The organism is Pantoea sp. S61, from assembly GCF_016625145.1.
In the GTDB taxonomy this organism is placed as follows: Bacteria; Pseudomonadota; Gammaproteobacteria; order Enterobacterales; family Enterobacteriaceae; genus Pantoea; species Pantoea rwandensis_B.
In genome coordinates, this window is sequence record NZ_JACVUO010000026.1 from 1 (window position 1) to 50,803 (window position 50,803).

50 protein-coding genes and 1 other RNA gene are annotated in these 50,803 nt (G+C 52.0%); 18 read left to right on the top strand and 33 right to left on the bottom strand.

What is annotated here, in order from left to right:
- Window positions 1–81: 81 nt before the first annotated feature.
- On the bottom strand, window positions 82–216 hold the full coding sequence (locus IAE30_RS30315; protein WP_255530348.1) for a hypothetical protein: 135 nt from the start codon (window positions 214–216) through the stop codon (window positions 82–84).
- A 239-nt stretch (window positions 217–455) separates the two neighbouring features.
- Between IAE30_RS30315 and IAE30_RS27240 the strand changes: the two genes are divergently transcribed.
- The gene (locus IAE30_RS27240; RefSeq protein WP_200681354.1) at window positions 456–1,760 is read left to right on the top strand and encodes an MFS family transporter; all 1,305 of its coding nucleotides are present in this window, start codon (window positions 456–458) and stop codon (window positions 1,758–1,760) included.
- Here IAE30_RS27240 and IAE30_RS27245 read toward each other — a convergent pair whose 3' ends face one another.
- The 6 genes from IAE30_RS27245 to trxC all read right to left on the bottom strand — a co-directional run bounded on the left by IAE30_RS27245 (window position 1,761) and on the right by trxC (window position 8,303).
- Window positions 1,761–2,081, bottom strand: a complete 321-nt coding sequence (locus IAE30_RS27245; protein WP_200681355.1) for a YfiM family lipoprotein — start codon at window positions 2,079–2,081, stop codon at window positions 1,761–1,763. It abuts the gene before it with no gap.
- Window positions 2,082–2,084: 3 nt separating this feature from the next.
- On the bottom strand, window positions 2,085–3,440 hold the full coding sequence (pssA, locus tag IAE30_RS27250; protein WP_200681356.1) for a CDP-diacylglycerol--serine O-phosphatidyltransferase: 1,356 nt from the start codon (window positions 3,438–3,440) through the stop codon (window positions 2,085–2,087).
- Window positions 3,441–3,562: 122 nt separating this feature from the next.
- Window positions 3,563–6,214 carry a bifunctional acetate--CoA ligase family protein/GNAT family N-acetyltransferase gene (locus IAE30_RS27255; protein WP_200538137.1) on the bottom strand — a complete coding sequence of 884 codons (2,652 nt, stop codon included), beginning with the start codon at window positions 6,212–6,214 and terminating at the stop codon, window positions 3,563–3,565.
- A 43-nt stretch (window positions 6,215–6,257) separates the two neighbouring features.
- Entirely contained in the window at window positions 6,258–7,028 is a 771-nt protein-coding gene (locus tag IAE30_RS27260; protein ID WP_200681357.1) for a YaeF family permuted papain-like enzyme, read from the bottom strand.
- A gap of 85 nt (window positions 7,029–7,113) precedes the next feature.
- Window positions 7,114–7,806 carry a tRNA-uridine aminocarboxypropyltransferase gene (locus IAE30_RS27265; RefSeq protein WP_200681358.1) on the bottom strand — a complete coding sequence of 231 codons (693 nt, stop codon included), beginning with the start codon at window positions 7,804–7,806 and terminating at the stop codon, window positions 7,114–7,116.
- Between the two features lie 77 nt (window positions 7,807–7,883).
- Window positions 7,884–8,303: a thioredoxin TrxC gene (gene trxC, locus IAE30_RS27270; protein WP_045815840.1), complete on the bottom strand. Its 420-nt coding sequence runs from the start codon at window positions 8,301–8,303 to the stop codon at window positions 7,884–7,886.
- Window positions 8,304–8,459: 156 nt separating this feature from the next.
- Here trxC and IAE30_RS27275 point away from each other — a divergent pair, with 156 nt between their 5' ends.
- The gene (locus IAE30_RS27275) at window positions 8,460–9,578 is read left to right on the top strand and encodes a tRNA/rRNA methyltransferase (protein WP_200681359.1); all 1,119 of its coding nucleotides are present in this window, start codon (window positions 8,460–8,462) and stop codon (window positions 9,576–9,578) included.
- 39 nt (window positions 9,579–9,617) lie between these two features.
- Here IAE30_RS27275 and emrB read toward each other — a convergent pair whose 3' ends face one another.
- From emrB to IAE30_RS27330, 11 genes are all read right to left on the bottom strand, one after another.
- Window positions 9,618–11,156 (bottom strand): multidrug efflux MFS transporter permease subunit EmrB, encoded by a 1,539-nt coding sequence (gene emrB, locus IAE30_RS27280; protein WP_156149368.1) that lies wholly within the window; start codon window positions 11,154–11,156, stop codon window positions 9,618–9,620.
- A gap of 14 nt (window positions 11,157–11,170) precedes the next feature.
- Entirely contained in the window at window positions 11,171–12,343 is a 1,173-nt protein-coding gene (emrA, locus tag IAE30_RS27285) for a multidrug efflux MFS transporter periplasmic adaptor subunit EmrA (RefSeq protein ID WP_045833728.1), read from the bottom strand.
- A gap of 149 nt (window positions 12,344–12,492) precedes the next feature.
- Window positions 12,493–13,023: a transcriptional repressor MprA gene (mprA, locus tag IAE30_RS27290; RefSeq protein WP_034825472.1), complete on the bottom strand. Its 531-nt coding sequence runs from the start codon at window positions 13,021–13,023 to the stop codon at window positions 12,493–12,495.
- 655 nt (window positions 13,024–13,678) lie between these two features.
- The gene (gene proX, locus IAE30_RS27295; RefSeq protein ID WP_038645275.1) at window positions 13,679–14,674 is read right to left on the bottom strand and encodes a glycine betaine/L-proline ABC transporter substrate-binding protein ProX; all 996 of its coding nucleotides are present in this window, start codon (window positions 14,672–14,674) and stop codon (window positions 13,679–13,681) included.
- A gap of 63 nt (window positions 14,675–14,737) precedes the next feature.
- Window positions 14,738–15,958 carry a glycine betaine/L-proline ABC transporter permease ProW gene (gene proW / locus IAE30_RS27300; protein WP_038645277.1) on the bottom strand — a complete coding sequence of 407 codons (1,221 nt, stop codon included), beginning with the start codon at window positions 15,956–15,958 and terminating at the stop codon, window positions 14,738–14,740.
- On the bottom strand, window positions 15,955–17,151 hold the full coding sequence (gene proV / locus IAE30_RS27305) for a glycine betaine/L-proline ABC transporter ATP-binding protein ProV (protein ID WP_045815844.1): 1,197 nt from the start codon (window positions 17,149–17,151) through the stop codon (window positions 15,955–15,957). Before proV ends, proW begins: the two co-directional genes overlap by 4 nt.
- 412 nt (window positions 17,152–17,563) lie before the next feature.
- Window positions 17,564–18,523 (bottom strand): class 1b ribonucleoside-diphosphate reductase subunit beta, encoded by a 960-nt coding sequence (gene nrdF, locus IAE30_RS27310; protein WP_038649925.1) that lies wholly within the window; start codon window positions 18,521–18,523, stop codon window positions 17,564–17,566.
- 8 nt (window positions 18,524–18,531) lie between these two features.
- Window positions 18,532–20,670, bottom strand: coding sequence for a class 1b ribonucleoside-diphosphate reductase subunit alpha (gene nrdE / locus IAE30_RS27315; protein WP_200681360.1), 2,139 nt, complete (start codon window positions 20,668–20,670; stop codon window positions 18,532–18,534).
- Window positions 20,649–21,053: a class Ib ribonucleoside-diphosphate reductase assembly flavoprotein NrdI gene (nrdI, locus tag IAE30_RS27320; RefSeq protein ID WP_045834020.1), complete on the bottom strand. Its 405-nt coding sequence runs from the start codon at window positions 21,051–21,053 to the stop codon at window positions 20,649–20,651. The genes nrdE and nrdI overlap by 22 nt, the downstream gene beginning before the upstream one ends.
- Before the next feature lie 4 nt (window positions 21,054–21,057).
- Window positions 21,058–21,300 carry a redoxin NrdH gene (locus IAE30_RS27325; RefSeq protein ID WP_038645282.1) on the bottom strand — a complete coding sequence of 81 codons (243 nt, stop codon included), beginning with the start codon at window positions 21,298–21,300 and terminating at the stop codon, window positions 21,058–21,060.
- Window positions 21,301–21,632: 332 nt separating this feature from the next.
- Window positions 21,633–21,950, bottom strand: coding sequence for a DUF883 family protein (locus IAE30_RS27330; RefSeq protein WP_034825483.1), 318 nt, complete (start codon window positions 21,948–21,950; stop codon window positions 21,633–21,635).
- 149 nt (window positions 21,951–22,099) lie between these two features.
- On the opposite strand from IAE30_RS27330, the gene IAE30_RS27335 reads away from it, so the two are divergent.
- The 4 genes from IAE30_RS27335 (at window position 22,100) to IAE30_RS27350 (ending at window position 25,426) form a co-directional block, all read left to right on the top strand.
- Window positions 22,100–22,438 carry a DUF2002 family protein gene (locus IAE30_RS27335; protein WP_038645285.1) on the top strand — a complete coding sequence of 113 codons (339 nt, stop codon included), beginning with the start codon at window positions 22,100–22,102 and terminating at the stop codon, window positions 22,436–22,438.
- A gap of 134 nt (window positions 22,439–22,572) precedes the next feature.
- Window positions 22,573–23,982 (top strand): S-methylmethionine permease, encoded by a 1,410-nt coding sequence (gene mmuP, locus IAE30_RS27340; RefSeq protein WP_200681361.1) that lies wholly within the window; start codon window positions 22,573–22,575, stop codon window positions 23,980–23,982.
- Complete coding sequence (gene mmuM, locus IAE30_RS27345) at window positions 23,972–24,907, top strand: homocysteine S-methyltransferase (protein ID WP_038645289.1); 936 nt, start codon at window positions 23,972–23,974, stop codon at window positions 24,905–24,907. Before mmuP ends, mmuM begins: the two co-directional genes overlap by 11 nt.
- 96 nt (window positions 24,908–25,003) lie before the next feature.
- Window positions 25,004–25,426 (top strand): hypothetical protein, encoded by a 423-nt coding sequence (locus IAE30_RS27350; protein ID WP_038645291.1) that lies wholly within the window; start codon window positions 25,004–25,006, stop codon window positions 25,424–25,426.
- A gap of 57 nt (window positions 25,427–25,483) precedes the next feature.
- Here the strand turns inward: IAE30_RS27350 and IAE30_RS27355 are convergent, their stop codons facing one another.
- Window positions 25,484–26,620, bottom strand: a complete 1,137-nt coding sequence (locus IAE30_RS27355; RefSeq protein ID WP_200681362.1) for an N-6 DNA methylase — start codon at window positions 26,618–26,620, stop codon at window positions 25,484–25,486.
- A gap of 73 nt (window positions 26,621–26,693) precedes the next feature.
- On the opposite strand from IAE30_RS27355, the gene IAE30_RS27360 reads away from it, so the two are divergent.
- The 3 genes from IAE30_RS27360 to IAE30_RS27370 are packed head-to-tail and all read left to right on the top strand — an operon-like array spanning window position 26,694 to window position 29,278.
- The gene (locus IAE30_RS27360; protein ID WP_200681363.1) at window positions 26,694–27,410 is read left to right on the top strand and encodes a hypothetical protein; all 717 of its coding nucleotides are present in this window, start codon (window positions 26,694–26,696) and stop codon (window positions 27,408–27,410) included.
- Window positions 27,411–28,385 (top strand): zinc ribbon domain-containing protein, encoded by a 975-nt coding sequence (locus IAE30_RS27365; RefSeq protein ID WP_200681364.1) that lies wholly within the window; start codon window positions 27,411–27,413, stop codon window positions 28,383–28,385.
- The gene (locus tag IAE30_RS27370) at window positions 28,385–29,278 is read left to right on the top strand and encodes a hypothetical protein (protein WP_200681365.1); all 894 of its coding nucleotides are present in this window, start codon (window positions 28,385–28,387) and stop codon (window positions 29,276–29,278) included. The genes IAE30_RS27365 and IAE30_RS27370 overlap by 1 nt, the downstream gene beginning before the upstream one ends.
- Window positions 29,279–29,334: 56 nt before the next feature.
- Here the strand turns inward: IAE30_RS27370 and speG are convergent, their stop codons facing one another.
- Complete coding sequence (speG, locus tag IAE30_RS27375; protein WP_200681366.1) at window positions 29,335–29,880, bottom strand: spermidine N1-acetyltransferase; 546 nt, start codon at window positions 29,878–29,880, stop codon at window positions 29,335–29,337.
- 228 nt (window positions 29,881–30,108) lie between these two features.
- On the opposite strand from speG, the gene IAE30_RS27380 reads away from it, so the two are divergent.
- From IAE30_RS27380 to IAE30_RS27390, 3 genes are read left to right on the top strand one after another with little or no spacing between them, the layout of a single operon-like run.
- Window positions 30,109–31,068 carry an ABC transporter substrate-binding protein gene (locus tag IAE30_RS27380; protein WP_200681367.1) on the top strand — a complete coding sequence of 320 codons (960 nt, stop codon included), beginning with the start codon at window positions 30,109–30,111 and terminating at the stop codon, window positions 31,066–31,068.
- A gap of 20 nt (window positions 31,069–31,088) precedes the next feature.
- Window positions 31,089–31,934, top strand: a complete 846-nt coding sequence (locus tag IAE30_RS27385; protein ID WP_200681368.1) for an ABC transporter permease — start codon at window positions 31,089–31,091, stop codon at window positions 31,932–31,934.
- On the top strand, window positions 31,934–32,719 hold the full coding sequence (locus tag IAE30_RS27390; protein WP_200681369.1) for an ABC transporter ATP-binding protein: 786 nt from the start codon (window positions 31,934–31,936) through the stop codon (window positions 32,717–32,719). Before IAE30_RS27385 ends, IAE30_RS27390 begins: the two co-directional genes overlap by 1 nt.
- Before the next feature lie 57 nt (window positions 32,720–32,776).
- On the opposite strand, the gene IAE30_RS27395 is transcribed toward IAE30_RS27390, so the two are convergent.
- The 5 genes from IAE30_RS27395 to IAE30_RS27415 are packed head-to-tail and all read right to left on the bottom strand — an operon-like array spanning window position 32,777 to window position 37,732.
- Complete coding sequence (locus IAE30_RS27395; RefSeq protein ID WP_200538069.1) at window positions 32,777–33,442, bottom strand: ABC transporter ATP-binding protein; 666 nt, start codon at window positions 33,440–33,442, stop codon at window positions 32,777–32,779.
- Window positions 33,435–34,268 (bottom strand): ABC transporter ATP-binding protein, encoded by an 834-nt coding sequence (locus IAE30_RS27400; protein WP_200681370.1) that lies wholly within the window; start codon window positions 34,266–34,268, stop codon window positions 33,435–33,437. Before IAE30_RS27400 ends, IAE30_RS27395 begins: the two co-directional genes overlap by 8 nt.
- Window positions 34,258–35,115 (bottom strand): ABC transporter permease, encoded by an 858-nt coding sequence (locus IAE30_RS27405; protein ID WP_034825506.1) that lies wholly within the window; start codon window positions 35,113–35,115, stop codon window positions 34,258–34,260. Before IAE30_RS27405 ends, IAE30_RS27400 begins: the two co-directional genes overlap by 11 nt.
- On the bottom strand, window positions 35,112–36,164 hold the full coding sequence (locus IAE30_RS27410; RefSeq protein WP_200681371.1) for an ABC transporter permease: 1,053 nt from the start codon (window positions 36,162–36,164) through the stop codon (window positions 35,112–35,114). The genes IAE30_RS27405 and IAE30_RS27410 overlap by 4 nt, the downstream gene beginning before the upstream one ends.
- A complete protein-coding gene (locus tag IAE30_RS27415; RefSeq protein ID WP_200681372.1) occupies window positions 36,164–37,732 on the bottom strand; it encodes an ABC transporter substrate-binding protein in 1,569 nt (522 codons plus the stop codon). The genes IAE30_RS27410 and IAE30_RS27415 overlap by 1 nt, the downstream gene beginning before the upstream one ends.
- 802 nt (window positions 37,733–38,534) lie before the next feature.
- Between IAE30_RS27415 and mgtA the strand changes: the two genes are divergently transcribed.
- Both mgtA and IAE30_RS27425 read left to right on the top strand, forming a co-directional pair.
- On the top strand, window positions 38,535–41,258 hold the full coding sequence (gene mgtA / locus IAE30_RS27420; protein ID WP_038645304.1) for a magnesium-translocating P-type ATPase: 2,724 nt from the start codon (window positions 38,535–38,537) through the stop codon (window positions 41,256–41,258).
- A gap of 158 nt (window positions 41,259–41,416) precedes the next feature.
- A complete protein-coding gene (locus IAE30_RS27425; protein WP_038645306.1) occupies window positions 41,417–42,094 on the top strand; it encodes an SDR family oxidoreductase in 678 nt (225 codons plus the stop codon).
- 39 nt (window positions 42,095–42,133) lie between these two features.
- Here the strand turns inward: IAE30_RS27425 and IAE30_RS27430 are convergent, their stop codons facing one another.
- Both IAE30_RS27430 and IAE30_RS27435 read right to left on the bottom strand, forming a co-directional pair.
- Entirely contained in the window at window positions 42,134–42,790 is a 657-nt protein-coding gene (locus IAE30_RS27430) for an epoxyqueuosine reductase QueH (RefSeq protein WP_038645309.1), read from the bottom strand.
- A gap of 117 nt (window positions 42,791–42,907) precedes the next feature.
- The gene (locus tag IAE30_RS27435) at window positions 42,908–43,264 is read right to left on the bottom strand and encodes a hypothetical protein (protein WP_200538073.1); all 357 of its coding nucleotides are present in this window, start codon (window positions 43,262–43,264) and stop codon (window positions 42,908–42,910) included.
- A gap of 318 nt (window positions 43,265–43,582) precedes the next feature.
- Here IAE30_RS27435 and IAE30_RS27440 point away from each other — a divergent pair, with 318 nt between their 5' ends.
- Window positions 43,583–43,894 (top strand): NIPSNAP family protein, encoded by a 312-nt coding sequence (locus IAE30_RS27440; protein WP_234465428.1) that lies wholly within the window; start codon window positions 43,583–43,585, stop codon window positions 43,892–43,894.
- 90 nt (window positions 43,895–43,984) lie between these two features.
- Here the strand turns inward: IAE30_RS27440 and IAE30_RS27445 are convergent, their stop codons facing one another.
- The 3 genes from IAE30_RS27445 to smpB form a co-directional block, all read right to left on the bottom strand.
- A complete protein-coding gene (locus IAE30_RS27445; RefSeq protein ID WP_038645314.1) occupies window positions 43,985–44,839 on the bottom strand; it encodes a PA4780 family RIO1-like protein kinase in 855 nt (284 codons plus the stop codon).
- 201 nt (window positions 44,840–45,040) lie between these two features.
- Window positions 45,041–45,402, bottom strand: a transfer-messenger RNA (tmRNA) gene (ssrA, locus tag IAE30_RS27450).
- Between the two features lie 44 nt (window positions 45,403–45,446).
- Window positions 45,447–45,929, bottom strand: a complete 483-nt coding sequence (gene smpB, locus IAE30_RS27455; protein WP_034825578.1) for an SsrA-binding protein SmpB — start codon at window positions 45,927–45,929, stop codon at window positions 45,447–45,449.
- 158 nt (window positions 45,930–46,087) lie between these two features.
- On the opposite strand from smpB, the gene IAE30_RS27460 reads away from it, so the two are divergent.
- Together IAE30_RS27460 and IAE30_RS27465 are read left to right on the top strand one after the other, a co-directional pair.
- Window positions 46,088–46,522 carry a type II toxin-antitoxin system RatA family toxin gene (locus tag IAE30_RS27460; protein WP_200681373.1) on the top strand — a complete coding sequence of 145 codons (435 nt, stop codon included), beginning with the start codon at window positions 46,088–46,090 and terminating at the stop codon, window positions 46,520–46,522.
- The gene (locus IAE30_RS27465) at window positions 46,515–46,805 is read left to right on the top strand and encodes an RnfH family protein (RefSeq protein ID WP_200681374.1); all 291 of its coding nucleotides are present in this window, start codon (window positions 46,515–46,517) and stop codon (window positions 46,803–46,805) included. The genes IAE30_RS27460 and IAE30_RS27465 overlap by 8 nt, the downstream gene beginning before the upstream one ends.
- Before the next feature lie 53 nt (window positions 46,806–46,858).
- Here the strand turns inward: IAE30_RS27465 and bamE are convergent, their stop codons facing one another.
- From bamE to nadK, 3 genes are all read right to left on the bottom strand, one after another.
- A complete protein-coding gene (gene bamE / locus IAE30_RS27470) occupies window positions 46,859–47,206 on the bottom strand; it encodes an outer membrane protein assembly factor BamE (protein WP_045833998.1) in 348 nt (115 codons plus the stop codon).
- A gap of 184 nt (window positions 47,207–47,390) precedes the next feature.
- The gene (gene recN, locus IAE30_RS27475) at window positions 47,391–49,052 is read right to left on the bottom strand and encodes a DNA repair protein RecN (RefSeq protein ID WP_200538075.1); all 1,662 of its coding nucleotides are present in this window, start codon (window positions 49,050–49,052) and stop codon (window positions 47,391–47,393) included.
- 85 nt (window positions 49,053–49,137) lie between these two features.
- Window positions 49,138–50,016: an NAD(+) kinase gene (gene nadK / locus IAE30_RS27480; protein ID WP_034825588.1), complete on the bottom strand. Its 879-nt coding sequence runs from the start codon at window positions 50,014–50,016 to the stop codon at window positions 49,138–49,140.
- Between the two features lie 122 nt (window positions 50,017–50,138).
- Between nadK and grpE the strand changes: the two genes are divergently transcribed.
- Window positions 50,139–50,717, top strand: a complete 579-nt coding sequence (grpE, locus tag IAE30_RS27485) for a nucleotide exchange factor GrpE (RefSeq protein WP_038645340.1) — start codon at window positions 50,139–50,141, stop codon at window positions 50,715–50,717.
- Window positions 50,718–50,803 lie beyond the last annotated feature (86 nt).

A 50,803-nucleotide genomic window follows, 5' to 3' on the forward strand; every position in this document is an offset into this window, starting at 1 on the left:
TTTTCTTACGTCTGTAGCCAGGAGATTTTACGTCTGAAATTCAGCCAGTCCTGCAAACACCTCCCCGCTTAGGGGCCTTTTTCAGCCAGTTTTCGATAAAACCAGCAACCTTAACCGGCTGATTATTTCGATAAAATCAGCAACCTTAACCGGCTGATTAATATCAGGAAGAGGCCGGTCGATCGTTGATTTCTCATTGCTGGCCAGCGCAATCACATATTCATCCAGTAAATCAGCTAATTCACCTTTGACACCACGCCGCCACAGCGCGATTTTGGCTACAGACTCACCTTCAAAGCCTTCAACCAGTACTGAAACATCGCCCTGATTTCACCCCAAAATCCCTCACTAATCACAAATTAGCACCTTCAACGTCATCCAATTCCCGAAACCGCCCAACACGTGCTTTACTGAATCCTTTGGCATTAATTTATCGCAAGGAAATGAGGTAAGACATGACCGACTCACTACAACAAAAAGTGGCACCATCTGAATCAACGATAAACAGCAAACAGCGCATCTGGGCGATTGTGGGCGCATCATCAGGCAATCTGGTCGAATGGTTCGACTTTTACGTTTACTCCTTTTTCTCACTCTATTTCGCGCATGTATTCTTCCCCGCAGGTGATACCACCACGCAGTTACTGCAAACCGCAGGCGTATTCGCCGCTGGATTTTTGATGCGTCCGATTGGTGGCTGGTTATTTGGCTATATAGCCGATCGCCATGGACGTAAAAACTCAATGCTGATTTCTGTCTGCATGATGTGTTTAGGATCCCTGGTGATCGCTTGCCTGCCAGGATACGGCGAAATTGGCGTGGCGGCACCAGTGATCCTGCTGCTGGCGCGTATGTTTCAAGGGTTGTCAGTGGGCGGAGAGTATGGCACCAGCGCCACTTATATGAGTGAAGTCGCTTTAGAAGGCCGCAAAGGTTTTTATGCTTCATTCCAGTACATGACACTGATTGGCGGCCAGCTGTTAGCCGTGCTCACCGTAGTGGTGCTGCAACAGATCCTCAGCGACGAAGAGTTGCGCAACTGGGGCTGGCGCATCCCCTTCTTCCTCGGTGCCGTGCTGGCCGTTGTCGCACTGTGGCTGCGTCGCTCACTGAATGAAACCTCTGAGAAAAAGAATCGTGAACATAAAGATGCGGGCAGCGTTATGGGTTTGCTGCGCAATCACTCACGCGCGTTTCTGATGGTATTGGGCTTTACTGCCGGCGGTTCACTGAGCTTCTATACCTTCACCACCTATATGCAAAAGTATCTGGTCAATACGGCGGGGATGGATGCACGCAGCGCCAGTGGATTGATGACAGCCGCATTATTCGTCTTCATGCTGATTCAGCCGATCGTCGGGGCGCTGTCAGATAAGATCGGTCGTCGATCTTCGATGATGATCTTTGGTGCGGGGGCAGCGATCTGTACCGTACCGATCCTGATGATGCTGCAAAATGTGCAGAGCAGTTGGGCTGCATTTGCGTTGATTATGCTGGCGCTAATTATCACCAGTTTCTATACCGCTATCAGCGGCATCCTGAAAGCGGAGATGTTCCCACCAGAAGTGCGCGCGCTAGGCGTAGGCTTATCTTATGCGGTGGCTAATGCGATCTTTGGTGGTTCGGCCGAATATGTCGCTTTACTGCTGAAGAAAGAGGGGATTGAAACCAGTTTCTTCTGGTATGTGTCGGCGATGGGGGCATTGGCCTTCGTTATTTCCCTGATGCTCCATCGCAAAGGGAAGGGCATTACACTGTGATTATTGGCTTAAACTCCACAAGGCAACGCCAGTGGCCGCTCCCGCCACGTCATAGCTGAGATCTTTCCAACTCCAGCCGCTCCCCGAAGAGCGGCTGTCATATAACTCTTTTCCTACGCCAAAACTCAGCGAGAACAAAAAGCCAAAACGTAAATTTTGTCCACGGCTTTGATGCTGGTGTTGGGAGATTTCGCTGCCGGCAGCGGCTAGCACGGCAGAAGAGAAGAAGTGTTCGGCTTTGTCCATACCGGTCCAGTTATCTTGTGCCACATGCGCACATCCACTACAAAGTAAAACTACGCAGAGGATGAGCGCACGCATCGGCTAGAGTAAGCGACTGATAAGACGGTCAATACGGATACGGCGTAGACGACGGATTAACTTACGTACTTTCGCCGGATAGTCAGAAATACTCTCTAATTCGCGGAAGTGCTGAACCGTCGTGGTATGTTCACGAATCAGCGTCAGCTCTTTCTCGCGCTGCTCTGCCAGCTCATTCTTAGGATCGTGGATCAGCACCGCATTTTCCAAATCCAGTCGCCAGGCGCGCGGATTGAGGTTATTGCCGGTAATCATCATCCACTCGTCATCCACCCAAATACCTTTCAGGTGATAACTGTTTTCGCCGTCTTTCCACAGACGCACGGTCAACTGGCCGTTATTGACGTAATACTGCAAACGGCTCAGAAAGCGTCGCAGGTTGATCTCATATAGATAGGGCAGTGCGCCGATGATTTTAAACGGCTGCTCAGGCGGGATGTAGAAATCATTGGCGGTTTTATCGCCCACGATGATCTCCACCTCTTTACCCTGACGCAGCAGATGGATCAGATTACGCACCAGGATCGCAGGCAGGTTGAAGTAAGGCGTGCACAGCGTAAGTTTACGCTCGGCGCACGGCATCAAATGGAAGATGGTTTTATTGAGCAGACTGCGTTTGCCAAGGCCCACCAGCGGCGTGACCGCCAGTGACTCATTGTCAGCATTCCCCGCGAACTGGTAATGAAAACTGCGCAAATCCTGACGGAACTGGCGTGTTTCGTTCTTAATTTCAGGGCTGGATGGACGCTCAGTCTGGTCAAGGCGATTAACCGCATCGGACTGCTTGAGATTTTCGCAAATCCACGCGTACATGGTGTCCGCCAATTGTGGATTACGGATTAACTGATAGCGATCATAGCGATATTTATCATGCTGATGCAGATAAACATCATTCAGGCTGGCGCCGCTGTACAGCAAGGTGTCATCAATTATGAAGCCTTTCAGATGCAGTACGCCAAGTGCTTCACGCGTGTTAACGGGAATGCCATACACTGGAATAGCGATATCGGGATGCTGTGCTGCCATCTCGCAGTACCAGTCCGCGTTGGTCAGTCCACGAGCGGCGCCAATTCGGCCACGCTGCGCGCGATGCCAATCCACCAGAATACTGATATCCAGCTCCGGACGTGCCTGACGCGCAGCATAGAGCGCCTGCATGATGCCACGCCCGCCGTCGTCGTTCTCGAGATAGAGTGCGGCGATGCAGATGCGTTTTTCAGCCGCAGCGATTTTCGTCAGCAGGGTCTCACGGAACTCGGCAGGCGAGTAAAGCGTGGTCACATCCGACACGGATTGTGACAGTTTAGGCAGCTGTGCGAGGTGTTGTTGGTGTTTATTGCGTTTAAATTTAGACAACATCACAGTGCACTTCTTCTCTGTTCATTGCATGGCCTTTTGCCATCAAATCATGATCCTAACGGTAAATAATAACACCAACCGGCCTGATAAGGAGGATTTTTACCTTTCTGTACAGGACATCATCACGCCTCACCGAGCGGTAAATTCAGGCTGACAATGCCATCATCCAATTGAATATTCACACGAAAATTCAGTTTTCGTGCCAGCGTAATCATGCCGGTGTTGTGTGGCATGGTGATACCGTTCAATTGTTGCAGACCATGATCGCGCGTATAGCGGATCATCTTTTCCAGCAATCGTCTGCCCATCCCGAGTCCTTTCAGATCGGAGCGCACCAGCACCGAAAACTCCGCATCAATGTTATCGGCATCCGAGATCGCACGCGTCACACCAATAATCTCATCATTCCCGTCGCGCTGTCGTACTGCAACAATGGCCATCTCTCGGTCATAGTCGATTTGGGTCATGTTGGCGAGATCCTCATGCGTGAACTCATTGATCTCACTGAAATAACGATAATAGAGATCTTCCTTCGTTACCTGAGCGATAAATGCGCGCAGTTGCGGTTCATCTTCCGGCAGGATCGGGCGGAACAGGCAATGCTGTCCATCTTTCAACTGCACCTGCTCTTCAAGGTGGTGTGGATAAGGGCGAATCGCCAGGCGTGCTTCGTTATCACCGGTAAATGGCGCGAGCTGCAGTGTGACATCCAGCAAGGTGAATTCATTCGCGGAGGCCAGCAGCGGATGGATATCCAGCCGCTGGATCTCCGGGCAATCCACCACCAGGTTAGAAACCTGCACCAGAAGCTGGCTCAATCCCGCAATATCCAGTGGACGCAACGCACTGCGACTGCGCACTTTGCCGCTCTTCATCGCCTGAATCACCAGGTAACGCGCTAGCGTCATATTCAACGGGGGTAATGCCACTGCAGCCTGCTTATCCGGTTGCCACTCCACTCCGCCTTCACCCAGCATGATAATCGGACCAAACAACGGATCTTGTTCCACCACCACGCGTAATTCTTGTGCGCCGGCACGGTTTGCCATGCTTTGCACCAGTAAGCCATCGATACGCGCTTGTGGATGTGTATTGCGCACACGATCAAAAATCGCCTCAGCGGCCTGCTCAACTTCCGCAGCGCTGCGCAGATAAAGCATTACCCCCTGAACTTCAGACTTGTGTGGGATATCCGGTGAACGCAGCTTGAGTGCCACGGGGTAGCCAATCTGGTCGGCAATGCTGGCCGCTTCGCGACTGTCACTCGCAATCCAGGTCGGCAGCGTTGCTAATCCATAGGCTTGTAGCACCGGCTGGACTTCGTGGGTATCCAGAGTGTTAATACCCTGATCCAGCGCTTGTTGAATCAACTGGTGCGCCTGCGCGCTGTTTTGCGTCAGGCCGACCGGCAAGGCGGGTGTTTCACGCAGTTGTTTTTGGTTACGGCGATACTCTACCTGATGCATAAATGCGGTTACGGTACCTTCCGGTGTGCGCCAGGTGGGGATTCCGGCCTGAGTGAAAGCACGACGAGCGGCTTGTGACGAGTATTCGCCACACCAGTTAGTGAGCAGTGTTACCTGCTTGCCGCGCGGATGTTTTGCCACGGCCGCGATAATTTGTTCGGCCGTTTCGCTGGCGGGAGACACGGCGCTCGGGGCATGGATAATCATTAATGCATCGAGTTCATGGCTATCCAGTAGTTGTTCTATGCAGGCAACATAGCGCGCTGGTGTGGCATCGTCCTTGAGATCCAGCGGATTACCGCGCCCAACGCCTTCCGGTAACAACGTGGCCAGGGCTTGTAAGGTCTCATTACTCAGCGTAGCCAGCTTTCCATTACGCGCGTACAGCTCATCCAGTGCTAAGGCTGCGGGGGCTGCGCCGTTGCTGATGATCATCAAACGATCACCGCGCAAGGGGCGCATATGGCTCAACGATTCCACCGCTGAAAACAGTTCATGCGTATCCTGTACGCGCAGCAAACCGGCACGCTGAATCGCGGCATCCCATGCGGCATCCAGCCCGCTAAGTGTGCCAATCATCGCTTGTGCCTGATGGCTGCGACCGCTTTTGATCACCAGAATCGGTTTATTGCGTGAGGCGCTACGAGAGGCCGAAACAAAACGGCGCGCATCACTGAGATGCTCTAAATAGAGCAAAATAGCGCTGGTTTTGCCGTCACGCGCCAGGAAATCCAGCAAATCATCAACATCAATATCCAGACTGTCGCCCAAAGCGATAAACCAGGAGAAGCCGAGATTGCGCTGCTGAGCCCAATCAAGAATGGTGTTGGAGACCGCCGCGGATTGAGAAATAAAGGCAATGCGTCCTTTTGCGATCGGCACCGGCGAGAAGCTGGCGTTCAATCCTTGCCAGGGGGCCAGCAATCCCAGACTGTTCGGGCCGAGCAGGCGAATTTGCCACTGGCTGGCACAGGCTTTCAATTCTTCCAACTGACTGGCGGGTGCGGAGAGAATGATGCAGGCTTTGCAGCCTTTTTCACCCAACTGCTGCAGCAGTTCCAGATTGCGTTTGGCATGAGTACAGATAATGGCGAGATCGGGCGCGAACGGCAGGCTGGCAATATCCGGCCAGGCCAGCACACCGCTCACGGCTTTATACTTCGGCGTGACCGGCAGTACCGGACCGCTAAATCCGCCTGCCAGCAAATTACGCATCATAAAGTAGCCGGCGCGCCCCGGTGTAACTGACGCACCAATCACCGCGATTGATTTAGGTCGTAACAGTGCTTCCAGTCCGCGTTGACTCATCATCCGCTCCCGACATCAAGATTGGCATGATTGTAAACGCTTTTTACTCTGCTTGCCGACTCGCCGATCGCAGGCTGAGGATCTCTTTAAGGTTCCAGCGCTTTAAATGGCCGATGTACTGCATATTCTGCTCGCTATGCCATGCTGAGATATCTCCATCACGCAGATGCATGAGATCAGCCGGACTGACCCAGCTCGCTTGTCCCTGAAGTAGCTCGACGCCTGCATGGCGATATCCTGCGATGACGAATTCTGAGCAGAAGAAGCGATTGGCTTGAGGATCGTCAACGTCGGCGAGTTGCACGCGCGCTAATGCAGTGAGACAGGCACTGCGTAGATTTTCATGCATCAGCGGCAGCTCGCAGACGCGGCGCGAAACCATAAACGGCATGAACATCACGATACCTTTGAAATTGTATTTTTTGCCTTGTTGCTGGTGGGCAAATTCGCGCAACAGCGAGCTTTGGTCATGAGTGAGGCTGGGCACGCGTAGCACCAACAAATTATTACTCTCCTCAATAGCCTGTTGCAGCGGAATGATTTTGACACCACTGCCCACGGCTTCCGCCACTTGTCGATCACCCAGATAGATTGCGGCATGGCTGACACCGCTGAAGCTGATCAGGCGAATGCCCCAGGATTGAGGCGAGGTGGCGGAGGAGAGCAGCAAATCACCGGGCTGCAATTCAGCAACGCTAATGATGCCACTTGGGCGTGTGCTAACGGATTGTAACTGCAGTGGGTAAGGGCGGTCAGTTTGCGGGGCCGTGCTGCAGCCCGCTATCAGTAGCACAACAAGCCACCAGACTTTCATAGCGCATCATCCTTATGTTGGGAGCCAACTCCATGGCGATGTGCGACTATAAATCAAACGGACAAGTTAAAAAATCAGGCGATCCCTACAGCACGCTTTCCTGATAATGCACCGGATGATGCGGCTTGCCTGCCAGATAAGCGTGACGGAAATGCTCAAAATGCTGCTGTAACGCGCTTGCTGCCTCAACATCTCCCGCCTGTTCCAGCAGCGCGGCGGCCACTTCAGCGGTACAGTGCTGGCCCTCGCCGTGCGCTTCCCGCAGCGTGTAGCGCGACGGTGTGGAAACGTTGAGTGACATCACCGGGAACGCATCCAGCCAGGGGCTTTTGCGGAACATCTTGCGGGCTTCGGTCCAGGTGCCATCCAGCATAATAAATAGCGGTGGTTTGCCGGTGAGCGGAGGTGTGGTGAGCACTTCCCTGCCTGCATCGGCATACGAGCCCGGAAACACCACCAGTGGCTGATACTCGTCAGTTTTCACTGCGGCGAGCATCGCGTCATCAGGTTCGGTGCGTGACCAGCCAAACGCCAGCGTATCAGGCAGGATATCGGCAATCAGGCGTCCGGTATTACTGGGTTTCATTGGCTCGGTATCGAACATCACCAGACAAAAACGGCTGCGTGCTTGCTGCGGCTGCAGGGAGGCACACAGGCAATTTTTTTGTGGCAGCAGGCAACGCTGGCAGCGCAACACGCGATTGCCACGGGCATGAAACGGGCGCGTAGCGCGTGCTAAACGTTGCGCACGTAAGCGCAGAACGGCATTTTCAGACATAGAATCGCAGGAAGGAAAAAACGCCAGTTTAATAGAAGGCTAACGGCAAGGCCAGCACAGGGGCTGGCCTGAGGTGCTTAAAGTGATTCGTCGAGCCACTCATTAAACGGTGCTTTGGGCATTGCTCCGTTTAACATGTCGACCATCTCACCTTTTTTGAACACCATAATGGTCGGGATACTGCGGATGCGGAAGCGTGAGCTGAGTGTCGGTTCGGCTTCCGTGTTCACTTTCACAAAGCGCACTTTACCGCGGCGTTCGTCAGCGACATCCTTAAAAACAGGCGCGAAGTTCACGCACGGTCCGCACCACGGCGCCCAGAAGTCGATCACCACGGGCAGATCGTCCTGCAAATATTTATCCAGCGTGGCTGCGGTAGCATTCACGACTTCACCATTGAAAAGCTCGTCGCCACAGCGACCACACTTGGCGCCATCGGCAATACGTTCCTCGGGAACGCGGTTAGTTGCCTGACAGGAGGCACATACAGTATTCATCGTCACCTCAAACCGGACCTGTAAATGTTATGATTGCCGAACATTATGAAAAGGTTGAGTGCTATGCTCAATCTGGATTGCCCAATAGGTTCAATAGTTGATAGCTAAGCTCCAGCACATCAGGTAATCTTCGCGCTCTCAATGCAGGAGGAACAAATGAACGACGAATTTAAAGGCAAAAGCGGCAAGGTAAAAGTGATGTATGTACGTGATGAGGATGCAGGCCAAAAACCAAATCCTCGTACCGGCAAAGGCGGCCGTCCTGCTGCGCGCCAGGAAGATAATCGTCGTTCTGGTTTTCGTACTGCACGTAATAATGAAGAAGGTGGCCGCAGCAGTGCAGGTGGTCGCGGAACGCCAGCGCGTGATGCACGCAACAGCGAGCGCGGTCGCAGCTTTGGCCGTCGTGACGATCGTGGCGATGACAACCGCAGCTTCGGTGATTCACCGTGGCGCACCGTTTCACGCCCACCGGTAGCGGACGATAGCCAGATTGATGAGGCCGCGAGCAACAAGCCGGTTATCGACCCCGAGCAGATTCGCCGTCAGCGTCAGGAAGAGACGCGTGTTTACGGTGAAAATGCCTGCCAGGCGCTGTTTGCCAGCCGACCAGAGAGTATCGTGCGTGCCTGGTTTATCCAGAGCGTGACGCCACGCTTCCGCGAAACGCTGCGCTGGTTAGCGGCCAATCGTAAAGCCTACCACGTGGTGGATGATGCCGAGCTGACTAAGGCTTCAGGCACCGAACACCACGGCGGCGTGTGCTTCATCATCAAGAAGCGTATGGGCATGGAAGTCTCTGAGTGGCTGAAAAAAGCGGATACTAAGGATTGCGTGCTGGCCCTGGAAGATGTTAGCAACCCGCACAACCTCGGTGGCATCATGCGTAGCTGCGCGCACTTCGGCGTGAAAGGTTTGCTGGTTAACCATGCTTCTCTGCTGGAGTCTGGCGCCGCTGTGCGCACGGCCGAGGGCGGTGCTGAGCATGTGCAGGCCATCAGTGGTGAAAGTTTTGCCAGCGGTCTGGAAGCTTTCCGCAAAGCGGGTTACACCATTGTGACGACTTCAAGCCATGAAGGCACGCCGCTGGCGAAAGCTGAGCTGCCAGCCAAAATGGTTCTGGTACTGGGCCAGGAGCGTGAAGGTCTGTCCGACAGCGCCTTCCAGCAGGGTGATATCAGCCTGTCGATTGGCGGTACCGGCAACGTCGAGAGTCTTAACGTCTCCGTTGCGACTGGCATTCTGCTTGCCGAATGGTGGCGCCAGAACGCATAAATGAAAACGGGCCGAAAGGCCCGTTTTTGTTTCTACTCTTTAGTGCGCTCCACCGCCGCCACCGCCCGCACCAAATGGCGGACGTGCAAACCACACCAGAACCAGCAAGATCAAAAATACTCCCGCTGATGCCCAGAAGATCTCATTCGCTGAGATAATCAGGCCCTGATTGGTAATTTGCTGTGCAATGTAGGCTGAAGCTTGCTGCTGCGTCATGCCCAAGCTTTGCAGTTGGTCATACATCTGCTGCGAATTCGGATTGAAGGGATTCACCGATTCCGACAGGTAGCTGTGGTGCATCGATTCACGATCCGTCCACATGGTGGTGGTGATCGACGTACCGATTGAACCGGCCAGCGTACGCACAAAGTTCGACAGGCTCGATGCTGCTGCCATACGCTCTGGCGGCAAGCCTGACAGCGTAATGGTGGTCAGTGGCATAAAGAAGCAGGCCACGGCAAAGCCCTGAATAAACTGCGGCCATGCCGACGCACCAAAATCCATCCCCGGCTCAAACGTATACGCGCGCCAGTAGAAACAGACGGCGTACATGATAAAGCTGAAGGTCACCAGCCGCCGCATGTCCAGCTTGTGGGCAAAGCGACCAATGATCGGCGACAGGATGACCGGAATGATGCCGACCGGCGCTGACGCCAAACCTGCCCAGGTGGCGGTGTAGCCGTATACCTCCTGCAGCAACTGGGGCAGCAACACGATCGAGCCGAAGTAAAGCATGTAAGCCAGACTGATCGACAAACAGCCGATGGTGAAGTTGCGCTTTTTAAACAGCGACAAATCGACAATCGGATGGTCGTCCGTTAGCTCCCACACCAACAGCACCGCCAGCGCCACCACGGCGACTACCGTGAGTACAATGATCTCCGTGGAGCCAAACCAGTCGAGTTCTTTACCCCGGTCGAGCATCACCTGCAGCGAACCAATCCCCACCACCAACAGCACCAGGCCGACGATATCAATCGGTCGGATTTCGGTTTTGGTTTCGCGTCCTCGCAGGGTTTGCAGAGTCAGCGCGACGACGACCACACCAATCGGAACGTTGATAAAGAAGATCCAACCCCAGTGGTAGTTATCACTGATCCAGCCGCCTAAAATCGGGCCGCAGATCGGGGCCACGATCACCGTCATCGCCCACAGCGAGAGCGCCACGCTGCGCTTGGCTGGCGGGTAGTTGTTCAGTAGCAAACTTTGCGACAGTGGAATCAACGGACCGGCGACCACACCCTGGATGATACGGAAGAAGATCAGCATCTCCAGACTCTCTGACATGCCGCAGGCCCATGAGGCCAGCACAAACAGAATGGTCGACCAGGTAAATAGCTTCACTTCACCGATACGTTTGGCTAACCAACCGGTAATCGGTATCGAGATGGCGTTTGCCACCCCGAATGAGGTAATTACCCAGGTGCCCTGTGAGTTCGAGGCACCAAGGTTACCGGCGATCGTCGGGATCGCCACGTTAGCAATGGTGGAGTCGAGAACCTGCATAAACGTCGCCAGGGATAAGGCGATGGTCATCAGGACTAACGGCGCACCTTCAAGCGGTTTTTGTGCCATCACAGCCTCCCGCGGAATTAATCGGCGTTAGCACGAACGATATCAGTAATCAGCTTGTTAACCGGCGCGAGGTCGATTGCCAATGCGTTACTTTCATACGCCGCTTGTGGACGCACGCTACTGGCCAGTGTGGCCCCGTCTTTGTTTTGGGTATCCACTTTGACTAAGGTGGAGAGACCAATACGCAGCGGATGTTCAGCCACCTGTTGCGGGTCCAGCTCAATACGCACCGGTAAACGCTGAACCACTTTGATCCAGTTACCTGTCGCATTCTGTGCCGGCAGCAGAGAGAAGGCGCTACCCGTGCCCATATCCAGGCCGACAACTTTACCGTGATACTCCACGTCATCACCGTAAATATCACTGACCACGGTCGCAGGTTGACCGATACGCACACCAGAGAGCTGAGTCTCTTTAAAGTTGGCATCTATCCACAAGTTAGTCGCCGGTACCACCGCCAGCAGTGGGGTGCTGGTGGAGATCTGCGAACCGACCTGGACGCTACGACGCGAAATATAGCCATCAATCGGGCTACGAATTTCGGTACGTTGCAATGCCAGCCATGCATCACGCAGTTCGGCAGCACTTTGTTTAACGGCCGGTTGCTGTTCCAGATTGGTATTCAGGATCATCGCCTGGTTCGCGTTGTACTGCTGCACGGCGACATCAAGTTGCGCTTTCGCCGTGGCCACGGCATCACGTGAGTGTTGCAGTTCTTCACGACCAATCAGGTTTGACGCACCCAGCGGCTCACGACGTTTCAGATCGGCTTCAGCCTGATCCAGAGCGGTCTGTTGCAGCTTGATGGTGGCCTGATACTGCTTGCCGTTGATCATCAATTGATGCGTCTGGCGGACGCTGGTGGCCAGTGCAGTCTGCGCTTTTTCAAACGCCTGCTCCGCATCGGTTTTATCCAGCGACACCAGAATGTCGCCTTTTTTCACGAAGTCAGTGTCATCGAACCAGACTTTATTCACGCTGCCGGAAACCTGTGCCATCACCTGCACCTGGTTACCTGCCACATAGGCGTCATCGGTTTCCTGGAAATGGCGCAGCACCAAATACCAGTAAGCCAGATACGCCACCCCAATCAATACAAACACGATAGCCAGCAGGATCAGCACACCTTTGCGCTTCTTCTTTTTATTCGCTGGCTGTTGCGGGCTTTGCGCTTCCGCGGTCGCACTCATGTTTTTCTCCACGTTTTCCATTTAGCCGGGCTGTGTTGATCCATCAACACGGTTTCCCGAGTCGAAAAAGCCAGCGTATGAGACGCTGGCCGGATAAAAGGGGATTAAAATAGCGATTTCGGAAGGTGATTGTGTCGCACTTCTTGCTATTAGCGCGACAGGGAAGCGATAACCTGATCTTCATCCATTTTATCAAGACGGTTAAGCAGCTTACGCGTAATCGCTTCCAGCTGATCCTGCTCGGATGTTGAGAGCGAAGACCACAGGTACTGCAGGCTCTGATGCTGTGGCGGCAGCAGCTGACGTAAGAATTCGTTACCTTTTTCTGTCAGGTGCAGATGCAGGCAGCGACGGTCATTATCGCTCTCGCGGCGCTCAATCCAGCCACGTTTTTCCAGCTCATCAGCAATACGTGTTGCATTAGTACGTGAGGAACCCAGCGCAGAACTCAGTTCAGAAGGCTGGATGCTCTGGTTTTCTTGCGCATCAAGTGTGATCAGCGCCATGAATAAGGTCTCGTTAATTCCCTGCGCCTTCAACATCTTGTTGCGGTTATCCAGCAGTTTTCCCTGCATATGCATGCACAGACGAGTCAGGATGATTTCCTGCAACGGAAAATCTTTATGGCGGTTAGCACGGATGTTCAGCATCTGTTCAATGGGAGTAAACGAACTTTCCATTTTAAAAAAAACCTCTTAGTTGCAACTGGTATAGTAAGGATGGTGACAGATTAAGCGTAGTCATATTTTCCGCCAGTGATTGTTCGCACGATCACATTGTCAACATCTGGCGTTCCAGGTCGTTCCATAACCTTGGGCAGTTCGCCCTGACAATTTGCCACGCTGGATGGTTAGATTGTCATCAATTCGCATCATGAAATATTTTTAAGAAAAAATAATTTCGAGAGAAAAAATAACTCTGGTGAATAACTGTGCTGCTAACCATAACAAACTCAATCATCAATGAATAGTCTCACTCACGTGATTGGGTGGGTCTTTACGCTTTCTAAACACTTTCGCTGCGGATATTACATCACCAAATCAATGGGTTAATTAACTAAATTGTAACATTTACGGTATCAATACCGTACCAGTTAAAATGATGAATTGCATTCGTTGAGAGGATCTAACCTCAGATAGTGCAGAGATGCGTCTCGGCTTAGCCATATTCACAGCGGAAGAAAAACGAAGATAATCATTTGTGGTTAATAGTAACCCAAAAAATTATTTCAATGGTGTGTTAATTGACAGGACGTACCAGTGCGCTATAACGCACTAAATGTGCGGGGATGGTGGAGAAGAGCGACCAAAAGGCCGCTCTATAAGGGAAAGAGGATTACTTCGCCGCAGCCTGTGCGTCAGAAACCCACTTATCAAACTCGGCCTGATGGCCTTTGATCCAGCCGTCTACGTGGCTGTTAATGTCGGCTTCAGACGCGTGGCCCGCATGCATCGCCGCATTCTCCGCATTGATATCAGCCAGTGGCAGCTTCATTTCCGCAAACAGTTTTGCCGCCGCCGGGTTTTTCTCAGCCCAGGCTTTGTTAGCCACGATATGCATGGTGTTGACCGGGAAGCCATAGTTCATGCCGTTAGGCAGTTTGGTATCCACTTTGCTCTGCGCGCCCGGCATGGATGAGAACGGCACCTGCAGCCACACTACATCTTTGCCCGGTTTTAGCACATCACTTACCCAGTAAGGCGTCCAGGTATAATAAAGAATCGGTTTACCCTGTTTGAAGCGGGTAATGGTGTCGGCAATCATCGCCGAGTAGTTGCCCTGGTTGTGCTCAACGGTGTTGCTCAGTTTGAAGGCATCAATCTGGTGGTTAATCACCGCTTCACAGCCCCAGCCTGGTGTACAGCCGGTGAGGTCGGCTTTGCCATCTCCGTTGGTATCAAACAGCTTGGCGATCTTAGGATCTTTTAGCTGTTCAAGATTGGTGATGTGATACTGATCCGCTGTTTTCTTGTCGATCAAATAGCCTTGTGCCGCGCCGGTCACGTAAGTGCCCTCACGGTAGAATTTCTGATCGCCACCGGCAGCGGCGTACATGTCATCATGCAGTGGTTTCCAGTTGGTGGCGATAAAGGTGGCATCACCCGCCGCGATGGTGGTGTAAGCCACGTTGTAATCCACTTCGCTAGGCTTATCGACGGTGTAGCCCAGTTTTTCCAGCGCACGGCTCACCAGCAGCGTCTGGAAAGTCTCTTCGGAAATATTGCTCTGAGCGGGTTTAACCGTAATGCCTTTACCGGGCAGGTCGGCGGCGGACACGTGGGTTGCGGCAAACGTCGTCAGGACGGCGGCGAATAGAGCTGTCTTGCGCATAGTCATTCCTTATTTTACGTGTAGCGTCGGAGACGGACGGCCACGGCGGGCCGTCCAAAGAAATCAGACTTTTTTACTGAAGGGGCGTAATAGCAAGCCAACGGGGCCGGTGTTATACCAGTGGCGACTACCACGGCTGCGGCTGTCACGGCCAACAGATTGTGTCAGGCGGTCAAGAATAATCGCGAGGATAACGATACCGACACCGCCAACACTGGCGAGGCCCATATCCAGGCGACCAATACCGCGCAGGACCATCTGACCAAGACCGCCAACAGCGATCATCGAGGCGATCACCACCATCGACAGTGCCAGCATCAGTGTCTGGTTGACACCCGCCATGATGGTTGGCATCGCCAGCGGCAACTGCACTTTAAACAGCATCTGGCGGGGGCTGGCACCAAAGGACTCGCTGGCTTCAATAAGATCAGCGGGCACCTGTTTAATGCCAAGAATGGTCAGACGGACAATCGGCGGCAACGCAAAGATAATGGTCACCACCACACCAGGCACGTTACCGATACCGAACAGCATCACAATTGGCACCAGGTATACAAAGGCGGGTGTGGTCTGCATCGCATCCAGTAATGGTCGCACAATTCTCGCCGCACGCTCACTGCGCGCCAGCCAGATACCGAGCGGTAATCCAATGATGATGCAGAACAGTAGGGCGGTCAGCACCAGCGCCAGCGTCACCATCGCTTGCGACCAGGCGCCGATCATGCCGATCAGCACCAGTGAAATCAGCGTGGCAATACCCATCGCCGGGCTGGCAATCTGCCAGGCGATCAGCGCAAACAACGCAATCGCAACGGGTGCAGGCAACCCCATCAACAGATTCTGGAAGGCACTGAGGATATAATCCACTGGCACACGAATGCCCTGGAACACCGGGCGGAAATGGTTCACTACCCAATCGATGCCTTCCGTCACCCAACGATCCAGCGGGATCATGGTGTTGTGGAAGGGGTCCATAATATTGAAATGTTCAGGTTTCGGCGCCGGCGCGCTGCTTAGCCAGTCGCTGCTACTGGCCGCCGAGGAGGCCGCATCATGACCTGCACTGGAGGCGGCATCATGGCCTGCACTGGAGGTGGCATCCGAGCCGGTGCTGGAGGCATTGCCCCAGGCATCAGTAGAACCTGAACTGGCACTGCTATCCGCCGGGGCAGCACTCCCGCCCCAGGGATCGCTACTGCTGGCCGCCGCACTCGAATCTGTTGTAGCAGGTTGCGGCGTGGTCTGGCTGGCGCTGTCCCACGGATTGCTGGTTTGTTCACTCATGACTGGGCTCCTTCACGATCTAAAGCGCGCAATAGCATGCTTTTGGAAATAATACCGACGTACTGATTCTCCTCGCCGACCACCGGCACCGCGCAGGGCGCTTGGGCAACGTGGGAGAGCAAATCGTTCAGTGAGGTATCCGCAGGAACCGCTAACGGCGTCTCAAGCAGGGCGCTATCCAGTCCTTCACCCGCGGCCAGTGCTGCTTTAAGTGAATCGGTTGAAACCACGCCGACAAATTTCTGTTTCTCCAGCACATAGCCAAATTCGCGGTCCTCATCCTGCAGCAGTTTGATGGCGGATCGCGGGCCAAAACCGGCCGCTTTACGAATCAGTGCGCCAGCGCTACGACGGGCGATATCCTTAGCGCTAAACACATGGCTGATATCGACACCCCGGAAGAAGGTGCGCACATAATCGTTCGCGGGATTATTCAGAATCTCATCCGGCGTGCCGACCTGAACGACTTCGCCGCCCTGCATGATGGCGATGCGATCGCCAATACGCATCGCTTCGTCGAGATCGTGAGAGATAAACACGATGGTACGCTGATGTTTCGCCTGCAGTTTCACCAACTCATCCTGCATTTCAGTGCGGATAAGCGGATCGAGGGCGGAGAAGGCTTCATCCATCAATAATATATCGGGATTGATTGCCAGCGCGCGGGCTAATCCGACGCGTTGACGCATACCACCAGAGAGTTCATCCGGGTAGGCGTGGGCATAATTATCCAGTCCCACCTGACGCAATGCTTCCAGCGCTTTTTCCTGACGTTCCTGTAACGCCACGCCCGCTAATTCCATGCCGAAGGCGGTATTATTGAGAACCGTCATATGGGGCATTAATGCGAAGGATTGGAATACCATGCTGATCTTATTTCTGCGCACTTCACGCAGTTCAGCATCCGATATTTTCGCAATATCGACACCGTCAATGATCACCTGGCCGCGAGTGGGTTCGATCAGACGATTGAGAAGGCGAACCATGGTGGATTTCCCTGAACCGGAGAGCCCCATGATGACGAAGATCTCGCCTTCTTCAATGGCCAGACTGGCATCTTTTACGCCGACTGAGAGACCGGTTTTCGCCAGAATCGTCTCTTTGCTTTCGCCTTTCTCAATCAGCTTAAATGCCTTTTCGGGGTGATCCCCAAATACCTTATATAAATTCTTTACTTCGAGTTTAATTGCCATGCAGTAATTAATTTCCCGGTTAAATGTTTAGCTATTTCTTGTAATGATCTCGATTAAATTTAAGCGCCCTATAACCTAGCATAGTGAGAATATCTGACAACCCTTGGTGCGGATATTTGGTTGAGCGAGCGTGCGCAGATTGGCGATAATTCCAGTGTTCACAAGGGATGAGGGCGAATCATTTTTTTCTGAATTTTTTGTGAATTTAACCCGCTTTCATGGCAAATGCTCAGTGAAACACGAATAAATTGCGCTTATGTAGACGATATAATGGACGAATGAATGGCGCTAAAATGACAAAATAATGAAGCTGAGAAAGGGAAATAACGGGGGAATATTTGTCAGTCTGAAGAGGAAATATGAAAGCGATGAAAGGGCGCGCTGTGGCGCGCCCTGTGCTGCAGGCCTGAGGCTAGAAATTCCAGTCCTCGTCTTCGGTTTCCACGGCTTTTCCCATCACGTAGGAAGAACCTGAACCGGAGAAGAAATCGTGGTTTTCATCGGCATTCGGTGACAAAGCGGAAAGAATCGCCGGATTCACCGTGGTCAGCTCTGATGGGAACAACGCCTCATATCCCAGATTCATCAATGCCTTGTTGGCGTTATAGTGCAGGAAGGTTTTTACCTCTTCCGCCCAACCGACATCCGCATACAGCGCTTCGGTATACTCCACTTCGTTTTCATACAGCGCCAGCAGCAAATCGATGGCAAATTGCTGCAGCTCTTCACGGCGTGCATCGTCGACTTTTTCCAGTGCCTTCTGGTACTTATAGCCGATGTAATATCCGTGTACCGCTTCATCGCGAATAATCAAACGAATCAGGTCAGCGGTGTTGGTCAATTTGCCACGGCTTGACCAGTACATCGGCAGCCAGAAACCGGAGTAGAACAGGAACGATTCCAGGAACACGCTGGCGATTTTCTTCTTCAGCGGGTCCTCGGCACGATAGTGCTCCAGCACAATCTTCGCCTTGTTCTGCAACGCTTCGTTCTCTTCACTCCAGCGATACGCGGCATCGACATCGGCGGTGTTGCACAGGGTGGAGAAAATCGAGCTATAGGACCGCGCATGCACTGCTTCCATAAAGCTGATATTCGATAGCACCGCCTCCTCATGCGGCGTGATGGCGTCTTCCATCAGGCCCGGCGCGCCGATCACGTTTTGGATGGTGTCGAGCAACGTTAACCCGGTAAACACACGGATGGTCAGCTGCTGTTGCTGGTGGTCCAGTGACTGCCATGCAGGCAGATCGTTGGACAACGGCACTTTTTCCGGCAGCCAGAAGTTGCTGGTCAGACGGTTCCACACTTCGAGATCTTTTTCGTCCTGGATACGGTTCCAGTTAATCGCTTGAATTTGTTTAAGTTGCATAGTTTTCATCACAATGAGCAGGAGACACAGCCCTGGACTTCAGTGCCTTGCAGCGCCATCTGGCGCAGACGGATGTAATAGAGCGTTTTGATGCCTTTCTTCCACGCATAAATTTGCGCTTTGTTGATGTCACGCGTGGTGACGTCATCGCGGAAGAACAGTGTCAAAGACAAGCCCTGATCGACGTGTTGTGTGGCTTCGGCGTAGGTATCAATAATCGCTTCCGGGCCAATCTGATACGCATCCTGATAGAGATCCAGGTTGTCATTAGTCATAAACGGCGCCGGATAGTACACGCGGCCGGTTTTGCCCTCTTTGCGGATCTCAATGCGCGACACAATCGGATGAATACTCGAGGTGGCGTGATTGATGTACGAAATTGAACCGGTAGGCGGAACCGCCTGTAAGTTCTGGTTGTACAGGCCATGCTGCATCACTGATTCGCGCAATGCCTGCCAGTCGGCCTGCGTCGGCAGTGCAATGCCTGCATCGGCGAAGATCTGTGCCACGCGCGCGGTGCGCGGCTGCCAGGGGCGATCCACATATTTATCGAAGTAGTGACCGTTGGCGTATTGCGACTGGTCAAAGCCATCAAAGCGCTGTTTACGCTCTTGTGCCAGCAGGTTAGAGGTGCGCACCGCGTGATAGGTCACGCAGTAGAAGTAAAGATTGGTGAAATCCAGCGCCTCTTTCGAGCCATAAGCCATGCCTTCACGCGCCAGGTAACCATGCAGGTTCATCTGACCCAGGCCCACCGCGTGTGAACGGCGATTGCCTTCCGCCACCGACGGCACCGAGTTGATTTCGCTCATCTCAGAAACCGCTGTTAAGGCGCGTACCGCCGTTTCCACGGTTTGTGCCAGATTGCGGGAATCCATGGCATGCGCGATGTTCAGCGAGCCGAGGTTACAGGAGATATCCTTGCCCACGCGGCGGTAGTTGAGATCGTCATAGAATTCGCTGGCGCTGTTAACCTGCAAAATCTCTGAACACAGGTTGCTCATATTGATGCGACCGGCAATCGGGTTATGACGGTTCACGCTGTCTTCGTACATGATGTACGGATAGCCTGACTCAAACTGGATTTCGGCCAGCGTCTGGAAGAAATCACGCGGCTTGATGTAAGTCTTACGGATGCGATCGTCCGCCAGCATCTCTTCGTATAGCTCGCTGATGCTGATATCACCAAATGCCTTGCCGTAAATACGCTCAACGTCGTACGGCGAGAACAGCGCCATATCGCGATTCTCTTTCGCCAGCTGGAAGGTGATATCGGGGATCACCACGCCCAGTGACAGCGTTTTGATACGGATCTTCTCGTCAGCGTTTTCTCGCTTAGTATCGAGGAAGCGGAAAATATCCGGATGGTGCGCGTTCAGCCACACTGCGCCCGCGCCCTGACGTGCGCCGAGCTGATTCGCATAAGAGAACGCATCTTCCAGCATCTTCATCACCGGAATCACACCAGACGACTGGTTTTCGATACGTTTAATAGGCGCACCGGATTCACGCAGGTTGGAGAGCAGGAATGCCACGCCGCCGCCACGTTTGGAGAGTTGCAGCGCCGAATTCACCGCACGGCCAATCGATTCCATGTTGTCTTCGATGCGCAGCAGGAAGCAGGACACCAATTCACCACGCTGCTGTTTACCGCAGTTGAGGAAGGTTGGGGTGGCTGGCTGGAAGCGGCCACTGAGCATTTCTGCCAGCAATTCACGTGACAGCGATTCATTACCGCGTGCCAGCGTCAGCGCCACCATGCAGGCGCGCTGCTCGAAAGTTTCGAGATAACGTTTACCGTCGAAGGTTTTCAGCGTGTAGCTGGTGTAAAACTTCCACGCCCCCAGGAAGGTATGAAAACGGAAACCCCAGGCATCGGCTTCATCGTGCAACTGGCACAGGAAATTAAAGTCGTACTGATTCAGTACCGTGGCTTCATAGTAGCCTTCCGCCACCAGATAGCGCAGACGATCGCCCGCCGAGGCGAACTGTACGGTATTCGGCTCTACGTGCTGCAGGAAGAACTGGCGCGTGGCCTCATGATCTTTTTCAAACTGAATGCGGCCATCGGCGTCATACAGGTTCAGCATCGCATTGAGCGCGTGATAGTCCAGCTGCGTGCTGTTCAGGGTGTCTGTCGTTGCCAAAATTGGGTTACTCCCGCTTTTACATTAGCGATATCGTCGGGGGTTCCCATCAGCTCAAAGCGGTAGAGATAAGGAACCTGACATTTCTGCGCAATGATGTCGCCCGCCAGGCAGTAGCCTTCACCGAAGTTGCGGTTACCGGCAGCAATCACCCCGCGAATACCGCGTCGGTTGGCGTCATCATTAAGGAATTGAATCACTTGTCTGGGCACCGCACCTCGCGCGCTGCCGCCGCCGTAGCTCGGCACCACTAAGATATAGGGCTGGTCGATATTGAGGCACTGCTTGCCATCCAGCGGAATGCGGCGAGCAGGCAGTCCCAGACGAGTGATAAATCGGTGCGTGTTTTCCGACTGGCTAGAGAAGTAGACCAGTGGGAACATCGCCTTATCCCCCGACTGCAGCGAGCTGGCGCAGGCTGGCGATTTTGTCAGGGCGGAAGCCGCTCCAGTGGTCATCATGGGTCATGACAACGGGCACCTGGCGATAGCCGAGGGATTTGAGGTTATCAATGGCTTCCGGTTGGGTATCAAGGTTGATCAGCTGATAGTCGATACCTTTGCGGTCCATGGCATTTTTTGTCGCGTTGCACTGGACACAGTTGTTTTTAGTGTAAATAATAATGCGCATGATTCGTATTTCCCTTTGATTGCGGTCTGGATGCGAGATACGAAGCAAAATCCTGTTTGCAGCGAACTTCGTCCTTGACGACATCTGGTAGTGAGTTGATGGGTTGAATACTAGATGTAGTGTTCGTGGCGGTCAAGCCCACCAGATATAGGGATTTTGTATTTTAATCTTCGGATAATCGCTAACACCAGAAATCATGCGCCTTCCAGGCCCGAAAATTTTTTTGTAAAGGCGCAGGGCGTGAAATTTAGGTCAAATTTTGTGCGTATTCATTCACCACAGGCATAAAAAAGCCCCGCAATCGCGAGGCTCTCTTTAAACACCAGTGACGGTTAACGGCGTGACATCAACAGTGCACCTAGCACTAAGCCAACCGCGGCACCCACACCGACGCCATGCCAGGGTTTATCATGCACATAGGCATCAACCTGATAGCTTGCGTCACGCGCTGCCTGAGAAACACGGCTGTTACCGTTATTCAGTTTTGCGCGAGTCTGTTTTAACAGCGACTGCGCTTTGCTGCGCGCGCTGTCCACTTCATCTTTGGCTTCGCTGCCGTAAGATTTAAGTAATGCTTCGAGCGAATCTGCCAGCTCATTCACATCCTGATTAATATCAATGTCATCGTTTTTGCTTACGCGATTAAACATTTTTTCGCTCCCTTTGATTTAACAAGTAATACTTAGTGTAGACGAAACGTGACTAAACGCAGGCGTATGCCAGGCTTTAGGGAAATTCCGAATGTCCTGTATGTCGGGCTGTTGTAAGGTTGCGGGGCTGTGAGAAGAGAGGAGCAAGCATGTATTTACGTCCGGATGAGGTAGCGCGCGTACTGGAAAAGGCAGGGTTCGAAATGGACGCCCTGACGCCGAAAATCTACGGTTATCGTCGTGGTGAAAGCTATGTCTACGTCAATCGCGAAGCGCGCATGGGCCGCACCGCATTGATTATTCACCCTACGCTGAAAGAGAAAAGTCAGCACTTTGCTGAACCCGCTTCAGAGATGAAAACCTGCGATCACTACACGCAGTTTCCACTTTATCTGATGGGTGAATCCCAGGAACATTACGGTATTCCGCACGGTTTTAGCTCGCGTATTGCGCTTGAGCGCTATCTGCAAGGCGTATTTGGCGCCTGATGTTGTGCCCCGTTGACGCGGGGCCACCCCCCTATATTTAAAACCCTTACCCTTTGCCATGTTGCAAATTGCTACGCTGGCGCGTATAACCCTGTGTCCATATAGATGTTCAGACGTCCATACGGATAAAAATAATGCAAACGCAGGATACTTCTTCGCAGGAAAACTTTAAGCGCACCATGAAAGTGCGGCATCTGGTGATGCTGTCACTCGGCGGCGTGATTGGTACCGGACTCTTCTTTAACACCGGCTATATCATCTCGACCACCGGCGCAGCGGGCACGCTGCTGGCGTATCTGATCGGGGCGCTGGTGGTGTGGCTGGTGATGGTGTGCCTGGGTGAATTGGCCGTGGCGATGCCGGAAACCGGCGCGTTTCATGTCTACGCCGCGCGCTATCTCAGCCCGGCAACCGGCTACACCGTGGCATGGCTCTATTGGCTAACGTGGACGGTGGCGCTTGGCTCCAGCCTGACCGCCGCCGGTTTCTGCATGCAGTATTGGTTCCCCGCCACGCCCGTGTGGTTATGGTGTCTGGTGTTCTGCATCGCCATCTATCTGCTGAATATCGTCTCCACGCGTTTCTTCGCGGAAGGGGAGTTCTGGTTCTCCATCATCAAAGTGGTCACCATCATTGCCTTTATCATTCTTGGCGCAGGCGCGATGTTTGGCTTTATCCCGATGAAGGATGGCAGTGCCGCACCGGGATTAAGTAACCTGACGGCTTCAGGGTGGTTACCGCACGGCACCTTGCCCATTTTGATGACCATGGTGGCAGTGAACTTTGCCTTTTCCGGCACAGAGTTGATAGGTATCGCCGCCGGTGAAACCGAGCAGCCGCAGAAAGCCCTGCCGCTGGCAATTCGCACCACCGTAGCACGATTGATTATCTTCTTTATTGGTACAGTATTTGTGCTGGCGGCGTTGATCCCGATGGATCAAGCTGGCATCGTCAAAAGCCCGTTTGTGCTGGTGTTCGAGAAGATCGGCATTCCCTATGCGGCTGATATCTTCAATTTCGTGATCCTGACGGCGATCCTTTCCGCCGCTAACTCGGGTCTGTATGCATCGGGCAGGATGCTGTGGTCACTGGCAAATGAGAACACGTTGCCGCGCTGTTTCGCACAGGTGAACCGCCGTGGGATTCCGGTGCTGGCGATCACCGTCAGTATGATCGGTGGCTTGCTGGCGCTGTTTTCCAGTGTGATCGCGCCGGATACCGTGTTTATGGCGCTGTCAGCCATTTCAGGTTTTGCGGTGGTGGCGGTGTGGCTGAGTATTTGTGCCTCGCACTATGTGTTCCGTCGTCGCCATCTGGCCGCAGGCGGTTCGCTGCAACAACTCGCCTATCGCGCGCCACTCTATCCTTTAACGCCGATTCTCGGTTTCCTGCTGTGCCTGCTGGCGTGTGTAGGGCTGGCCTTCGATCCTTCACAGCGTATTGCGCTGTGGTGTGGCATTCCATTTGTGCTGTTCTGCTATGCCGCATACCATGTCACGCATCGACGTAACCTGAAGGCCGGGGAGGCCAATGATGTCGCGTAATCCTGTCGCAGAAGCGTTAACTCAACACGACACACTGATTCTGGATGGTGCGCTGGCCACCGAACTGGAGGCGCGCGGCTGCAATCTCGCCGATGCGTTGTGGTCTGCCAAAGTGCTGATGGAAAATCCTGAGCTGATTTATCAGGTGCATTACGACTATTTTGCTGCTGGAGCCAATGTGGCGATCACCGCCAGCTATCAGGCCACGCCGCAAGGCTTTGCGGCGCGTGGACTGGATGAGGCGCAGGCGCTGGAATTGATTACGCAAAGTGTGAAGCTGGCACAGCGTGCGCGTGATGATTATCGTGCGGCATCAGGCAGTGAAGCCGCTTTGCTGGTGGCCGGCTCCGTTGGGCCTTATGGCGCTTACCTTGCTAATGGTGCTGAGTATCGCGGTGATTACGCCCTGCCAGAAGCGGAGATGAAAGATTTCCATCGCCCACGCGTCAAGGCGCTGTTGGACGCGGGCGTGGATTTGCTGGCGTGTGAAACCTTGCCGTCGTTTGCTGAAGCGCAGGCGCTGGTGAGTTTGCTGGCAGAGTTTCCGGACAGCAGCGCATGGTTCTCCTTCACGCTGCGTGATGCGCAATACATTAGCGACGGCACGACGCTCAGCCAGGTCGCCGATCTGGTGAATAACGCACCGCAGGTGGTGGCGATGGGCATCAACTGTGTGGCGCTGGAGAGCGTGACGCCGGCGCTGCAAGCCCTGCAGGCACTGTGTGCCAGGCCGCTGCTGGTCTATCCCAACTCAGGCGAACAGTACGATGCCAGCAGCAAAACCTGGCACTCGGCACCGTCGGGCTGCACGCTGCACGATAAATTCCCTGAGTGGCAGCAAGCGGGCGCGCGGCTGATTGGTGGCTGTTGCCGCACCACGCCACAGGATATCGCGGCGATTGCCGCCTGTTGTCAACCGCAATAAAGACCAGAAAAGCAGCACTGATAGCGCGATTGAGGCGAGTGAAAAGCGGGATAGGGCAGTTTAGACTGTCCTATCTGATTCTATTGCGGACCTGCCATGAACCTGCGACATCTTCTTCCTGCCACTGCATTGCTGCTGAGCGGCTGTGCCACCATTGTCGGCACGGAAACGCAGCCAGTAAAAATCGATTCTGTCCCGCAAGGTGCCCGTTTCACCGTACAGGATGAGACGGGCCGCGCGGTGGCGCAGGGCTACACGCCACAAACCGTCGAGCTGGCAAAATCCACCGGCAATTACTTTGGTAAGAAGCATTATCAGGTGATGCTGGAGAGTCCGGGCTATGTACCGGTGACGCTGCCGATCGAGGCCAGTGCCAACTTGTGGTATCTGTTAGGCAACATCCCGTTACTGGGCTTCCCCGGCTGGCTGCTGGTGGATCCGTTCTATGGCGGCATGTATGACCTGAAACCCGAACATCCGCAGCCGCGTCTCAACGTGGTGGGGGCGCGCGGCGGTTAATTTTGTAAAGCTATAACGCGACATTTCATCAGGACTTATTTAATAAAATAAAGCCTATTATGCCAATAGGCTTATTATTAAGTTGGACATGCTACTTATTGTTATATGTCGAGCGCAAGTTCCAGTTGAATTTTCTGTTATCCAGGTTTTTTTGTTTTCCTTCCAGAATTCGATGAATTTATTTCTATTTTTTTCGTCGCTAAACCTAATTGAGAATAAGCAATCTGAAATTATTGCCCCCCCCGATTTAATGATGTTTGTTTTGCCTAAAACTCGAGTGCCAACCCTAGCAATAATTATATCCCCTGCTTTTGCAGTGCGGTATTTTAGGCTAGTGTCATCCCCACTTAAACTTAACATTTCCATATCGAGGTTCATGTTTGTAGTGTGAATATATGGATGTCCGGATAATTTGCATTCTTTTCCTGATAACCTCCCCCTTATAATCTCAAAGGGTTTTTTCACTGTGTTTTTTTTATTTTTTTCGTAAGTGAAGAATGTTTTTTTCACATCACGTTGCGTCTCTAATTTTAACTGAGCATTTGAATCAATGATAATATGAGTGAACTTCTGTTGATTAGAAGGTTTAATATTTCTTAAAAAAAGAATGTATGTTTTGGCTTCAGTGTGCTTAAACGCTTTTTGTTCGCATTCAATTATATTTTCAATTTTGTAGTTGGAAAATAGAGATTCTCTAAATTTTGAAAGTTTTAAGCCGTTAATAATAAGCTCAGGAACTATTATTGCAAGGATACCATTTTCATTTAAATGTGTAAGGTTTATCGCAATGAATGCAATTTCAGCGCGGATTTTTTTTGATTTTTCTAAATTTAAACCAAGAGAACTAAAAACATATTCATTTATACTTTTTGATGTATTAATTAATTCAAATGGTGGATTGCAAACGGCTAAATCAAACTTTCTATTTAAAAGCGTAGAAAAGCTTTCACTGCTTGTCGCATCAAAACAAAAATGCTCATCAAAAGGAAATTTTTCAATGAGAAGTGAATGATTAATTGGATCTATATCAATCGTAGTACACTTAATATCTGCCCATTTGGATTTTACAGCATCAAGCAATGCTCCTTCTCCTGCACTTAACTCTAAGCAGGTATTAGGCTCTTGAAGAGTAGTGAACTTTGTGAGTAGATCACTAAGATTTTTACTAGTATAATATTGATTAAAATCGACCACGTTCTAAGCTTCATGTGTATAAATTAACAGTATTTTACTGCGTTTTCTTAACGAGGTAAAGGAGTCATCTCAAATGCCGCAAAATTTAAATCTAAGTCTTTTCGATGAGGCCGAATTTGAAGAACGGGCCGATTACCTTGAAAAGGAAAATCTTTTAAGTTGGACTGCTACCAGTAAGCACTTTGATAATATTCAAAGAAAATTAATTCAAGTTGGTGCTAAGCTAATTGTCGGCCCTCGAGGGACTGGGAAAACGCATCAAATGAGATGCGCATATTTTGGATGTAAGAATGACAGCACCCGTCCACTACCATTGTATATCTCATTTAACCATTATCTTAGGTTAGAAACTTATTTACATGAAAATTCAAATGCTATTGATATCTTTCACGCTTGGGTTTTGGCTAAAATAATAATTGCATGCTCAAGTGAGTATGATGTTTATAATGATGAACTGAGTTTTGATATCGAATTCTTAAATGCATTCATACTGGATGTTGAGAAGCAAAGATATAATCAATCATATTCTGTTGTGCTTTCTGAGTTGAGCATTTCTGTTGTTCAGAATATGATAGAAAGAGCTATTGAAAAGAATGAAAGAAAACGTGCTGTTGTTTTTTTAGATGATGCAGCATTGACATTTACTAACGATTACATGATTGAGTTTTTTGATATTTTTAGAAGTTTAAAAACGATCAAGATTTCTCCAAAGGCATCTGTTTATCCAGGTACAACACAATATGGCCCTAGATTTCACGTGGGGCAAGATGCTGAAAGAGTAGATATCTGAATGAATGTTGAAGATCCTGATTATCTTCAATTTATGGACGCAATAGTTTCAACAAGATTTGGTAATAGTCTTGAGATAGATAAGGATATTAGAGAGTTACTAATGTATGCAGCTTTCGGTATTCCTCGTTCATATATAATGTATCTTAGATCATATTTGGATTCTGATAGGAAGGGACAGCAATCAAAATTTAACGCGATTATTACAGAGAAATGCAATAACATACTCAGCGAGTATCGTTCTATTGCTCAGAAAATGCCACAATATAATAAGATCATAAACATTGGAGATGAATTAATATCCGAAATTGTAAAAACAATAAAGTTATTTAACCATAATAAGATTGATGAATTAGGTCCAGACTTCAAGAAAAACATTGTCATCGGTATTGATGACATTGACACTAAAGCAGATCGAATGATCAAGTTTCTTATTGAGGCTGGAATATTGTATGCGCAGGATGACATATCTCACGGTACAGAAAGAAAATTAAGAAGATTTATTCCACACCTAGCCTTTTTGATTAAAGAAAGATCATTTACTAAAAGTAAAGGTTTTAGTGCTTCAGGTTTATTACAAGTACTTAAAGGAGCATCTGAAAAACACCCCGTAAGGCGGAAATTTGAACGACTATTATCAAGGGATAAAATTGAACAAATTTCATTAGATTTACCTCCTTGCAGCAACTGTAATACACCTAGAATTACTGATGGACAACGATTTTGTCACATTTGTGGCACTGCATTACTTGAAAGCTCAACATTCAAAAACTGCATGTCGACTAAATTGGTTGATTTGCCTTTAACAGATTTTCAAAAGAGAGTAATTGAAAAAACAAAATATGTAATAATTGAGGATGTTTTGTTTTCGGATAATACTGCTGCCGAACTAAGAAAAGTTAAAGGCGTTGGTGATAAGTATTCGGCAAAAATTGTCCTTAAAATAAATGAATGGACTAATGAGTTCCTTTACTGATGAATAAAAAAGCGAAAAAAACATTTAATTATCAAGTGTCGGGTACTAGGACTACATCTAGTATCAAGTCATTGGTTTTTTTTGACGAGTCATATTTAGAGCCCGTAAAACCTCCTATTGATATTTTTAATGGAAAGAGAGGCAGTAATATTAGATTGCTCGGGGCATGCTTATATTCATCAGCTAGTTCAACTTTCCAGCCTCTAGCAAACTCAAGTAGCGACGAATGGAATCAACTTTCTCATTTAGTAATACTCGGCCTGGTTTCAAGTGTTGAAACTTATTTCAGAAGTTTAATTAGAAAATTATTAATTATTGATGAGCACTCAAAAAAACATAGTTATGTTGCAAATGTTACATATGGAGCTGCATTACATCATCAAAAAGACCTTCTACCGGAAGCACTCCTTGAAAATGCATCATTTACTTCGTCTGCAAATATTGTCAAGACATTGAACTCTTTTTTGGATTTAAATCTTGGGGGATATGCTAAAATCCCCTCATTAAATTCTGCATTCAATGATTATGATACGGTTTGCCATTTGAGACATTGTGTTGTACACCGATCTGGGCATCTTGGTTCTAATAATGCGCTATCTTTGGGTTTAGATGAGTATTGTAAGTTTCTTGAGAAGCCTATTTCCATTGATCTTTCCGGAATACAGGAAATTGCTGTGGTATGCGATACTCTCATTAAAGAAATCAATGACAAGATTTTTCACGATATATTGTCTAGAACCGTAAATCATTTAAATTGGAGTGGGGATTTGCGTAGTGATAAAAGTCTTTTTAAGCCCTATTTCGATCTTTTCAGCCCAACAGATAGTAATGATGTTGCTACTCTTAAGAGATGCTATCATGAATTCATTTTAGCCCATGATATTAAAGTATAATTTTCATGGTTAAACAATTGATGTATATAGTGCACATTTGTGCACTATATATCATGCTATTGCGCAGTCGGCTTCACCATCGCATGACCGGATTTATGCTGTGCCAGATAATGCTGCTGGAAAATGCACATCCGAATGGTATTGCGATATTCACCATTGATGAAAAATTCGTGCTTCAGCACGCCTTCCACTTCAAATCCCAGCTTGGTGTAGATGTGAATCGCTTTCTCATTCTCCTGATCAACGATCAGGTAGAGTTTGTAGAGATTCAGCACCGAAAAACCGTAATCCATCGCTAACTTTGCTGCCTGGCTGGCTAAACCTTTGCCCTGATGTCCCGGATCGATAATGATCTGAAACTCAGCCCGGCGATGCACATGGTTGATCTCGACCAGCTCCACCAATCCCGCTTTTTGCCCGTCATGCTCGACAACGAAGCGGCGTTCAGTTTGATCGTGGATGTGTTTGTCATAAAGATCCGACAGCTCAACAAAAGCTTCGTAGGGTTCCTCAAACCAATAACGCATCACGCTGGCGTTGTTATCTAACTGATGCACAAAGTGCAGATCTTCGCGCTCTAACGGACGCAATTTCACCGACATACGGTGTTCCTTCTGTAGAAAAGTTGGCATGAGTATAGCGCCGTCGTCAGCAGGTTGCTTTCGCACCAGTGTGGTTAACCCTGCCGGATTTATGCACCGTTTAAGTGCGAATTTGCGCTTTACGCTCCCATCAGAACAGGGTTTGACGTTCTGGCACAGCCATTGCTTGGCTTGTATAGATAAGACTATACAACCGTTGTTTTTCATCACCTTTATCAGGAGTGGAAGATGGGCAAGCCAGTGAAACACGTTGTTCATGCATTAACCGCCGTAGTCCTGTGCGCCAGTGCTTTAGCCGCACAGGCAGCCGACACCAAAGTCGCTATCGGTATTTCCGGCTGGACCGGATTTGCCCCACTGACGCTGGCCGATAAAGCCGGGATCTTTAAAAAGCACGGCCTTGATGTCGATGTGAAGATGATTCCGCAGAGCAGCCGACATCTGGCGGTGGCTTCCGGCACCATTCAGTGTGCAGCGACCACGGTAGAAACCTACATCTCCTGGAACGCTGCAGGTGTGCCGATCAAGCAGATCGTTCAGCTGGACAAATCATATGGTGCTGATGGCCTCGCCGCCCGCAGTGACATCACCAGCATCAAAGATCTCAAAGGCAAAACCATCGCGGTGGATGCGCCCGGCACCTCACCGTATTTCCTGCTCGCCTGGATGCTGGATAAAAACGGCATGACGATGAAAGACGTGCGTCTGGCAACCATGGCACCTCAGGCGGCGGCCCAATCTTTTGCGGCGGGTCAAAACGATGCGGCGGTGACCTATGAACCTTATCTCTCGGTGATCCGCAATCAGCCTAAAGCCGGCAAGATCCTCGCCACCACGCTGGATTACCCGATGGTGATGGATACGCTGGGTTGCACGCCTACCTTCCTGAAAGCACACCCTGATGCCGCAAAAGCGCTGGTGGCCAGCTATTACGATGCGCTGGAGATGATCAAACAGCAGCCGGACAAGTCTAACGAGATCATGGGTGCAGCAGTGAAGTCGACGGGTAAAGAGTTTGCCGAGTCGGCCAGTTACTTGCGCTGGCAAGGGCCGGAAGAGAACAAGAAATTCTTCAACGGTGAAATTGAAACCTTTAGCGAAGAAGCGGGCAAACTGCTGCTGCGTGCGGGCGTGATCAAGAAAATGCCGGATGTGAAGAGCCTGTACGACGCCAGCTTCGTGCAGTAAGTGGGAGAAAGGAGATGGAGATGAGTAAAAGCCAACCGGTGACTCCACCTGCGTCACTGCCGGATGCCCCCGTGCGCTGGCACAACCCGCTGATGGTCCCCCTGAAAGCGATTTCGCTGCGGTTACGTATTGCGCTCGGCGTGGCGTTCTTTGTGCTGTTTATCGCGATGTGGACGTTGGTCACGCTGGGCGGCATGGTGTCGCCTACTTTCCTGGCCGATCCGCTGACCATGCTGCAGCAGGGCGTGGTGTTGTTCACCGAGTACAACTTCTCGCTGGATATTGGTATGACGGTGATGCGCGTACTGTCAGGTTTCTTGCTGGCGGCCGTGATAGGTGTGCCGCTGGGCATCATGATGGGCGCCTACAAAACCTGGGAAGCCTTTCTCGAACCCTTCGTCTCCTTTTGCCGGTATTTACCGGCTTCGGCTTTCGTACCCTTGCTGATTCTGTGGGCCGGTATCGGTGAAACCCAGAAGATCCTGGTGATCTTTATCGGCTCCTTCTTCCAGATCGTATTGATGGTGGCGGTAACGGTGAGCGGTGCCCGTCGCGATTTGGTGGAGGCGGCTTACACGTTAGGATGCAGCAACCGCTCGATCGTGCGTCGTGTGCTGATCCCCGGCGCAGCACCGGGCATTGCCGAATTGTTACGTCTGGTGCTTGGCTGGGCGTGGACATACGTCATCGTCGCCGAACTGATCGGATCGGAAAGCGGCATCGGCCATATGATCGTCGATAGCCAGGCGTTACTGAATACCGGGCAGATCATTTTCGGCATCATCGTTATCGGCTGTATTGGCTTGATCTCTGATTATCTGTTCAAAGTGCTTAACCGGCGCTTGTTTGCATGGAGCACTCTGTAATGAAACACAGCAAACTCAACGTGCGCGGTGTCGAGCGCATTTTTACCGGCCCCAAAGGCGAGCAGACTCAGGCACTGCAGCCGATTCATTATCAGGTGGAAGAGAATGATTTCATCACCATTCTCGGCCCCTCGGGCTGTGGGAAATCCACACTGCTGCGCATCATCGCTGGACTGGACACACCCACGCGTGGAGAAATCTGGCTGGACGGTAAAAGCGTGGAAGGACCGGGTGCCGATCGTGGCATGGTGTTCCAGAGCTACACACTGTTCCCGTGGCTGACGGTGGAAGAGAACATTCGCTTTGGCTTGCAGGAGCGCGGCATCAGCCCAGCCCAGCAGAAAGAGCGCAGCGATTATTACATTCAGCAGGTGGGATTACGTGGTTTTGCTCAGCACTATCCGCGCCAGCTCTCGGGCGGCATGCAGCAACGCACCGCGATTGCCCGTGCGCTGGCCAACGATCCCAAAGTGCTGCTGATGGATGAGCCTTTTGGCGCACTGGATAATCAGACGCGCGTGATGATGCAGGAGCTGTTGCTATCGGTATGGGAGCAGTCGCGTAAAACCGTGCTGTTTGTCACCCATGACATTGATGAAGCGATTTTTATGGCCAACAAGGTGGCGATTTTCAGCGCCCGGCCGGGCCGCATCAAGCAGGAGGTGGCGGTGAATTTCAATAATGGGCGCGATTACACCATTAAAACTTCACCGGAGTTTATGGCGTTGAAGGCCGAAGTGACCGAGTCGATTCGCAGTGAAACGATGCAGGCGATGGCGCATTGAAGGACTCAAATGTGTAGCGGCGCAATTTATCGCACCGCTACGATTTAGCTTAACGTCTTACCCGACAATCCGTCCCAGTGCCATATGCGCTGCACGATCGCACATATGATCGATCACATCAGGATCGTGACTCACCAGCACCATGGTCAATCCATCATTCTGCTTTAAATCATTCAGCAGGTTGAGGATTTCCGCCTGCACCGACATATCTAACGCCGAGGTCGGCTCATCCAGCAACAGGATCTTCGGCTCCAGCAGCAGGGCGCGCACAATGGCCACGCGCTGACGCTGGCCGCCAGAGAGCTGATGGGGGTAACGATCCGCCAGTGTCGGGTCCAGCCCAACATGGCGGAAACCGTCGTTGATGCGATCGTCGATATTATCGCGCTTCAGCATCTTCAACGGTTCGGCCAGCGTGCGGCGCAGACGATGGCGCGGATGCAGTGAGGCATAGGGATCCTGAAACACCATCTGCACATCACGACGCAGCGGGCCGGTAAAGGCTTTACCTGGCTGCACATTGGTGCCGGCCAATTGCATGCTGCCGCTCCAGAACGGGTTCAAACCGGCCATCACCCACAGCAGCGATGACTTGCCGCAGCCCGATGGCCCGACCAGGCCAAAACACTCGCCCGCGGCCACCTGCAAAGAGACGTCATGCACCACGGTGCGCAGCTCATAGCCCTGCTTGTGCGATACGCTCAGATTGTTTAACTCAATCATGGTCTGCCTCCAGCGCAGCGCGATCCAGCACCGGTAAACGCTCGCCGTGCGTCGCTTTGCTGGGACGACACGCCCACAGCGTGCGCGTGTAAGGATGGTTCGCATTGGCGAGCTGTGTCGCAGGCAGCGTATCCAGTAGTTTGCCTTTGTACATCACCATCACGCGATCGCAGTGTTCGGAAACCTGTTGCAGATCGTGGCTGATCAGCAGCAAGCCCATATTACGCTGCTCCACCAAACGACGAATCAGTGCCAGCACCTGATCGCGCATTGCATGATCGAGCGCCGAGGTCGGTTCATCGGCAATCAGCAGTTCAGGATCGGTGATCAATGCAATCGCCAGCATCACGCGCTGTCCCATACCGCCAGAGAGCTGATGGGGATAGCGTTTCATTAGCTGGCGCGGATCGGGCAAACCCACCGCATCCAGCATCTCGCACACTTTCTCTTTGCGCTCAGCACGGCTCAGTTTGCGGTGCAGCACCAGTGGCTCTTCGACCTGCCAGCCAATGGTACGTGTTGGATTAAGGGCGTATTTGGGGTCCTGCATCACCATCGCGACTTTACCGCCGCGCAGGGCGATCCAGTCGCGTTCGCGCAGGCTGAGCGCATCGGCACCCACCACCTGTAAGCGTTCGGCCTGCAACTGCAATGAAGGAGAGAGTAGCCCCATCAGCGAGCGGGCGGTCAGTGATTTGCCCGAACCCGACTCACCCACCAGCGCCACGCGTTCACGGCCAATCTGGAAGGCGATATTATCCACTAACAGCGTACCTTCACTGCGGATGGACAACCCCTGGGTATCAATTAACAGATCATTTGGCATGACGGGTATCCAGTCGGTCGCGCAGGCCATCGCCTGTCAGGTTAAACGCCAGGCTGGCGAACAGAATCGCGCCACCCGGTGCGGCGGCCACCCACCATTGGTCGAAGATCACTTTACTGCCTTCCGCTACCATCGAACCCCATTCGGCTGTTGGCGGCTGCACGCCCATGCCAAGGAAGCCGAGGCCCGCAGCGGAGAGAATGATGCCGCCGAGGCTCAGCGCCGCGCGCACCACGGCGGTTGGCAAACACAGCGGTAAAATGTGCCCGAACATCAAACGCAAACCGGTAATGCCCTGCATACGTGCGGCAGCCAGATAATCGCTGCGGCGCAGTGCCAGGGTTTCCGCACGTGCCTGACGGGCAAACGGCGGCCAGCTGGTTAATGCCAGCGCCAGCGCACCGTTCATCAATCCCGGACCGAGCATCGCCACCAGCGCCAAAGCAATCACCAGATTCGGCAGCGACAGAAAGATATCCGTGATGCGCATCAGCACTCGCTCGGTCCAGCCGCCAACGTAACCCGCGGTAATGCCGACCAGCAGGCCAACCGGAATGGTCAGCACCAGAATCAGCGATACCAGCAGCAGCGTAGGACGCGCACCGTAGATCACGCGTGATAATAAATCGCGGCCAAAGCCATCGGTACCGAACCAGTGCAGTGCAGAAGGGGCTTGTAAGCGTTGGGCGATCACCTGGGCGTTAGGATCAAACGGTGCCAGCAGTGGGGCGAACAGTGCCATTGCCACCACGATCACCACCAGCGTCAGGCCGATGGTCAGTGAAGTCACACGCGCACGGCGGCGGCGCGGACGAACTGTCTCCAGTTCAGAGAGTTGTTGAGTCATCGGGTTCTCGGATCGGTTAACCAGGTGAGGGCATCGGCCACGGCGTTGAGCAGAATAAAGCAACTGCCTATCAGCAGGGTCGAGCCGAGAATCGCTGGTGTATCAGAGGAAAATAGTGCGTTGGTCATATAACGTCCGACACCGGGCCAGGCGAAGACCGTTTCCGTTAACACCGAGCCTTCCAGCAGGGTGGCGTAGGAGAGGGCGATGACCGTGATCAGCGTCCCCAGCACGTTGGGGAAGATATGACGCAGCAGAATGCGGCTGCGGCTTGCGCCTTTGGCGCGCGCCAGAATCACATACTCTTTGCTGCTCTCTTCTAACAGCGCGGCACGCAATAAGCGTGTAATACCGGCCATCGCTAACAGGCCAAGAATCACCACCGGCAGCCACAGGTGAGCAATCGCATTGCGGAACATCTGCGGGTCGCCTGACAGCCAGCTATCAATCAGCACAAAGCCGGTTTTCGGCTCCAGCGTGTAGATCCAGATATCATCCAACTGTCCCGGCCCGGCAGACCAGTGCAGCACGGCGTAAAACAGCAGCAGACCGAGCAGGCCCAGCCAGAATACCGGAACGGAATAGCCTAGCAGCGAGATAAAGCGCGCCACGTTATCGATCACGCTGCCCGGCTTCCATGCGGCCAGCAAGGCTAATGTGATGCCAAACACGGCGGCGAAGATCATTGCGCAGGTGGCGAGTTCAATGGTGGCGGGGAAGGTGCGCATCAAATCCGCACTGACGGGCTGATTGGTCAGATGCGAGAGACCTAAATTACCCTGCGCCAGATGGCTGATATAACGCCAGAACTGCACCAAGACGGGCTGGTCGAGTCCGAGGTCGTGGCGCACCTGAGCGTAAGTTGCCTCGCTGGCATGGTCACCGGCGATTTGCTGCACCGGATCAACCGGTGACAGGTGCGACAACATGAAAGTGAACGCTAACAAACCGATCAGCGTCACCAGCAGCGATAACAGGCTGGTGACCAGACGGTTAAAGCGTTGCCAGAGTGGCCGGGCGAACCCGGCCTGTGAAGCAGACACTGCCATTACTTAGAAACCTGCGAGTAATACACCATGTCTGGGTTAATCCCCTGTACATAGCCTTTCAGGTTATCGCGCAGCGCAATCAGGTTGCGGGCCTGCAAGCCGATCACGTATGGCGAGTTCTTCAGTACTTCACGCTGCATCGACTGGTACAGTTCAACACGCTTGTTACTGTCCGCTTCGGCGGTGGCGGCCAGCGTCTGTTTGCTCAGCTCTGGAATATGCCAGTCTGAACGGTAAGCAATGGTTTTACTGCCATCTTCAGGGTTATAAGCAAAGGAGGCGGCGTTGGTATTCGGATCGAAGTAGTCCGCCCCCCAGGCGTTCAGCGTGGCTTCGTACTGATGCGCTTTCACGCGGGTAGAGACTTCAGAACTCAGACCCGGCTGCACTTCTACCTTCACGCCACCTTTAGCAAAGCTGCCCTGCAAGGCTTGCGCAATATCCAGATACGGCGGCTGATTGCTGGTGGAGAGTTTAAAGCTGACGTTGGTCAGGCCGGCTTTCTTCAGAATCGCTTTGGCTTTTTCCGGATCGTAGCTGTACGGTGTGTCATTCAACGCGCCGAGGAAACCTTTTGGCAGGAAGGTCTGGTGCACTTCGAACTGGCCTTTCAGCAGGTCGTTGGCAATACCTTTATAGTCGAACAGGTAACGAGCGGCTTCCCACAGGGCTGGATTCTTCAGCACCGGATTTTCACCTACGTTGAACTGGATGTAATAGAGCGAGGCCATTGGAATCGCTTCGGTCTTCACGCCTGCTTTGCCTTTCAGCGCTGCGATTTGGTCAGCACCGAGGTTACGTGCGATATCCACATCGCCCTGCTCCAGCAGCAGACGACGGGCAGCTGGCTCCGGCACGTTCTTGATCAGAATGTTTTTCAGCTTCGGAGCGCCAGCCGGTGACGTCGGGTTGGCGGTCAGCAGCACCACTTCATGCAGCACCACTTTACGGATTTGATACGGGCCGCTACCGGCTGAGTTAGTGCCTAACCATGCATGGCCGAAGTCACCATTTTTGGCATTTGCCTGCGCGGTTTTCTCATCCACAATCGAAGAGACCGGCGCAGACAGCAGGCTCAGCACATAGGCCGGGCTGACGTTGGCGCTCCAGCTGATCTGTACGTGGTTGTCATCGACTTTCTTCAGGAAGGTATCGACGTTGTCTTTATTCCAGCCGAGCTGCGTCAGAATAAAGGAAGGATCGAGATTCAGTTTCACCACTCGGCCCAGAGAGAAGATCACATCTTCCGGACGCAGCGGGTTGCCGCTAGCGAATTGCGCGCCTTTACGCAGTTCAAAAGTCAGACTGCGATTGTCACTGCCTGGCGTCCATGAGGTTGCCAGCGTTGGCTTCAAATCGGTGGGATTGGTCGGGTCTGACTGGACCAGACGTTGATAGATGTTAGTAAACGCTTGCACCGTGGTGAGTTCAAAGCCCTGCGCCGGATCAAAGCTATCAGCATCATCAGTCGACTGCGCAATCACCAGCGTATCTTTTGGTGTTGCGGACTGAGAGGAGAAGGCGGCTACCAGCGATAACGCCAGCAGTGAGGGAATGATTTTTTTCATGTTGTTTCCTTGCCTTAAAAAAGTAATGCGAGTTTACGAGAGCGCCGTAATGAAGAATAGTCAATTTATGGCTATGCATATGCTTTACGGTTCTAAGCGCGGCGGATTGGTTATAAGCCTGTTAAATATACTGTTATTGCTATCGTGCCGCGCAGTGCTACAGACTCGCTAATTTTTGTCCTTTCATCAACCAAATCACAACGGAATTTAAACTCGTTGCTGAACGGAAATAATTAACTTTACTTCGAATTCCTCAGGAATATAATGGCGCCAACTTCAAACAGGAGAATTCAGTTGGACAGTCACCCTTTTAGATGGCAACACAAGGCAAGCTGACGCGCGAATTCTTTTGTCGCTGCTTGCCAACACGGCGGGCAGCAATCCTCTCTCCTTTCTGATGATTGTTCCCTTTTAAACGATAGTAGCGGATAGATATCCGTGGGGATTTCATCATGCACATGATTTTAAACGCACTTTTTCCTCCGCCTCGATGCGCGCGCTGATCTTCAGCGTGCAGAATTAACCGCTGTTATGGCGCGTTTCAGCACGTCCATAGTCAGGCTAACTGGCAAATCTGGACTGACTGAAGATCGCACTCTGCGGCATCATTGACATCGTTATCGCTATTTCTCGTTATTTTAACGAGCGAATTTCTTCGTCTTTTATTTACGGGAGGTAATATGGAAATTCCCGATAGGTCATTTTTAATCATCTAACGCATCGTCGTTAATTTAATTTATCCCCGTTAATGTGCTCCCCGCACAGGGACTGTTATTGCCGTAATAAATAGAGGAATGTCATCATGACTGACATGAAACTCAACCAGGAAAAAAAATCCTGGAGCAACGCACGCCCGCAGCGTCAGAAAACGCCGCGCTATCTGATTGAAGATGAAGCCGGTTTCACCGCCGATGAAACCCTGGTTCGCCTGCGCAGTGATGCGCTGGGCCTGAGCGAACGCGAAGCCGAAGCGCGTCTGGAAGTCTATGGCCGTAATCAGGTGGCGCATGATAAAGCGCCGCACGCGCTGATTCAGCTGATCCAGGCATTCAATAACCCGTTCATCTACGTATTAATGGCGCTGGCAGCGGTGAGTTTTTTCACTGACTACCTGCTGCCATTACGTAAAGGCGAGGAGACCGACCTGACCGGTGTCATCATCATTGTGACGATGGTAACGCTCAGCGGTTTGCTGCGCTTCTGGCAGGAGTTCCGCACCAATAAAGCCGCGCAGGCGTTGAAATCCATGGTGCGCACCACTGCCACCGTGCTGCGTCGGGAATCTGCCCAACAGCCCCCGGCTAAACAGGAAGTGGATATTGCCACTTTAGTCCCCGGAGACATTATCTATCTGTCTGCTGGCGATCTGGTGCCTGCCGACGTCCGTTTGCTGGATTCGCGTGACCTGTTTATCAGCCAGGCGATCCTGACCGGTGAATCACTGCCCGTTGAGAAATATGACGTTACGGGCCACGTCACCAGCAAAGGCGCGGGAGCGAGCGATCACGGGGCTTCACTGCTGGAACTCGGCAGCGTGTGTCTGATGGGCACCAACGTCTCCAGCGGCAGCGCCAAAGCCGTGGTAGTAGCAACCGGCGGCGAAACCTACTTTGGCAGCCTGGCGAAATCGATTGTCGGTAATCGCTCGCAAACTGCTTTTGATCGTGGCGTGAACAGCGTCAGCTGGCTGCTGATCCGCTTTATGCTGGTGATGGTACCGGTCGTGCTGTTGATCAACGGGTTAACCAAAGGTGACTGGCTGGATGCCTCGCTGTTTGCGCTGGCAGTGGCGGTGGGTCTGACCCCGGAAATGCTGCCGATGATTGTCAGTTCCAACCTGGCAAAAGGTGCGATTGCCATGTCGCGCCGCAAAGTAATTGTCAAACGACTGAACGCGATTCAAAACCTCGGCGCGATGGACATCCTGTGTACCGATAAAACCGGCACGCTGACCCAGGACAACATCATTCTTGAGCATCATCTGGATTGCGCTGGAGTGGAAAATTCGCGCGTACTGATGCTGAGCTGGCTCAACAGCCACTATCAGAGCAGCACGCCGAATCTGATGGATCGCGCCATTCTGCGTTACGGCAAAGATCGTGTGACGGCGGACATGGGTGACTATTACGCCAAAGTGGATGAACTGCCGTTTGATTTCGTGCGTCGCCGCGTCTCTGTTGTGGTGCGCGATCGCCGGCTCAATCAACAGATGCTGATCTGCAAAGGTGCCGTAGAAGAGATGCTGAGCATCGCTACGGCTGAGCGTGAAGGAAAACTGATTCAGCCGCTCGACGAAAAACGCCGCGCTGAATTGTTAGCACTGGCCCATCAGTACAACGAGCAAGGCTTCCGTGTATTGCTGGTGGCGAGTCGTGTACTGGAGGAGCCGGGCTTGCAGCAGGCGCTGAGCGTCGCAGATGAGCAAGGTTTAACTGTGGAAGGGCTGCTAACCTTCCTCGATCCGCCTAAAGAGAGTGCCGCCAAAGCCATTACCGCGCTGCGTGACAATGGCGTGAGCGTCAAAGTGCTGACCGGCGATAACCCGGTGGTCACTGCACGGATTTGCCAGCAGGTGGGCATTGATAGCGGCGAGATCGTGACAGGCGATCAGATTGCGATGATGAGTGACGAACAATTGGCGGAGGCAGCAGCACACAGCGCGGTGTTCGCCAAACTGACACCGCTGCAGAAATCTCGCATCTTGCGTGCATTGCAGCAGCAAGGGCACACCGTCGGTTTCCTCGGCGATGGGATTAATGATGCGCCAGCCCTGCGTGATGCCGATGTCGGGATTTCAGTGGATAGCGCAGCGGACATCGCCAAAGAGTCTTCTGACATCATCCTGCTGGAAAAGGATCTGATGGTGCTGGAAGAGGGGGTGATGAAAGGGCGTGAGACCTTCGGCAACATCATCAAGTATTTGAACATGACGGCCAGTTCCAACTTCGGCAATGTGTTCTCTGTGCTGGTAGCGAGCGCCTTTATTCCGTTCCTGCCGATGCTGGCAATTCATCTGCTGATTCAGAACCTGATGTATGACCTGTCTCAACTGGCATTGCCATGGGACAAAATGGACCGTGAGTTCCTGCGCAAACCGCGCAAATGGGACGCGCGCAATATCAAACGCTTTATGCTGTGGATTGGGCCAACATCATCGATCTTTGATATCACGACGTTTGCTGTGATGTGGTACGTATTTGCCGCGAATACACCGGAAATGCAGTCACTGTTCCAGTCCGGTTGGTTTGTAGAAGGATTGCTGTCACAGACGCTGGTGGTGCACATGCTGCGCACCCAGAAAATTCCTTTCATCCAGAGCCGCGCCGCGTTACCGGTACTGCTGACCACGGCATGTGTGATGATTGCAGGCATCCTGCTGCCATTCTCCCCATTGGGGCACATGGTGGGATTGACGCCGTTGCCGTGGGCTTATTTCCCATGGCTGGTTGCGACGTTGTTAGGTTACTGCGTGGTCGCGCAGGGCATGAAAATGCTCTACATCAAACGCTTCGGCCAGTGGTTCTGACCCCATGGAGGCGCTATGCGGAATCGGAATCTTAATAAAGTGGTGTGCCATCTGCTGATCATGATGGTGGTCATCGTCGTGCTAACGTTGCTGTTTCGTTAGTCAACCAGGGGCAGGTTATCCTGCCCTTTTCGTCTTTAAACTGCGGGAAGGGACAAATGAGCTATTCAAAACGTGCGTTAATTATCGGTGCTTCAAAGGGGATTGGATTAGCCGTCGTGCAGCAACTGCTTGCTGACGGTTGGGACGTCACCGCCACCTATCGCAGCACTGCCGTTTCGTATCAGCATGAAAAGCTGCGTTGGCTACCATTGGATATTACCGTTGCCACTCAGCGTGAACAGCTACTCTCGCAACTCAAGGGTGAGCAGTTTGATCGGGCGCTGATCAATGCGGGTATTCTCGGCCCAGATTCGATGGAGTTGATTGCCACCAGTGATGAAGAGTTAATGCAACTGTTTATGACCAACAGTGTTGCACCGGTGCGTATGGCTGAAGGCCTGTTACCCTTGCTGTCGGAAAAACAGGGCGTGCTTGGCATCACGACATCGCGTCTCGGCAGCCTGACGGAAAATGCCGAAGCGATTCGACCCTATTACTCTGCCAGTAAAGTCGCGTTGAATATGCTCAGCCGCGCTCTGGTTCAGCAGATGTCTACGCGGGGCACAACTTTGCTCTCATTGCATCCGGGCTGGGTCAAAACCGATATGGGCGGGGATGATGCGGATATTACGGCGGTCGAAAGTGCTCAAGGGTTAGTGGCGCAACTGGATCGCTTTGTCGGGCAGGGCGGGCACCACTATGTCGATTACAGCGGCAAGCAGTTAGCCTGGTGATAGTAAGCGCCTGCTGACCGCTACCAGCAGGCGACTTCTTTACTCGTCGGGCTGGTAGTACTGCACACCAATCTCGATACGCTCACGCCCACTGGCCACGCGATGGCGGTTGCTGTCGCGCAGCGAGTAGATGCAGCCGCAATACTCCTGCTGATAGAAACGCTCGCGCTTGCTGATCTCGATCATGCGTGATGATCCACCGCCTTTACGCCAGTTAAACTCCCAATACAGCATGTCGGGATAGTGCGCTGCCGCACGCACGCCGCAGTCATTAATCTGCTTCATATCCTTCCAGCGCGAAATGCCCAGGGAACTGGTGATCACCGGGAAGCCATGTTCATGGGCATACAGCGCAGTGCGTTCAAAGCGCATGTCGAAACACATGGTGCAACGGATGCCTCGCTCCGGTTCCCACTCCATGCCTCGGGCCCGATCAAACCAGTTATCTTTATCGTAATCGGCATCCACGAAAGGCACACCGAACTGCTCAGCAAAGCGGATATTCTCCTCTTTACGCAGTTCGTACTCTTTCAGCGGATGAATGTTTGGGTTGTAAAAGAAGATAGTGTAATCGATACCGGAAGCCAGCATCGCTTCCATCACCTCACCCGAGCAAGGGGCGCAGCAGGAGTGCAACAGCACTTTGTTGTGACCGTTGGGTAAAGGCAAGGGCTGGCGTTTGAAGGTGTCAGACATAAGTAAAAATGGTTAATGAGTGTTGGGCGAAGTGTAAGTCGATATCGAGCCGGACGCAAAGCGGCAAAAAACGAAAAAGGCCGCAATCGCGGCCTTTCGGGACTTTGTCAGTAGACGTTATTCGGTCACTTTCTTCTTCAGATCGCTGGCACCTTCTTTGGTTTTATTCCAGCCTTTATTCGCACCTTCTTTGGTAGCATCCCACCCTTTTTCAGTGCCTTCTTTGGTTTTGTTCCAGCCTTTCTGTGCGCCTTCGCTCACTTTGCTGCTGGTGCTGTCGCTCTTACCTTCAACAGCATGCTTGGCTTTCAGTTTCTGCTCTTCGCCCTGATGCTGCGCCTGATGCAGCTTCTCTTTGGCGGTGTTTGCGCCCGCTTGCGCGTTCGCGACGGTGTCGTCAGTTGCATGTGTGGTAGCGGCAAACGCCGAAGAAGCCAGCAGCAGGGCAGATACAGCAATAATTGTCTTTTTCATGAATATTCCCTCATCAATCGCTCTGTGAGTTATGAGCGTAGTTAACAATGGCACGCTCTGCCAGAATTGGCTCCAGGAATAACCTTAATTGAATCATCGGGTTTGGAGGGTGGGGAAATTGTGTACTGCAGTTCATGTCACCTTACGCATGCCTAAAAGCTTTTCTGGGTGCTAAATGTTGTGACTCATCCCGGGTTAAAGGAACGCAACACTTTACCTACGAGAGTTAAATGGGAGATTTTAGGTCCACATTAAGGTAATAAAAATTCTCAAGGAGATGAGGTAAAAGTAAAGACTGTTGAAATCCTGCAATACCGATTGAAAGCGGGTACTGGTGAGTCCTTCCATCAAATCATGTGTAATACCAGCGTTCCCCTTCATAAAAGGCAGGGCATTCGCATTATCGCTTTTGGTTGTTCTCGCCATGATGCCGATAGTTACTTTCTGATGCGCGCCTTTGAAAACGAAGAACAGTTGGAATCTGTGCTGGAGGATTTTTACGCCAGCGAAGCATGGCGAATGGGGCCACGAGAGGAGATCATTGAGCGGATTGAGGTTAGCCTTAAATCTGTGCTTTTGCTTTCGGAAAGTGCGATAGCTGAGATAAAAAAAAGCTTCGAATCGGTATAAGGGAATTACCGCCCACAATGAGTTGCAGTACAGCTTTAACGATTGTTGCAGGTTTACACTTAGTGATTAGCCAGCCGCATGCTGGCTTTATCACTCTTCATCCCGCTCTTTGGCAGCACGCTGGCGGTCGTAGTACTCATCTTCAGCAGAGATAATTTCGTCCAGCAGTGAATCCATATCCACAGCATGAACTTCTTCTACAAACAGACCGGTTAAAACGGTTTCAGGCGTCAACTTGCCATCTTCAAATAGTTGCCAGATTTCTTTGGCATAGCGCGTTTCCAGAATCTGTGGCGCAAACTGACCGTAATAGGCGGTGATGTTGTTCACATCGCGCTCAAACATCGATTCGGCGTGGTTATTGGCCGCGGCATCCACTGCTTGAGGCAGATCGATGATCACAGGACCGTGCTCATCCTGGAGTACGTTAAATTCCGACAGATCGCCATGCACAATCCCGGCACATAACATACGTACGATATTGCGAATCATCGTCGCAAAATCAGTCAGTGCTTCCTGTTCCGATAAAATCACGTCACTGAGACGGGGTGCCACGGCGCCTTCAGCATCCGTAACCAGTTCCATCAGCAGCACGCCGTCGAGACACATATAAGGCTCAGGTACGCGAACGCCAGCTTTGGCCAGACGGAACAGCGCGTCGACTTCTGCGGTATGCCAGACTTCCTCTTGCTGCTTGCGACCGAATTTTGAGCCTTTCTGCATCGCACGCGTACTGCGGGAGTTGCGAACTTTACGCCCCTCCTGATATTGCACGGCTTGTTTAAAGCTGCGTTGCGAAGCCTCTTTGTACACTTTGGCGCATTGGACTTTATCACCGCACATCACCGTGTAAACGTCAGCTTCTTTGCCGCTTTTCAGGCGCTGCAGCACATTGTCGATCAGGCCATCATCGACCAACGGTTGGATTCGGTTTGGAATTTTCATGCGGCTTTATACCTTATTTAATAGGCTTTCCGCATCAAGAACATGGTGAGTTGCATGGGAAAAACCAAACGAGCATCGATAGTTGCAGAAGCCAGTTACATCATCCCATAAAACCACTGGCACAAAAAAGCCCGCAAGGCTTTCACCTTACGGGCTTTCAGGACTTCAGCGGACGATTCTGGTATCGCCGCGAAAGAATTTTGGTGGAGCTGGCGGGAGTTGAACCCGCGTCCGAAATTACTACACCGTCGGTACTACATGCTTAGTCAGTCTTTACATTCGCCGGCCAGCTGCGGACAGACACGCCACTGACAAACTAGCCTGATTAGATTTAGTGCTTCAACCCCAGGCAAGGCATCCACACGATCTCTTTTGGGTTTGACCTCTCTTGATCCCCGTCTTAAGAGCGGAAGCTAGGGAGAGAGGGCTCTTGGCAGGTTATTAAGCTGCTAAAGCGTAGTTTTCGTCGTTTGCGACTATTTTTTTGCGGCTTTTAACGAGGCAAACCGCCCCTCGACATGCACCTAAGGCTTCACAATCCCGTCGAGTCCAGAATCAGCCCCAAGAACTTCTTATACTACAGAAAAGTGACGGGTGAATCCAGTGCTTAACGCTTTGAATTCTTCATAATACGTGCTTTATCCATCTGCCATTCGCGATCTTTCACATCGTTACGCTTGTCGTGTTCTTTCTTACCGCGCGCAACGCCGATCTTCAGCTTGGCCCAGGCGTTTTTCCAGTACATCGACAGTGCAACCACGGTGAAACCTTCGCGGTTAACACGTCCGTAAAGCGAATCGAGTTCGCGCTGCTTCAGCAACAGCTTGCGGCTACGGGTGGGGTCACACACCACGTGCGTAGAGGCAACGGCCAGCGGCTGGAAGGTGGAACCGAACAGATAGGCTTCGCCATCGCGCAGCAAAATGTAGCTGTCGCTGATGTTGGCTTTACCGGCGCGGAGTGATTTAACTTCCCATCCCTGTAGCGACATCCCTGCCTCGAACTCTTCTTCAATGAAGTATTCGTGGCGAGCGCGTTTGTTGAGGGCAATAGTGGCTGAACCGGGTTTGTGAGCTTTTTTCTTTGTCATAGTGCGGCGTAGTCTACATCACTCAGTCTGTGGGCGCATCCCCCTGTCCTGGGGGCGGTAAAAAACACTCTATTTTAGCACAGCTGGCAAACCCGTGAATTTTGTTTGGTGTCCGAAAATGGTATTATTCAACGGTTTTGTGATGAACAGGAACCATTATGGCCCAGATTAGCCGTTCGGCGTTGGTCCCCTATAGCGCTGAGCAGATGTATCAGCTCGTGAATGATGTGGACGCTTATCCTCAGTTTCTTCCGGGCTGCACCGGCAGCCGCGTATTGGATAATAGCGGAAATCATATGACGGCAGCGGTAGATGTCTCTAAAGCAGGCATCAGTAAAACCTTTACTACCCGCAACACGTTGATCAGCAATCAGAGCATTTTAATGCAGCTGGTTGATGGCCCTTTTCGTAAGCTGACCGGTGGGTGGCACTTCACGTCTTTAGGTGATGATGCCTGCAAAGTTGAGCTGAGCCTCGACTTCGAATTCACCAATATGTTGGTGGAGATGGCGTTCGGTCGTATTTTCAAAGAATTGGCCAACAGTATGGTGCAAGCGTTCAGTCAGCGCGCGAAAGAGGTTTACCGTGCCTGATATCACCGTTGAGGTAGTTTATGCGCTGCCCAACAAGCAGTACCTGCGTTCGGTAACGATGGAAGAGGGCGCGACCGTCGAGCAGGCGATTAAAGCCTCGGGCTTGTTATCACTGCGCAAAGACATCGATTTGGCAAGCAATAAGGTGGGCATTTTTAGCCGGCCGGTGAAGCTAGGTGATGGCGTTCAGGATGGTGACCGCGTGGAGATTTATCGTCCACTGATTGCGGATCCCAAAGAGATGCGTCGCCAGCGAGCAGAACGTTCGGCGAGCAACAAGTAGCGGAATGACAGACACAAAAAAGGCGCTTAAGCGCCTTTTTTGTTGCCGTTCACTTAGTCTTCACTGCCAGTGAGTTTCGGTTTGTTATCAATGTTGGTCAGCGTACCGTTGCTGTCAAAGGTCAGCGTCAGGGTTTGCTGCTTCACGCCTTCATGGCCCGGTTCCTGACGGAACACGTAATACCAGACATTGCTGCCAAACGGATCGTGCATCATCGGTGTGCCGAGAGTGTAGGCAACCTGCTGCTGCGTCATGCCGGTGTGAATCTTCGAAACATCGTTGGCGACCAGGTAATTGCCCTGATTGATATCCGGACGATATACAACGCGCTCAAGGGTGGAACATCCGGCGGTCATCATCAACATTACCACTGCCGCGGCAGTCAGCGTTTTACAGCGCATCTATACATTCCTTTTCTGGGGCCAAACGCCTTTTGTCAGGCTGTTTTGTTGCCATCAAATTCTGAACTCTGCTTACGGCAGGCTTTATTATGGCGATATAACTGCCGATGATAATAAACCTTTGTCCTATTGGAAACCTCTACAGAGCAAGCATATGACCACCAGGCCAGAAAAAAGTGCGAAATCAGGCTGCTAAAAGTTCTTTTGCATTGGCCAGTGTGTTGCGCGTGACTTCGCTACCGCCTAACAAACGAGCCAGTTCCTGCAGGCGGGCGCGTTTATCCAGCTGCTGCATGTGGGTTTCGGTCATCTCGCCATCGGTCTCTTTGCTGACGTAGAAGTGCTGATGTCCGCAACCGGCAACCTGTGGCAAGTGCGTCACACACATCACCTGCGTGGATTCACCGAGTTGGCGCAGCATCTGACCGACGACCGCTGCGGTTGGGCCGCTGATACCGACATCCACTTCATCGAAGATCATGGCCGGCGTTTCCATTTTCTGAGCGGTAATCACCTGAATCGCCAGCGCAATACGCGAAAGCTCACCACCCGAGGCCACTTTGCCCAGCGGTTGTAACGGCTGGCCAGGGTTGGTGGTCACACGGAAATCAATTCGTGTGGCGCCATCCGCCGTGAGTTGATCGGCTTTGAACTCCAGCTCAATGGCAAACTGACCGTGCGGCATCGACAGGGTACGCATGCTTTGGGTGATCAGCTGGCTGAGTTCATGCGCAGCCTGCTGACGCAGTTGATGCAGTTTTTCCGCGCAGGCGACGGCCGCCAGATGGTGTGAACCGACTTCGTTTTGCAACGTTTCTTGATCGCTCTCTTGTTGTGAGAGCTGTTCTGCTTCGTCCAGCAACTGCTGATACAGCACCGGCAACGTCTCTGGCGACACATGATGTTTACGAGAGAGGGCAATCTGGCGTGACAGACGTTGTTCCAGTTCATGCAGACGGTTGGGATCAAGATCCAGACGTTCGCAATAGTGGCGCAACTCATCGCTGGCTTCGCTCAGTTGAATCGCTGCCTCTTCCAGCAAATTGAACACGCCGCTCACTTTGTCATCCAGCGACACGAGTTCGCCCAGCATATTGCGCGCGCTATACAGCAAGCTTTGCAGGTTGGTGTCATCGCTATCGGCGAGAATTTGCAGTGCCTGCTGACTGGTAGAGAGCAGTTGTCCGCTGTTGGCGAGGCGTTTGTACTCTTCATCAATCTGCTCAAATTCGCCCGGCTGCGGGGCAAATTCATTAAGTTCTTTCAGCTGATATTGCAGCAGTTCACGGCGTGCTTCACGCTCCTGCGACAGCTGTTGATGCTGAGCCAGCGCACGACAGCTTTGATGCCAGCGCTGGTAGTGCTGACGCATCTCATCAAGCAGGTCATCATGGGCCGCGTAAGCATCCAGCAGATGTTTTTGGTGATCCGGCTTAAGCAGCAGCTGATGGGCATGCTGGCCGTGGATTTGAATCAGCAGCTGACCCAGCTCACGCAGTTGTGACAGCGGCACCGAAGTGCCATTGATGAAGCCACGGGAACGGCCATCGGCGCTGATCACGCGGCGCAGCAGGCATTCGTTGCCTTCATCGAGCTGATTCTCCACCAGCCAGCGCTGGGCGGAAGGTGAAGCTTTGAGCTGGAAACGCGCGCAGATATCGGCACGACTGGCCCCCTGACGCACCATATCTGCTTCAGAGCGGCCGCCCAGGCACAGGCCCAGCGCATCAATTGCGATGGATTTACCTGCGCCGGTTTCCCCCGTGATCGCTGTCATCCCACGATGAAAGTCGATCTCCAGTTCACGAACGATAGCAAAGTTACTGATGTTCAGTTGTGCCAGCATGAAATCACCTGTATGTAAAAACAGATATGGTTTTTCATACAGTATAAACTGGTTTTTTATACAGTAAAGTGGCTGGCGGTGATTTTCAGAACAATTTTTTTGACCAGCCGAGTTTCGAGCTTAAGGTATTAAAATAATTGTAATTTTTAGGATGGATTAGGTTGAGATGATGGGCGCTGCGGCGAATCAACACATCTTCCCCTTCCTGGATAGGCAGCGCAATCTGGCTATCGCAGCTGATTTCCAGATCGCTGCGCAACGATGAAAAACGCAGACGAATGGTGCTGCTGCTGTTGATTACCAGCGGACGTGCGGAAAGCGTGTGCGGGAACATGGGCACAATGGCGATGGCATCCAGCGATGGCGTCAGTATCGGGCCACCCGCAGAGAGGGAATAGGCGGTTGAGCCGGTAGGCGTGGAGATGATTAACCCATCCGAACGCTGGGAAAAGGCAAAAACCTCATCGATATACACTTCAAATTCGATCATGTGGGCGACTTTGCCCGGGTGCAGTACCACTTCATTAATGGCGCTTCCAATCCTTGGCGAGCACGCTTCTTTGCACACCTGCGCCTCCAGCAGGAAACGGCTTTCAACAAAGTATTCGCCCTGCAGCACATCATCCAGCTGTTGCTGTGCGTTATCGGGATCGAGATCGGTGAGAAAACCGAGATTACCGCGGTTAATCCCAATAACTTTGATGTCATAACGTGCCAGCACGCGTGCGGCGCCCAGCATATTGCCGTCACCGCCCACTACCACGGCTAAATCGGCACGTTGGCCGATTTCCGCCAGGCTGCCGGTTTCCACATCTTTCAAGTTCAGTTCGCGCGCAATCTGCTGCTCGACGATCACCTCATAGCCTTTTGCTGTCAGCCAGCGCCAGAGCATTTCATGGGTGGTTAACGCAGTAGGATGGCGCGGATGGCCGACAATCCCAATGCAGTTAAAGTGTTTGTTCATTTAGCGCGTGTTCCTCATAAGCCAAAACGGCCAGGCAATGTGATGGGTTCACTTGAAACCGTCAAACTGATCCCCATAATAAGCCAACCAGCGAGATGAATGTGCAAAACGCGGAGAAATTCATGAGTAGTAAAGAACAGAACACCCCTAACGAGCAAGTCTCAGACGAAATTCAACAGGATCAGCAGCACGTGGACGCAGAGACGGCAACTGAGGTGGATCCGCGTGATGAGCGTATCGCGCAACTGGAAGCGGAATTAGCCCAGTCGCAAGGCGGCGTGCGTGAAGCACAGCTGCGCGCTCAGGCGGAGATTGAAAACATCCGTCGCCGTACCGAAATGGATGTGGAAAAAGCGCACAAGTTTGCGCTGGAAAAATTTGCCAACGAACTGCTGCCGGTGATTGATAGCCTCGAGCGCGCGCTGGAAGTGGCTGATAAAGAGAACACCGAACTGGCTTCGATGATTGAAGGCATCGAACTGACGCTGAAATCCCTGCTGGGTGCCGTGCGTAAGTATGGTGTTGAAGTGGTCGGTGAAACCAACGTGCCATTCAACCCGGATGTGCATCAGGCGATGTCGATGATTGAATCAGAAGACATGGCACCGAACCATGTACTGATGGTGATGCAGCGTGGTTATACCCTCAATGGTCGCCTGTTGCGTCCAGCGATGGTGGCAGTAACCAAAGCCAAAGGCTGATTACCCTGCTGAATACAAAAACGGCCGCTGATTGCGTAATGCTTGTCAGTTAAGATCTTAATGGAGGCCGCAACGGATAACGTTGC

Bases quoted from the DNA above. Each gene is read 5' to 3' on its own strand.
- IAE30_RS27385 (WP_200681368.1), top strand. From the start codon at position 31,089: ATGAGTAAAAGCCAACCGGTGACTCCACCTGCGTCACTGCCGGATGCC.
- IAE30_RS27430 (WP_038645309.1), bottom strand. From the start codon at position 42,790: ATGTCTGACACCTTCAAACGCCAGCCCTTGCCTTTACCCAACGGTCAC.
- IAE30_RS27415 (WP_200681372.1), bottom strand. From the start codon at position 37,732: ATGAAAAAAATCATTCCCTCACTGCTGGCGTTATCGCTGGTAGCCGCC.
- IAE30_RS27360 (WP_200681363.1), top strand. From the start codon at position 26,694: ATGCCGCAAAATTTAAATCTAAGTCTTTTCGATGAGGCCGAATTTGAA.
- mmuP (WP_200681361.1), top strand. From the start codon at position 22,573: ATGCAAACGCAGGATACTTCTTCGCAGGAAAACTTTAAGCGCACCATG.
- IAE30_RS27405 (WP_034825506.1), bottom strand. From the start codon at position 35,115: ATGACTCAACAACTCTCTGAACTGGAGACAGTTCGTCCGCGCCGCCGC.
- IAE30_RS27350 (WP_038645291.1), top strand. From the start codon at position 25,004: ATGAACCTGCGACATCTTCTTCCTGCCACTGCATTGCTGCTGAGCGGC.
- mprA (WP_034825472.1), bottom strand. From the start codon at position 13,023: ATGGAAAGTTCGTTTACTCCCATTGAACAGATGCTGAACATCCGTGCT.
- grpE (WP_038645340.1), top strand. From the start codon at position 50,139: ATGAGTAGTAAAGAACAGAACACCCCTAACGAGCAAGTCTCAGACGAA.
- speG (WP_200681366.1), bottom strand. From the start codon at position 29,880: ATGTCGGTGAAATTGCGTCCGTTAGAGCGCGAAGATCTGCACTTTGTG.
- nadK (WP_034825588.1), bottom strand. From the start codon at position 50,016: ATGAACAAACACTTTAACTGCATTGGGATTGTCGGCCATCCGCGCCAT.
- recN (WP_200538075.1), bottom strand. From the start codon at position 49,052: ATGCTGGCACAACTGAACATCAGTAACTTTGCTATCGTTCGTGAACTG.
- IAE30_RS27245 (WP_200681355.1), bottom strand. From the start codon at position 2,081: ATGCGTGCGCTCATCCTCTGCGTAGTTTTACTTTGTAGTGGATGTGCG.
- nrdI (WP_045834020.1), bottom strand. From the start codon at position 21,053: ATGTTCCCACTGGTCTACTTCTCTAGCCAGTCGGAAAACACGCACCGA.
- IAE30_RS27370 (WP_200681365.1), top strand. From the start codon at position 28,385: ATGAATAAAAAAGCGAAAAAAACATTTAATTATCAAGTGTCGGGTACT.
- IAE30_RS27425 (WP_038645306.1), top strand. From the start codon at position 41,417: ATGAGCTATTCAAAACGTGCGTTAATTATCGGTGCTTCAAAGGGGATT.
- proX (WP_038645275.1), bottom strand. From the start codon at position 14,674: ATGCGCAAGACAGCTCTATTCGCCGCCGTCCTGACGACGTTTGCCGCA.
- pssA (WP_200681356.1), bottom strand. From the start codon at position 3,440: ATGTTGTCTAAATTTAAACGCAATAAACACCAACAACACCTCGCACAG.
- IAE30_RS27410 (WP_200681371.1), bottom strand. From the start codon at position 36,164: ATGGCAGTGTCTGCTTCACAGGCCGGGTTCGCCCGGCCACTCTGGCAA.
- IAE30_RS27255 (WP_200538137.1), bottom strand. From the start codon at position 6,214: ATGAGTCAACGCGGACTGGAAGCACTGTTACGACCTAAATCAATCGCG.
- IAE30_RS27240 (WP_200681354.1), top strand. From the start codon at position 456: ATGACCGACTCACTACAACAAAAAGTGGCACCATCTGAATCAACGATA.
- IAE30_RS27390 (WP_200681369.1), top strand. From the start codon at position 31,934: ATGAAACACAGCAAACTCAACGTGCGCGGTGTCGAGCGCATTTTTACC.
- IAE30_RS27335 (WP_038645285.1), top strand. From the start codon at position 22,100: ATGTATTTACGTCCGGATGAGGTAGCGCGCGTACTGGAAAAGGCAGGG.
- IAE30_RS27260 (WP_200681357.1), bottom strand. From the start codon at position 7,028: ATGAAAGTCTGGTGGCTTGTTGTGCTACTGATAGCGGGCTGCAGCACG.
- IAE30_RS27365 (WP_200681364.1), top strand. From the start codon at position 27,411: ATGAATGTTGAAGATCCTGATTATCTTCAATTTATGGACGCAATAGTT.
- IAE30_RS27435 (WP_200538073.1), bottom strand. From the start codon at position 43,264: ATGAAAAAGACAATTATTGCTGTATCTGCCCTGCTGCTGGCTTCTTCG.
- IAE30_RS27445 (WP_038645314.1), bottom strand. From the start codon at position 44,839: ATGAAAATTCCAAACCGAATCCAACCGTTGGTCGATGATGGCCTGATC.
- IAE30_RS27330 (WP_034825483.1), bottom strand. From the start codon at position 21,950: ATGTTTAATCGCGTAAGCAAAAACGATGACATTGATATTAATCAGGAT.
- IAE30_RS27275 (WP_200681359.1), top strand. From the start codon at position 8,460: ATGAACGACGAATTTAAAGGCAAAAGCGGCAAGGTAAAAGTGATGTAT.
- trxC (WP_045815840.1), bottom strand. From the start codon at position 8,303: ATGAATACTGTATGTGCCTCCTGTCAGGCAACTAACCGCGTTCCCGAG.
- IAE30_RS27395 (WP_200538069.1), bottom strand. From the start codon at position 33,442: ATGATTGAGTTAAACAATCTGAGCGTATCGCACAAGCAGGGCTATGAG.
- mgtA (WP_038645304.1), top strand. From the start codon at position 38,535: ATGACTGACATGAAACTCAACCAGGAAAAAAAATCCTGGAGCAACGCA.
- bamE (WP_045833998.1), bottom strand. From the start codon at position 47,206: ATGCGCTGTAAAACGCTGACTGCCGCGGCAGTGGTAATGTTGATGATG.
- smpB (WP_034825578.1), bottom strand. From the start codon at position 45,929: ATGACAAAGAAAAAAGCTCACAAACCCGGTTCAGCCACTATTGCCCTC.
- mmuM (WP_038645289.1), top strand. From the start codon at position 23,972: ATGTCGCGTAATCCTGTCGCAGAAGCGTTAACTCAACACGACACACTG.
- proV (WP_045815844.1), bottom strand. From the start codon at position 17,151: ATGGCAATTAAACTCGAAGTAAAGAATTTATATAAGGTATTTGGGGAT.
- IAE30_RS27460 (WP_200681373.1), top strand. From the start codon at position 46,088: ATGGCCCAGATTAGCCGTTCGGCGTTGGTCCCCTATAGCGCTGAGCAG.
- emrA (WP_045833728.1), bottom strand. From the start codon at position 12,343: ATGAGTGCGACCGCGGAAGCGCAAAGCCCGCAACAGCCAGCGAATAAA.
- nrdF (WP_038649925.1), bottom strand. From the start codon at position 18,523: ATGCAACTTAAACAAATTCAAGCGATTAACTGGAACCGTATCCAGGAC.
- IAE30_RS27265 (WP_200681358.1), bottom strand. From the start codon at position 7,806: ATGTCTGAAAATGCCGTTCTGCGCTTACGTGCGCAACGTTTAGCACGC.
- IAE30_RS27380 (WP_200681367.1), top strand. From the start codon at position 30,109: ATGGGCAAGCCAGTGAAACACGTTGTTCATGCATTAACCGCCGTAGTC.
- IAE30_RS27400 (WP_200681370.1), bottom strand. From the start codon at position 34,268: ATGCCAAATGATCTGTTAATTGATACCCAGGGGTTGTCCATCCGCAGT.
- proW (WP_038645277.1), bottom strand. From the start codon at position 15,958: ATGAGTGAACAAACCAGCAATCCGTGGGACAGCGCCAGCCAGACCACG.
- IAE30_RS27325 (WP_038645282.1), bottom strand. From the start codon at position 21,300: ATGCGCATTATTATTTACACTAAAAACAACTGTGTCCAGTGCAACGCG.